At 71.0% G+C, this 53860-nt stretch carries 45 protein-coding genes, 1 tRNA gene and 3 pseudogenes; 22 read left to right on the forward strand and 27 right to left on the reverse strand.

Going from position 1 to position 53860, the window contains the following annotated elements; translation table 11 throughout:
• Positions 1-132: 132 nt before the first annotated feature.
• The 6 genes from GFH49_RS18950 to GFH49_RS18975 form a co-directional block, all read right to left on the reverse strand.
• Complete coding sequence (locus GFH49_RS18950) at positions 133-591, reverse strand: hypothetical protein (protein ID WP_155057257.1); 459 nt, start codon at positions 589-591, stop codon at positions 133-135.
• 12 nt (positions 592-603) lie between these two features.
• Positions 604-1152, reverse strand: coding sequence for an RNA 2'-phosphotransferase (locus tag GFH49_RS18955; RefSeq protein ID WP_155057258.1), 549 nt, complete (start codon positions 1150-1152; stop codon positions 604-606).
• Between the two features lie 122 nt (positions 1153-1274).
• Positions 1275-2342 carry a MerR family transcriptional regulator gene (locus GFH49_RS18960; RefSeq protein ID WP_155057259.1) on the reverse strand — a complete coding sequence of 356 codons (1068 nt, stop codon included), beginning with the start codon at positions 2340-2342 and terminating at the stop codon, positions 1275-1277.
• On the reverse strand, positions 2339-3217 hold the full coding sequence (locus tag GFH49_RS18965; protein ID WP_155057260.1) for a metal-dependent hydrolase: 879 nt from the start codon (positions 3215-3217) through the stop codon (positions 2339-2341). Before GFH49_RS18965 ends, GFH49_RS18960 begins: the two co-directional genes overlap by 4 nt.
• The gene (locus tag GFH49_RS18970) at positions 3214-4971 is read right to left on the reverse strand and encodes an SDR family oxidoreductase (protein ID WP_155057261.1); all 1758 of its coding nucleotides are present in this window, start codon (positions 4969-4971) and stop codon (positions 3214-3216) included. The genes GFH49_RS18965 and GFH49_RS18970 overlap by 4 nt, the downstream gene beginning before the upstream one ends.
• On the reverse strand, positions 4968-5810 hold the full coding sequence (locus tag GFH49_RS18975) for a M24 family metallopeptidase (protein ID WP_155057262.1): 843 nt from the start codon (positions 5808-5810) through the stop codon (positions 4968-4970). Before GFH49_RS18975 ends, GFH49_RS18970 begins: the two co-directional genes overlap by 4 nt.
• A 274-nt stretch (positions 5811-6084) precedes the next feature.
• Between GFH49_RS18975 and GFH49_RS18980 the strand changes: the two genes are divergently transcribed.
• From GFH49_RS18980 to GFH49_RS19000, 5 genes are all read left to right on the forward strand, one after another.
• Positions 6085-7086 (forward strand): ABC transporter ATP-binding protein, encoded by a 1002-nt coding sequence (locus GFH49_RS18980; RefSeq protein ID WP_155057302.1) that lies wholly within the window; start codon positions 6085-6087, stop codon positions 7084-7086.
• Positions 7076-7984, forward strand: coding sequence for an ABC transporter permease (locus tag GFH49_RS18985; RefSeq protein ID WP_155057263.1), 909 nt, complete (start codon positions 7076-7078; stop codon positions 7982-7984). The genes GFH49_RS18980 and GFH49_RS18985 overlap by 11 nt, the downstream gene beginning before the upstream one ends.
• The gene (locus tag GFH49_RS18990; RefSeq protein ID WP_155057264.1) at positions 7981-8892 is read left to right on the forward strand and encodes an ABC transporter ATP-binding protein; all 912 of its coding nucleotides are present in this window, start codon (positions 7981-7983) and stop codon (positions 8890-8892) included. The genes GFH49_RS18985 and GFH49_RS18990 overlap by 4 nt, the downstream gene beginning before the upstream one ends.
• A 10-nt stretch (positions 8893-8902) precedes the next feature.
• A complete protein-coding gene (locus GFH49_RS18995) occupies positions 8903-9622 on the forward strand; it encodes an ABC transporter permease (protein ID WP_155057265.1) in 720 nt (239 codons plus the stop codon).
• A gap of 83 nt (positions 9623-9705) precedes the next feature.
• Positions 9706-9942 carry an SGM_3592 family protein gene (locus GFH49_RS19000; RefSeq protein ID WP_155057266.1) on the forward strand — a complete coding sequence of 79 codons (237 nt, stop codon included), beginning with the start codon at positions 9706-9708 and terminating at the stop codon, positions 9940-9942.
• A gap of 628 nt (positions 9943-10570) precedes the next feature.
• Here the strand turns inward: GFH49_RS19000 and GFH49_RS19005 are convergent.
• From GFH49_RS19005 to GFH49_RS19045, 9 genes are all read right to left on the reverse strand, one after another.
• Positions 10571-11374, reverse strand: a complete 804-nt coding sequence (locus GFH49_RS19005) for an HAD family hydrolase (protein WP_155057267.1) — start codon at positions 11372-11374, stop codon at positions 10571-10573.
• A complete protein-coding gene (serS, locus tag GFH49_RS19010; RefSeq protein WP_155057268.1) occupies positions 11371-12648 on the reverse strand; it encodes a serine--tRNA ligase in 1278 nt (425 codons plus the stop codon). The genes GFH49_RS19005 and serS overlap by 4 nt, the downstream gene beginning before the upstream one ends.
• Positions 12649-13237: 589 nt before the next feature.
• The gene (gene pheA, locus GFH49_RS19015) at positions 13238-14170 is read right to left on the reverse strand and encodes a prephenate dehydratase (protein WP_155057269.1); all 933 of its coding nucleotides are present in this window, start codon (positions 14168-14170) and stop codon (positions 13238-13240) included.
• A 92-nt stretch (positions 14171-14262) separates the two neighbouring features.
• Positions 14263-15549 (reverse strand): iron uptake transporter deferrochelatase/peroxidase subunit, encoded by a 1287-nt coding sequence (gene efeB, locus GFH49_RS19020; protein ID WP_155057270.1) that lies wholly within the window; start codon positions 15547-15549, stop codon positions 14263-14265.
• A 9-nt stretch (positions 15550-15558) separates the two neighbouring features.
• Complete coding sequence (locus GFH49_RS19025) at positions 15559-17505, reverse strand: copper resistance CopC/CopD family protein (RefSeq protein ID WP_155057271.1); 1947 nt, start codon at positions 17503-17505, stop codon at positions 15559-15561.
• A 15-nt stretch (positions 17506-17520) separates the two neighbouring features.
• Positions 17521-17946: a copper chaperone PCu(A)C gene (locus tag GFH49_RS19030; protein ID WP_155057303.1), complete on the reverse strand. Its 426-nt coding sequence runs from the start codon at positions 17944-17946 to the stop codon at positions 17521-17523.
• Positions 17947-17972: 26 nt separating this feature from the next.
• A complete protein-coding gene (locus GFH49_RS19035; protein ID WP_155057272.1) occupies positions 17973-18620 on the reverse strand; it encodes an SCO family protein in 648 nt (215 codons plus the stop codon).
• 117 nt (positions 18621-18737) lie between these two features.
• Positions 18738-19478 (reverse strand): YcnI family copper-binding membrane protein, encoded by a 741-nt coding sequence (locus GFH49_RS19040; protein ID WP_155057273.1) that lies wholly within the window; start codon positions 19476-19478, stop codon positions 18738-18740.
• A gap of 169 nt (positions 19479-19647) precedes the next feature.
• Complete coding sequence (locus tag GFH49_RS19045; protein ID WP_155057274.1) at positions 19648-20454, reverse strand: hypothetical protein; 807 nt, start codon at positions 20452-20454, stop codon at positions 19648-19650.
• A 236-nt stretch (positions 20455-20690) separates the two neighbouring features.
• Here GFH49_RS19045 and GFH49_RS19050 point away from each other — a divergent pair, with 236 nt between their 5' ends.
• Positions 20691-21137: an ATP-binding protein gene (locus GFH49_RS19050; protein WP_155057275.1), complete on the forward strand. Its 447-nt coding sequence runs from the start codon at positions 20691-20693 to the stop codon at positions 21135-21137.
• A gap of 64 nt (positions 21138-21201) precedes the next feature.
• Here the strand turns inward: GFH49_RS19050 and GFH49_RS19055 are convergent, their stop codons facing one another.
• Entirely contained in the window at positions 21202-22194 is a 993-nt protein-coding gene (locus GFH49_RS19055; RefSeq protein WP_155057276.1) for an esterase/lipase family protein, read from the reverse strand.
• A gap of 177 nt (positions 22195-22371) precedes the next feature.
• Here GFH49_RS19055 and GFH49_RS19060 point away from each other — a divergent pair, with 177 nt between their 5' ends.
• The 3 genes from GFH49_RS19060 to GFH49_RS19070 all read left to right on the forward strand — a co-directional run bounded on the left by GFH49_RS19060 (position 22372) and on the right by GFH49_RS19070 (position 24829).
• The gene (locus GFH49_RS19060) at positions 22372-22932 is read left to right on the forward strand and encodes a GNAT family N-acetyltransferase (RefSeq protein WP_155057277.1); all 561 of its coding nucleotides are present in this window, start codon (positions 22372-22374) and stop codon (positions 22930-22932) included.
• A gap of 146 nt (positions 22933-23078) precedes the next feature.
• Entirely contained in the window at positions 23079-23987 is a 909-nt protein-coding gene (locus tag GFH49_RS19065; RefSeq protein ID WP_196218046.1) for an intradiol ring-cleavage dioxygenase, read from the forward strand.
• Between the two features lie 8 nt (positions 23988-23995).
• Positions 23996-24829 carry a triphosphoribosyl-dephospho-CoA synthase gene (locus GFH49_RS19070; RefSeq protein ID WP_155057278.1) on the forward strand — a complete coding sequence of 278 codons (834 nt, stop codon included), beginning with the start codon at positions 23996-23998 and terminating at the stop codon, positions 24827-24829.
• Between the two features lie 112 nt (positions 24830-24941).
• On the opposite strand, the gene GFH49_RS19075 is transcribed toward GFH49_RS19070, so the two are convergent.
• Positions 24942-26432: an aminopeptidase P family protein gene (locus GFH49_RS19075; protein WP_196218047.1), complete on the reverse strand. Its 1491-nt coding sequence runs from the start codon at positions 26430-26432 to the stop codon at positions 24942-24944.
• Positions 26433-26598: 166 nt separating this feature from the next.
• Complete coding sequence (locus GFH49_RS19080) at positions 26599-28155, reverse strand: PP2C family protein-serine/threonine phosphatase (RefSeq protein WP_155057280.1); 1557 nt, start codon at positions 28153-28155, stop codon at positions 26599-26601.
• Between the two features lie 491 nt (positions 28156-28646).
• Between GFH49_RS19080 and GFH49_RS19085 the strand changes: the two genes are divergently transcribed.
• Together GFH49_RS19085 and GFH49_RS19090 are read left to right on the forward strand one after the other, a co-directional pair.
• Positions 28647-29312 carry a bifunctional DNA primase/polymerase gene (locus GFH49_RS19085; RefSeq protein WP_155057281.1) on the forward strand — a complete coding sequence of 222 codons (666 nt, stop codon included), beginning with the start codon at positions 28647-28649 and terminating at the stop codon, positions 29310-29312.
• Between the two features lie 56 nt (positions 29313-29368).
• Complete coding sequence (locus GFH49_RS19090; RefSeq protein WP_155057282.1) at positions 29369-29902, forward strand: hypothetical protein; 534 nt, start codon at positions 29369-29371, stop codon at positions 29900-29902.
• 269 nt (positions 29903-30171) lie between these two features.
• Here GFH49_RS19090 and GFH49_RS19095 read toward each other — a convergent pair whose 3' ends face one another.
• From GFH49_RS19095 to GFH49_RS19105, 3 genes are all read right to left on the reverse strand, one after another.
• Positions 30172-31137 (reverse strand): DUF5926 family protein, encoded by a 966-nt coding sequence (locus GFH49_RS19095; protein ID WP_155057283.1) that lies wholly within the window; start codon positions 31135-31137, stop codon positions 30172-30174.
• Between the two features lie 110 nt (positions 31138-31247).
• Positions 31248-31886, reverse strand: a complete 639-nt coding sequence (locus tag GFH49_RS19100; RefSeq protein ID WP_155057305.1) for an ATP-binding protein — start codon at positions 31884-31886, stop codon at positions 31248-31250.
• Positions 31887-32015: 129 nt separating this feature from the next.
• Positions 32016-32843, reverse strand: a complete 828-nt coding sequence (locus tag GFH49_RS19105) for a glycerophosphodiester phosphodiesterase (RefSeq protein ID WP_155057284.1) — start codon at positions 32841-32843, stop codon at positions 32016-32018.
• 346 nt (positions 32844-33189) lie between these two features.
• On the opposite strand from GFH49_RS19105, the gene GFH49_RS19110 reads away from it, so the two are divergent.
• Together GFH49_RS19110 and GFH49_RS19115 are read left to right on the forward strand one after the other, a co-directional pair.
• Entirely contained in the window at positions 33190-34950 is a 1761-nt protein-coding gene (locus GFH49_RS19110; RefSeq protein WP_155057285.1) for a trypsin-like peptidase domain-containing protein, read from the forward strand.
• A 169-nt stretch (positions 34951-35119) separates the two neighbouring features.
• Positions 35120-35204: transfer RNA gene (locus GFH49_RS19115), tRNA-Ser, on the forward strand.
• Positions 35205-35292: 88 nt separating this feature from the next.
• On the opposite strand, the gene GFH49_RS19120 is transcribed toward GFH49_RS19115, so the two are convergent.
• From GFH49_RS19120 to GFH49_RS19135, 3 genes are all read right to left on the reverse strand, one after another.
• Entirely contained in the window at positions 35293-36357 is a 1065-nt protein-coding gene (locus GFH49_RS19120; protein WP_155057286.1) for a CU044_5270 family protein, read from the reverse strand.
• Positions 36354-36998 carry an RNA polymerase sigma factor gene (locus GFH49_RS19125; protein ID WP_155057287.1) on the reverse strand — a complete coding sequence of 215 codons (645 nt, stop codon included), beginning with the start codon at positions 36996-36998 and terminating at the stop codon, positions 36354-36356. Before GFH49_RS19125 ends, GFH49_RS19120 begins: the two co-directional genes overlap by 4 nt.
• 157 nt (positions 36999-37155) lie before the next feature.
• A complete protein-coding gene (locus GFH49_RS19135; RefSeq protein WP_155057288.1) occupies positions 37156-38022 on the reverse strand; it encodes a bifunctional DNA primase/polymerase in 867 nt (288 codons plus the stop codon).
• Positions 38023-38388: 366 nt separating this feature from the next.
• On the opposite strand from GFH49_RS19135, the gene GFH49_RS19140 reads away from it, so the two are divergent.
• The 9 genes and pseudogenes from GFH49_RS19140 (at position 38389) to GFH49_RS19180 (ending at position 47125) form a co-directional block, all read left to right on the forward strand.
• Positions 38389-38712: a hypothetical protein gene (locus GFH49_RS19140; protein ID WP_155057289.1), complete on the forward strand. Its 324-nt coding sequence runs from the start codon at positions 38389-38391 to the stop codon at positions 38710-38712.
• 262 nt (positions 38713-38974) lie between these two features.
• A complete protein-coding gene (locus GFH49_RS19145; protein WP_155057306.1) occupies positions 38975-40150 on the forward strand; it encodes an acyl-CoA dehydrogenase family protein in 1176 nt (391 codons plus the stop codon).
• A 113-nt stretch (positions 40151-40263) separates the two neighbouring features.
• Positions 40264-41196 carry a bifunctional MaoC family dehydratase N-terminal/OB-fold nucleic acid binding domain-containing protein gene (locus GFH49_RS19150; protein WP_155057307.1) on the forward strand — a complete coding sequence of 311 codons (933 nt, stop codon included), beginning with the start codon at positions 40264-40266 and terminating at the stop codon, positions 41194-41196.
• 1 nt (position 41197) lies between these two features.
• Positions 41198-41770 (forward strand): annotated as a pseudogene (locus tag GFH49_RS41560) (acyl-CoA dehydrogenase family protein); the annotation flags it as partial.
• Positions 41771-42196: 426 nt separating this feature from the next.
• A pseudogene (locus GFH49_RS41565) lies at positions 42197-42676 on the forward strand (acyl-CoA dehydrogenase family protein); the annotation flags it as partial.
• Entirely contained in the window at positions 42673-43068 is a 396-nt protein-coding gene (locus GFH49_RS19165) for a hotdog family protein (RefSeq protein WP_196218052.1), read from the forward strand. The pseudogene GFH49_RS41565 and the gene GFH49_RS19165, both read left to right, overlap by 4 nt.
• Positions 43065-44228, forward strand: a complete 1164-nt coding sequence (locus GFH49_RS19170) for a lipid-transfer protein (RefSeq protein WP_155057291.1) — start codon at positions 43065-43067, stop codon at positions 44226-44228. The genes GFH49_RS19165 and GFH49_RS19170 overlap by 4 nt, the downstream gene beginning before the upstream one ends.
• Positions 44229-44595: 367 nt before the next feature.
• On the forward strand, positions 44596-45144 hold the full coding sequence (locus GFH49_RS19175) for a SigE family RNA polymerase sigma factor (RefSeq protein ID WP_155057292.1): 549 nt from the start codon (positions 44596-44598) through the stop codon (positions 45142-45144).
• Positions 45145-45484: 340 nt separating this feature from the next.
• Complete coding sequence (locus GFH49_RS19180; protein ID WP_155057308.1) at positions 45485-47125, forward strand: long-chain fatty acid--CoA ligase; 1641 nt, start codon at positions 45485-45487, stop codon at positions 47123-47125.
• A gap of 97 nt (positions 47126-47222) precedes the next feature.
• Here the strand turns inward: GFH49_RS19180 and GFH49_RS19185 are convergent.
• From GFH49_RS19185 to GFH49_RS19195, 3 genes and pseudogenes are all read right to left on the reverse strand, one after another.
• A pseudogene (locus tag GFH49_RS19185) lies at positions 47223-48161 on the reverse strand (MFS transporter); the annotation flags it as partial.
• Positions 48162-48354: 193 nt separating this feature from the next.
• Positions 48355-53133 (reverse strand): hybrid sensor histidine kinase/response regulator, encoded by a 4779-nt coding sequence (locus GFH49_RS19190; protein WP_155057293.1) that lies wholly within the window; start codon positions 53131-53133, stop codon positions 48355-48357.
• A gap of 348 nt (positions 53134-53481) precedes the next feature.
• The coding region (locus GFH49_RS19195) for an SSI family serine proteinase inhibitor (RefSeq protein ID WP_155057294.1) at positions 53482-53860 on the reverse strand (379 nt) is incomplete at its 5' end.

The raw sequence follows: 53860 nt of genomic DNA on the forward strand, positions 1-53860 counted from the left end.
AGCCGCAACTGATCGGCGCGCTGCCATGCCGAACGGTCGCCTTTGCGTCAGCGGCGCTAAGGGAGGATCGCAGTGCTCAGACGCAGACTCGGGGCCGAGCGTAAGCGGCCGAGCGGGTTTCACGTGAAACGGTCACCGTACGCGGCTGCTCAGCCACGGAGTAAGGATGATCATCTTTGTCCACTCCTTGTGCACGCGGTCTCCGGGCAGCGGCACGACCAGGCGATAGCCGGGCGGGAAGCGGCGCGCGGTGACGTACGCGAGCCCACCGAAGACGGAGCGGAGAAAGGCGGGGACGTCGTCCCGCGGGATGTCCGGGCATTCGACGCCCTCGACCGTGATCAGTGCGTCGTCCTCGGGATAGAGGCGGACGCTCACCCGGGGCGAGCCGCCGAACTCGACGTATGCCTCATGGGGCAGGGAGCCGTCCGGGTCGGTGGTGGCGCCTATGCCCGCAGCCGTGCGGCGCGAGGTCTGGTCGGCGCCGATGTCATGGCTCACTTCGATCTCGCGGGCGTGCTCGGCGGCGATCTCCCGGAGGGCGGTGACGGCGGCCTCGGTGGTGGGGAAGTGGTCCATACCACTGATCATGCCGGAGAGAGTTCAGTGCCGCTCCGGGAACCTCAGGTACTGCGGTGGTACGGCCTTCGTCAGCCACACCCCGTTCGCGCTGACGTGGAAGACATGTCCGTCGCGGTGCATGGCGGCTGCGTCGACGGACAGGACGACGGGCCGGCCTCGGCGGGCGCCGACGCGGGTCGCGGTCTCGCGGTCGGGTGAGAGGTGCACGTCATGCCGGTTCATGGGTCGCAGGCCCTCGGCTCGGATGGCGTCCAGGCTGCGGGCCACGGTGCCGTGGTAGAGGTACGGCGGCGGGGTGGCCGGGGACAGCCCGAGGTCCACCTCCACGCTGTGGCCCTGGCTGGCGCGGATCCGCGAGCCGTCGACCGCGAAGCGCTTCTTGTCGTTGGCGGCGACCACATGGTCCAGTTCCTCCCGTGTGAAGCGGAAGCCGTGTGCGGCTGCCGCGGCCATCAGCGTGTCGATCTCGACCCAGCCGCCCTCGTCGAGCACGAGCCCGATCCGCTCGGGCTGATGGCGCAGATGCTTTGAGAGGTACTTCGACACCTTCACGGTGCGTCTTTCATCCATGCCCTCAGGGTGCCGCGAGAGACATGGATCACGCGAATGAATTGCTGTTGGATGTTTGATCCACAACCAAGTCATGTTATCCACAGGGGAATTGGCGATTCTGTGGACAAGGGGCCGTCGTTTCAGGGGCATTCTTCAAGATCAACTGGAGTGGCCGGACTTGAGGCGAGATCGTCCAAGGCGCGTGCCCGCACCTCCCGTTCGGCGGCCAGCGCGATGAACTCGGCCGCCTTGCCCGGACCAACCAGCTTCTCCACGGCCCGCATCGTCCCCGCCGGAATCGTCACGGACCGCGCCTCCTCGCCCGTGTGCGCAGCCTCGCCCGTGCCGAGGTGCTCACGCGGGTAACGCACTGCTAACAGGCGTATCGCGCGGGCCAGTTCGGCGTCCACCGACTGACGGGCGAGCGGTCGCAGGCGTCGTACGAGCGAGGCCGCATCGGCGGCGTCCGCATCGGCCGGACGGTGCGGTCCGTCCAGGTGGCGGGCGAAGACGTGCTCGGTGGTGAACTCCAGGAAACGAGCCGCCATGTGCTCCACCTGGCCCCTCAACTCCCTTAGGTGTTCCGAGATCGCGGACAAGGGGACCCCGGCAGCGTGCAACTCGACGGCCACGGCGAGTTCCTGAGGGCTGGGCACGAGGAACGAGTCGTCGTCGCCGGGCACCGGCTCCAGCACACCGAGGTCGACCGCGTCGGCGACCGCCGCGTCGTCGGGGGAGCCGCCGAACCGGGCATCCAGCTCGGTGCGGGAGATCCGTACCGCCTCCTCGTCGGTCCACGGACCGTCGACCTCGGCGACCAGCCCGAGTACGCCGCCCAGGCCACGCCCGGCATCCCAGGCATCCAGCAGCTCCTTGATGGAGGCCAGGGTGTAGCCGCGGTCCAGGAGATCGGCGATCTGGCGCAGACGGGCGAGATGGGCGTCGCCGTAGACGTTCGCCCGGCCACGGCGCTCGGGGCGGGGGAGCAGGCCGCGGTCCTGGTAGGCGCGGATGGTGCGGACCGTGGCGCCGCTGAGGTGCGCGAGGTCCTCGATCCGGTAGGCGGGCGCGGTGCTCGCCTCGGAGTCTGCGGCTGCGGTGGCCGCCTCGGAGTCTGCGGCTGCGGTGGCCGTCTCGGCTCCTGCGGCTGCCGTGCCCGCCTCGGCGGCGGAGAGGCGTTCCGGGACTCGGGCATCCTCTTCGTTCATGCCGTCGCCGTCGCCGCCGGGGACCTCCTCAGATACTCGACCGCTCTGCTCATCGACCCTTCCCGCGAAGGGTGGTACGACCGCTGGAAGTACCGGGGTATCGCGGCACCCAGCTCCCGCCACGCGGGCAACAGGCCCTTGCGGACAGCCGTGTTGTGCTCGGTGAGGGAGTAGCGCAGGCGGCCGGCGAGCTGCGGATCGTGACGTATCAGGTACGCCGTTCCCCATGCCCACAGGTAGAGCATCGCCGGCGCGGTGACGGCCATCGCGGCGAGGCGGCGGGCGTAGCGCGGCATGCCACGGCCGCCGCAGTGCTGGTACATGTCGAAGGCGACCGCGCGGTGCTCGACCTCCTCCGCGCCGTGCCAGCGCAGCAGATCGAGCATGACCTCGTCGGCCTTGGCCCGGTCCAGGGCGTCGGCGGCCAGCACCCAGTCGCCGAGCACCGCCGTGAACTGCTCGATCGCCGCTATGGTCGCCAGCCGCCAGCGCAGCCACTCCGGCTGCGGTATGGGCAGGCCGAGCGGTGGGCGCTCGCCGAGCAGCCGCTCGAAGAGAAAGTCGGCGTACTTGGTGAACTCCGCCGTGTCCAGCTGCTGTGCCTTGAGGTGGTCGAGCACCTGCGCGTGCTGCACGCTGTGCGTGGCCTCCTGGCCCATGAACCCCTTGACGTCTGACCGGAGTTCGGGATCCCGCACCAGGGGCAGGCCTTCCCTGAACACCTTCACGAACCACCGCTCCCCCGCCGGCAGCAGCAGATGCAGCACGTTGAAGACGTGAGTCGCGGTCGGCTCGCCGGGGATCCAGTGCAGCGGCGTGCGGGTCCAGTCGAAGGACACGCGGCGTGGGGTGATGGCGTACCGGTGATCGCTCATAGCGGTGGCTCCAGCCGGGCGACGGCCCGTAGTGCGCGGGGCGTGAACCGGGACATGAGGCGGGCGCCGCGCGCCTCGGGTGTCACCGGGACGACGGCCTGGTTCTTCACGACCGCCCGCAGGACCGCGTCGGCGACCTTCTCCGGCGGGTAGTTCCGCAGCCCGTACAGGCGGGCGGACTTCTTCTGGCGCCGCTTCTCCTCGTCGGCGTCGACCCCGGCGAAGCGTGCGGTCGAGGTGATGTTGGTGTTGACGAAGCCGGGGCACACCGCCGTCACGCCGATGCCCTGTCCGGCCAGCTCCGCGCGCAGGCACTCGCTCAGCATCAGCACGGCCGCCTTGGAGGTGCTGTAGGCGGGCAGCGACCTGGAGGGCAGGTATGCCGCCGCCGACGCGATGTTGACGATGTGGCCGCCCTGTCCGCGCTCGGCCATCTGCTTCCCGAAGAGGCGGCAGCCGTGGACCACACCCCAGAGGTTGACGTCGAGGACCTTCCGCCAGTCCTCCGGGGTGGTGTCCATGAAGGAGCCCGACAGGCCGATCCCGGCGTTGTTCACCAGCACGTCCACCACGCCGTACTCGGCGGCGACCCTTTCGGCGAGCTTCCCCATGGCCTGCTCGTCGGAGACGTCGACGGTCTCCGCCCAGGCTTCGGGGGCGCCGACCAGCAGGGACAGCTCGGCGGTGCGCGCCGCGGCCTCCGCGTCCCGGTCGACGGCAACCACGCGTGCGCCCGACTCGGCGAACGCGAATGCCGTGGCCCGCCCGATGCCGCTGCCCGCCCCGGTGACCAGGACGAGCTGCCCGCCGAACCGGTCGGCGTGCTTGCCCGTGGCGCCCGCCTCCGGTGTGCCGCCCTCGACGGCGGTCACGAACTCGGCGATCCACGCCGTCAGCTGGTCGGGCCGGGTACGCGGGATCCAGTGCTTGGCGGGGAGCGTGCGGCGGGTCAACTGCGGAGCCCACTGCTCCAGTTGGTCGTAGAGCTTCTCGGACAGGAACGCGTCCTCCAGGGGCGTGATGAGCTGCACGGGCGCGTGCGCGTAGGCGTCCGCGCGGGGCTTGCGCAGCCTCGGCCGTACGTTGTCCCGGTACAGCCATGTCCCGTGGGCCGCGTCGCTCGGGAGCGAGGAGGTCGGGTAGCCGCGGCCGGGTACGCGCTCGACGCGGTGCAGGATGCGCGGCCAGCTCTTGCCGAGCGGGCCGCGCCAGGCCAGTTCGGGCAAGACCGGGGTGTGCAGCAGGTACACGTACCAGGACTTGGCGCCCTGGCCCAGCAGCTGGCCGACCCGGCGGGGGGTGGGGCGCTTCACGCGCGCGTGGATCCAGTGCCCGAAGTGGTCCAGGGACGGCCCGGACATCGAGGTGAAGGACGCGATCCGCCCCTCGGTCCGCGAGACGGTCACGAACTCCCAGGACTGCACCGAGCCCCAGTCGTGTCCCACCAGGTGGACCGGCCGGTCCGGGCTGACCGCGTCCACGACCGCCAGGAAGTCGTCCGTCAGCTTCTCCAGCGTGAAGCCGCCCCGCAGCGGCTGCGGGGCCGTGGACCGGCCGTGGCCGCGGACGTCGTACAACACCACATGGAAGCGGTCGGCGAGGCGGGTCGCGACCTCGGACCACACCTCCTTGCTGTCGGGGTAGCCGTGCACGAGGACGACCGTGGGCCGGTCCGGGTCCCCCAGCTCGGCGACGCACAGCTCGACCCCGCCGGTCCGCACCCAGCGCTCCCGCGCCCCCTCCAGCACCGTCACTTGCCCTCCGCCCAGCGCCGCACGTGGGGCACGTCATCGTCCAGCCAGAACGCGCCCTGCTCGGGATCCTTGGAGTCGGTGACGACCAGGATCTCCTCGAACTTCGCGCCCGTACCCCGAAAGCCGAGGTGGGGTTCGACCGCCCACAGGCCCGGGTGTGGCGGGTGGTCGGAGAAGCGGTACCGCGACCACAGCGGCGACCAGCCCTCGCGGTGGCCGTGCAGCGCGTCGCTCGCCAGGCCCTTCAGGGACTGGGTGCCGAACCCGAACACATACGGCGACCACCGGCGCTCCTTGACCCGGTCCACCTTGTGGGCGATCACGCCGAACGGGTAGGCGCGGTGCCGGTTGGCGTAGCCCTGGCGGACCATGAGCCGGTCCACGTCCTCGTAGATCTCCCGCAGCGGGCGACGCTCGCGCACCTCGCGCAGGATCAGCTCACGATGCGCCTCAAGGTCGGCCATCAGTCTTTCCTGCACCGGGTTGGGGCCGAGCGATCCGGAGTAGCCGATGTCCGCCGTGCAGCCCTCGAAGACCGGTGCCATGTCCAGGATGAACGGCATCCCGGGCTCAAGCCGGCGGTTGGTGGGGAAGAACTGCAACGGGACGCGGAAGTTCACGAACGCCGTGCGGTCTCCGAACCAGGCGAAGGGCAGATGGAACCAGTCCCGCACGCCCCGCTCTCGCAGCCACTCGCGCTGCATCCGCGCCGCCTCGCGCTCGGTCACACCCGGCTGCAACCGGGCCGCGACCGCCTCCGCGCACTCATACGCCAGGCGCTGCACCGTCCGGAACTTCCGCAGTTCCACGGCGCGTTCACCGGCAGCCGCCGTCGTCACCCGACACCCCCCACCCGTCCCCCTCCCCAACCCGTCCACGCCGACCACGGTACGTGTCCGCAACCTGACACTGGCGAATGTGACAGTCGTTGGGGGCTGCGTCAATAGGACCGCCCGCGCCTGTGGACAACGCCACTGATGTGGAAAAGACGACCGGCGTTGTTCGACCCTAGGGGGACCCTTAAGGCCCCGTACGACTCCAGAGGGACGCCAGGACGACCCTCGAGTCTGACGACGGGAGTGGTCTGCGTCACTACCGTCTTCGGACGTGACTGTGATCGCGACCGAAAGCCTGAGTAAGCGGTTCCCCCGGGTGACCGCGCTTGACCGGCTCTCCGTGGACGTCGGGCCCGGTGTGACCGGACTCGTCGGAGCCAATGGAGCCGGCAAGTCCACACTGATCAAGATCCTGCTGGGTCTGTCCCCTGCCACCGAAGGCCGCGCCGAAGTGCTCGGACTCGACGTCGCCGCCAACGGCGCCGCGATCCGCGAGCGAGTCGGTTACATGCCGGAACACGACTGTCTGCCCCCGGACGTCTCGGCGACCGAGTTCGTCGTCCACATGGCACGCATGTCCGGCCTCCCGGTGGCCGCCGCGCGCGAACGCACCGCGGACACCCTGCGCCATGTCGGACTGTACGAGGAGCGCTACCGGCCGATCGGCGGCTACTCGACCGGCATGAAGCAGCGCGTCAAGCTGGCCCAGGCCCTGGTGCACGACCCTCAGCTGGTCTTCCTGGACGAGCCGACCAACGGCCTCGACCCGGTCGGCCGGGACGAGATGCTCGGCCTGATCCGCCGGATCCACACCGACTTCGGCATCTCGGTCCTGGTCACCTCCCACCTGCTGGGCGAACTGGAGCGCACCTGCGACCACGTCGTCGTGGTCGACGGCGGCAAGCTCCTGCGCTCCAGCTCCACCAAGGACTTCACCCAGACCACGACGACGCTCGCCGTCGAGGTCACCGACACCGACGAGCACCCGGACGGCACCCGCGCGGTGCGCGAAGCGCTGCACGCGCGCGGGGTGGACCTCCTCGACTCGGCGAGCGGCCTGCCGGGCGCGGGCCACCTCCTGCTGCTGACCGCACGGGGCGAAGAGACCTACGACCTCGTCCGCGATGTGGTGGCCGACCTCGGCCTCGGTCTGGTCCGCATGGAACAGCGCAGGCACCACATCTCCGAGGTCTTCACGGACGAGGCTTCCGAGGACACCAGCGAGGCTTCCCAGAACAGCGACGCACAGCGGAAGGAGGCCGTCGGCCATGGCAGTTGAGCACCCCGCAGCGGCACCCCCGGGCGACCAGACCCGCATCCACAACATCGGCTACCGCAACTACGACGGCCCCCGCCTCGGCCGCTCCTACGCAACCCGCTCCCTCTACTCGCAGTCCCTGCGCGGCTCCTACGGCCTCGGCCGCTCGGTGAAGTCCAAGGTGCTGCCCATGCTGCTGTTCGCGGTGATGTGCGTGCCCGCGGCCATCATGGTCGCCGTCGCGGTCGCCACCCAGGCCAACGACCTGCCCGTCGACTACACGCGCTACGCGATCATCATGCAGGCCGTCATCAGCCTGTACGTCGCCTCGCAGGCACCCCAGTCCGTCTCCCGCGACCTGCGCTTCAAGACCGTACCGCTGTACTTCTCACGACCCATCGAGACCGCCGACTACGTACGCGCCAAGTACGCGGCGCTCGCCTCGGCCATGTTCATCATCACCGCGGCGCCGCTGGTCGTGCTCTATGTGGGCGCGCTGCTGGCGAAACTCGACTTCGCCGACCAGACCAAGGGATTCGCCCAGGGACTCGTCTCCGTGGCTCTGCTCTCCGTGCTCTTCGCCGGGATCGGCCTCGTCATCGCCTCGGTCACCCCGCGCCGCGGCTTCGGCATCGCGGCCGTGATCGCCGTCCTGACCATCTCCTACGGCTCCGTCTCCACGCTCCAGGCCATCGCCGAGTCACAGGGCACCACCGACGCCATCGCCTGGATCGGCCTGTTCTCGCCGATCACGCTCATCGACGGGGTCCAGTCCGCCTTCCTCGGCGCGACCGCCGCGTCCCCCGGAGGGGTGGGCCCCGGCAACGGCGAGGGCGTGGTGTACGTCCTGGTCGCCCTGGGCCTGATCGCCGCCTGCTACGGCCTCCTGATGCGCCGCTACCGAAAGGCCGGACTGTGACCACCCTCACCATCGACCACGTCTCCCGCTGGTTCGGCAACGTGGTCGCCGTCAACGACATCACCATGACGATCGGCCCGGGCGTCACCGGCCTCCTCGGCCCCAACGGCGCCGGAAAGTCCACCCTCATCAACATGATGGGCGGCTTCCTGGCGCCCTCCACCGGCACCGTCACCCTCGACGGCCGGCAGGTGTGGCGCAACGAGGCCATCTACCAGCACATCGGCATCGTCCCCGAACGCGAGGCGATGTACGACTTCCTCACCGGCCGCGAATTCGTCGTCGCCAACGCCGAGTTGCACGGCCTCGGCGCCAAGGCCGCCCAGAAGGCCCTGGCCACCGTCGAGATGGAGTACGCGCAGGACCGCAAGATCTCGACGTACTCCAAGGGCATGCGGCAGCGCGTGAAGATGGCGAGCGCCCTGGTCCACAACCCCTCGCTCCTGCTCCTCGACGAACCCTTCAACGGCATGGACCCGCGCCAGCGCATGCAGCTGATGGCTCTGCTGCGGAAGATGGGCGACGAGGGCCGCACGGTCCTGTTCTCGTCCCACATCCTCGAAGAGGTCGAGCAACTCGCCCGCCACATCGAGGTCGTCGTCGCAGGCCGGCACGCGGCCAGCGGCGACTTCCGCAAGATCCGCCGCCTGATGACCGACCGTCCGCACCGCTATCTGGTGCGCTCCAGCGACGACCGCGCACTCGCGGCCGCGCTGATCTCCGACTCGTCGACGTCCGGCATCGAAGTCGATCTGGCGGAGGGCGCGTTGCGTATCCAGGCCGTCGACTTCGGCCGTTTCACCGCGCTGTTGCCCAGGGTCGCCCGCGACCACGGCATCCGGCTGCTCACGGTGTCGCCGTCCGACGAGTCTCTTGAGTCCGTGTTCTCGTATCTGGTCGCGGCGTAGGAGGCCGAAGATGTACGACCCCACAGTCGCCCGACTCACCTACCGGGCCCTGCTCGGCCGGCGCCGGGCCCTCATCCTCAGCGCCCTGCCCGTGTTGCTCATCGTGATCTCCGTGATCGTGCGCGGTCTGGTCGGCACGGACGACCAGACCGCGGCGGACCTGCTGGGCGGCCTCGCGATCGCCACCATGGTGCCGATCATCGGCGTCATCGCCGGCACCGGGGCGATCGGCCCGGAGATCGACGACGGCTCCGTCGTCTATCTGCTGTCCAAGCCGGTGAAACGGCCCACGATCATCTTCACCAAGCTGATCGTCGCGATCGCCGTGACGATGGTCTTCTCGGCGGGTCCGACCCTGATCGCGGGCTTCATCCTCAACGGCAACGGCCAGCAGATCGCCGTCGCCTACACGGTCGCCGCGCTGGTCGCCTCCATCGCGTATGCCGCGCTCTTCCTGCTGCTCGGCACGGTGTCCCGGCACGCGGTGGTCTTCGGACTGGTCTACGCGCTGGTCTGGGAGGCCCTGTTCGGCTCCCTCGTCTCCGGCGCGCGCACGCTCAGCGTCCAGCAGTGGTCGCTGGCCGTCGCCCACGAGGTCACCGGCGGATCCATGGTGACCTCGGACGTCGGACTGCCGACGGCCACGGTGCTGCTGGTCGTGGTGACCGTCCTCGCCACCTGGTACGCCGGGCAGAAGCTGCGGTCGCTGACGCTGGCGGGCGAGGAGTAGACGCCCCGCTTATTGACAGGGACTTCACCCCTGTCGGGGCACACTGGGCAAAACGGGGGACGCACTGCTGGGAGGCATCGGGGATGGCAGAAGAGTCGACGCAGGGCGGCGGACAGCCGGAGTCGGCGGACGCCTGGGGCGAGTTGGTCCTGGACGACGACTTCATACGCTCCGCCGAGACCTCCGAGCCGTCCGCCCGTGCCCGGATGCTCGCCGCCCGCTGGCGCGACGAGAAGCCCGAGCCGCAGCCGTGGCGGTCCGACGAGCCGCCCGCGGGATGGTTCTTCAGCAAGCGCCGGCGGCGGTGGCGGCGGCGCTAGCCGAATCCCCGGCCCGCTTTATTCAGTGGCGCCCGATTCGCCGTACAGGCACAGTGGTTGTGTCCACGCCGCCGGACGACGACTCCGGCGCCACGTTCTGGGAGAGGAGCCGGACGGTGTCCATGCACGACAGTACGTCCAGCTCCCGACAGGGCAGCCCGCGGCGGGTTCCGGTGTAGTTACCCCACCGTCGAACTCGCTCCGCACGGGGAGCTGCCCGGGGCGGCCGCTTCGAGCACGCGATGTCGCTCTCGCGTGGGCCGCCTTCCCTTTCGCCCCCTTGTCGAAGGGGGCGCCATCCGCTGGGGCGCACGGGGTTGGCTGCGCGGCTCGGCGCGCGAGGTGCCGCTGCGCCCACCCGTGCCGCCCCAGCGGCACGACTGCCCGCGGGGGCGGTCGGCAGGGGCGCGGGCTCCGTCGATATGCGGCTCCGCCGCGATGGGGCCCCGCTCAGCGAAGCCGAAAGGGCCGAAGGCAATCGTCTCCGCTGCCTTCCGCCGCCAGCCGTGGAGAGATCAGTCATGAAGCGACCGGTCATGAAGCTACCGGTGGTGGAGCTACCGGTGGTGGAGCTGCCGGTCGTGGAGCGATCTGCCCACCCTCGCCCGCCCGCAGCCCACAGACGGCCTCAACCCAGCAGACGCTCCAACACCACCGCGATCCCGTCCTCCTCGTTGGACGCGGTCACCTCATCGGCCACGGCCTTCAGCTCCGCATGGGCGTTGGCCATGGCCACCCCGTACGACGCCCACCGGAACATCGGCACGTCGTTCGGCATATCGCCGAAGGCGATCGTCTCCGCGGCCTTCACTCCCAGCCGACGCGCCGCCAACGACAGCCCCGTCGCCTTCGACAGTCCCAGCGGCAGCAACTCGACGATGCCCTCGCCGGCCATGGCGACGGTGACGAAACCCCCCGCGGCCTGCCGCGACGCTTCCGCCAGCTCGTCGTCCGACAGCTCGGGGTGCTGTATGTAGATCTTGTTCAGCGGCGCCGTCCACAGATCCGACGCGTCCGTGAACGGGGTCGACGGCAGCGCCCCTGTGACCGCGTAGCCCGGCCCGACCAGGACCTCGCCGTCCAGCCCGTCCCGGCTCGCCGCGAGATACAGCGGACCGACCGCCGCCTCGATCTTCGCCAGTGCCACCCCCGCCAGCTGCCGGTCCAGCGTCACCGACGTCAGCAGACGGTGCTCAGCGGCGTCGTACACCTGCGCCCCCTGGCCGCAGACCGCGAGGCCCTTGTAGCCGAGGTCGTCGAGGATGTGCCGCGTCCACGCAACCGCGCGGCCGGTCACCACGATGTGCGCGGCACCGGCCTCCGTGGCCGCGGCGAGCGCCTCACGAGTGCGCCGGGAGACCGACTCGTCGGACCGCAGGAGCGTGCCGTCGAGGTCGGTCGCGATGAGCCGATAGGGGAGACCGGCGCTCACTTGGCCACCGGCTCCAGGACCTCTCGGCCGCCCAGGTACGGACGCAGCACCGCGGGCACGTGGACCGAGCCGTCGGCCTGCTGGTGGTTCTCCAGGATCGCCACGATCGTGCGCGGTACGGCACACAGCGTGCCGTTCAGCGTCGCCAGCGGCTTGACCTTCTTGCCGTCACGGACGCGGATGGACAGCCGACGGGACTGGAACTCGGTGCAGTCCGAGGTCGACGTCAGCTCGCGGTACTTGCCCTGGGTCGGGATCCACGCCTCGCAGTCGAACTTGCGGGAGGCCGAGGAGCCCAGGTCACCGGTCGCGACGTCGATGACGCGGAACGGCAGTTCCAGCGACGTCAGCCACTGCTTCTCCCACTCCAGCAGGCGCTGGTGCTCGGCCTGGGAGTCCTCCGGGGCGACGTACGAGAACATCTCGACCTTGTCGAACTGGTGGACGCGGAAGATGCCCCGGGTGTCCTTGCCGTGCGAGCCGGCCTCGCGGCGGAAGCAGGGCGAGAAGCCCGCGTAGCGCAGCGGGAGCCGGTCGGCGTCGATGATCTCGTCCATGTGGTACGCCGCCAGGGGCACCTCGGAGGTGCCGACCAGGTAGAGGTCGTCGCCGGCGAGGTGGTAGACGTCCTGGGCGGCCTGGCCGAGGAAGCCGGTGCCGGCCATCGACTGCGGGCGGACCAGCGCCGGGGTCAGCATCGGCGTGAAACCGGCGGCCGTGGCCTGCGCGATCGCCGCGTTCACCAGCGCCAGTTCCAGGAGCGCACCCACACCCGTCAGGAAGTAGAAGCGCGAGCCCGAGACCTTCGCGCCGCGCTCGACGTCGATCGCGCCGAGCAGCTGGCCGAGTTCCAGGTGGTCCTTGGGCTCGAAGCCCTCGGCGCCGAAGTCGCGGATCGTGCCGTGCGTCTCCAGCTCGACGAAGTCCTCCTCGCCGCCCACGGGCACATCCGGGTGGACGAGGTTGCCCAGCCGGAGCAGCAGCTCCTGGGTCTCGGCGTCGGCCGCGTCGCGCTCCGCGTCGGCCGCCTTGACGTCGGCGGCGAGCTGGCCCGCCTTCTTCAGCAGCTCGGCCTTCTCGTCCCCCGAGGCCTTGGGGATCAGCTTGCCGAGCGCCTTCTGCTCGGCGCGCAGCTCGTCGAAGCGGACGCCGGACGACCTGCGCCGCTCGTCGGCAGACAGGAGGGAGTCGACGAGCGCGACATCCTCTCCACGGGCGCGCTGCGACGCACGCACACGGTCGGGGTCCTCACGGAGCAGGCGAAGGTCAATCACGCGGCCAAGGCTACCGGTGCGGACTGACGGCACACGACTCACTATTCCGAGAGCTGTCCGAACCGCCACTTACGTTGAGTTGTGGGCGAATTGCCCTATGTGTCAATAAAAGGTGCCCCACTCCCTGGAACGGGTCATCGGACGGGCGCCCGGTTGACCCGATTTCCTTGCGGGGAACGGGACTTGAGGGGTTCGCTGTCCACAGGGATCCACACCTCCGCTGAGTTATCCACAGGCTGTGCGAAAGATCTGTGGATGTCGCAAGTGATCATTCCGATTCGCGCCGACAGACCGAGAAGTCCCCGCGTCAAACCAGCCCCAGGCTCACTTTCGGGTGGAAATGGGTCGCCCCAAAGGATTGACCCAAGGAAACGGGTGGACGAAGAGTGACCACAGGGGCTGTGGACGAACTTGCCCGCTGTATGGAGATTTGTCGACTGAGTCGCGCTTCGTTGTCGACTTGTCCCCAGGTCGAGATGGGACCTGTGGATAACTTCTGTGGACAACATAAATCAGCAGGTAGGACTGGCCGAAACCGGTCCGCAACCCACGCGCAATCTGCCGTCTGTCTGCCCGAAAGAGGGCGGACTCAGAACCGCCCGTCCTGGCAGCGCGCCACCCAGTCCGACGCCGATACGAACTCCTCGTCCGAGGTCCCCGGCAGCGGAGCCCGCACCTCCCCCGGCTGCACCTCGGCACGCGGATACGAACCGAGGAAGCGGACCTGGAGGCAGATCCGCTTGAGCCCCATCAGGGCCTCGGCGACCCTGCGGTCCGAGATATGGCCCTCGGCATCGATGCAGAAGCAGTAGTTGCCGATGCCGGCGCCGGTGGGCCGGGACTGGAGCAGCATCAGGTTGATGCCCCGGGTGCCGAACTCGCCCAGCAGATCGCGCAGCCCGCCGGGGTGGTCGTCGCGCTGCCACAGCACGACGGACGTCTTGTCCGCGCCGGTCGGTGCCGCGGGCCGGGCGGGCCGGCCCACCAGCACGAATCGGGTCTGGGCGTTCTCGGCGTCGTGGATCCCGGTCTCCATGGCCTCCAGGCCGTACCGGGCGGCGGCGAACTCGCCGGCGAAGGCGGCGTCGTACTGGCCCTCCTGGACCAGGCGTGCGGCGTCCGCGTTCGAGGCCGCGGACTCCCAGTGCACGTCGGGGAGGTTGTTCTGCAGCCAGTTCCGTACCTGCGGCTGGGCCGCCGGATGCGCGGAGACCGTCTTGATGTCCGACAGCTTCGTGCCCGGCCGGACCAGGAGCGCGAAGGTGATGGACAGCAGCACCTCGCGGTAGATCATCAGCGGGGCGCCCGCGACCAGCTCGTCGAGCGTGGTCGTGATGCCGCCCTCGACGGAGTTCTCGATCGGCACGAACGCGGCCTCTGCCTCACCGCTGCGGACCGCGTCGAGCGCGGACTGCACGGACACATAGGGGATCAGCTCCCGGGTGGCCGCCTCGGGAAGGGTGCGCAGGGCGACTTCGGTGAAGGTGCCTTCAGGGCCGAGATAGGCATAGCTGGCTGGCATGACCTCACCCTAATGGGCCCCCGGTGACACGGCCCACGCGTCTCACCGGCGCCCCCCTCGGGCCGGCCTCACCGTCACCCCGGCGGGCGCTCTCACCCCTCCAGCAGCCGCTGCCCCACGTACTCCCCCTCCGCCGCCCCACCCGGCACCGCGAACAGCCCGCTCGACTCGTGCCGGATGAACTCCGACAGCGCGTCCCCACGGTCCAGCTTCCGCTGCAGCGTCACGAAGCCGCGCAGCGGATCCGCCTGCCAGCAGACGAACAGCAGCCCCGCGTCCGGCACCCCGTCCGGGTCGAAACCGTCGTGGTACGAGAAGGGCCGCCGCAGAATCGCGGCCCCGCCGTTCTGATCCGGCCGGCTGATGCGCGCGTGGGCGTCGATCGGGACGACGAGGTTCCCCTGCGCGTCCGTCTTCTCCAGGTCCATCTCGGTCGTCTCGCCGCCCCCGGACAGCGGCGCCCCGTCAGACTTGCGGCGCCCGATGACGTCCTCCTGGGCCTTGACCGACAGCTGCTCCCAGTCGTCGAGGAGCATGCGGATCCGTCGTACGACGGCATAGGAGCCGTCGGCCATCCACTCCGGGTCGTTCGAGGGGGACGCCGGCACGAAGATCCGCTTGTCGAAGTCGGACTCGCTCGGCTTGGGGTTGCGGGTGCCGTCGATCTGGCCCATGAGGTTGCGTGCCGTCATGGGATGGGCGGTGGCGCCCGGCGAGCGGTTGAAGCCGTTCATCTGCCAGCGGATGCGGGCCGCACTGCCCGCGTCCTTCTGGATGGCGCGCAGCGCGTGGAAGGAGACCAGGGCGTCGTCGGCGCCGATCTGGACCCACAGGTCGCCGTCGCTGCGGGCCTTGTCGAGGCGGTCGGAGGAGAAGTCGGGCAATGGGTCGAGGGAGACCGGCCGCTGTTTCTCCAGGCCGGTACGGGCGAAGAAGCTGTGCCCGAAGCCGAAGGTGACGGTCAGCGAGGACGGTCCGGCGTCCCGCGCCACATCCGTGTCGTCCTGCTTCGCCGCCTCCCCCGCCATCAGCCGCTGGGCCGTCTCCGACCAGCGGCGCAGCAGCGCGGCCGCTTCGCTGCGCCCCGCGCCCGCCGTCAGGTCGAAGGCGATCAGGTGACCGCGGGCCTGCAGCCCTTCGGTGATGCCGGGCTGATGTTTCCCGTGAAACATCGCCTGCCCGGCGCCGAGCGAGGTCAGCGGTGTGGCCTCGGAGGGCGCCGCCGCGTACCCCGCGGCACCCCCTGCCGCCCCGAGGACGAGCCCGGTGGCACCGGCGGTGCCGAGCAGGGTCCGCCGCGAGATGCCCTCCTGGGCGACCGCCGTGTCAGGAGCCGTGTCAGGAGTGCGGGTCCCGGGGATGGAGGTGTGGTCAGCCATGATGGTCGTTCAGCCGATCTGCGCGTTCTTGTCGACGGTCACTTGGTCGATGTCGGAGGTCCGTACGGTCACAGCGATCTCCCACTCACCCGCCATCGGGATCTGCACCCCGTTCGCCGACCAGTGGCCGGTGGTGATGTGGTCGGGGACGACGGGCAGCGGCCCGATGTCGTTGGACTCAAGAGTGAAGGCGACCTTCACCTCGGGGATGTCGAAGGCCCGGCCGTTGGGCCGCGTGACATAGACGTGTATCTCGTTCGCGCCCACGCCCGCGGGGTCGAGGTCGATCGTGACGACGCCCTTGCCGTCCTCCCCGCCCGTGTCGAACGGCATGTCCAGGGTCAGCGCCCCGGACGCCGAGTCCGAGGAAGAAGCGGCGGACGAGGTGGCGGCCTTGGCCTCCTCCTCGGTGCGTCCGGGCTCGGTCTGCGTCAGCACGGTGGTGACGGCGAGCAGGACGACGGCGACGCCCGCCTCCGCGAGCACGGAGCGGCGTAGCCCGAACCGGTTCGGATCGGCGTCCCGTGACCGTTTCTGCCGCGCCGCGTCCATGGCCGCCTGCTGCCGGGCGAGCTGCGCGGCCCGCTCGGAGTCGCCGTCGGCCTGTTTCGAGCCCTTGCCCGCCCGGGCACGGGCAGGCTCCTTCTCGACGACCTCGGCCGCCGTGGGCACGGTCTCCGCCAGCCGGGCCGTCCAGCGCCGTGAGATGTACGCGACGCCCACGAGCAGCACCACCAGCCCGATCTTGACGAGCAGCAGCTGGCCGTACCTCGTGTCGGTCAGCGCCGACCAGGAGCCGAGCTGGCGCCAGGACTGGTAGATCCCGGTCGCGACCAGCGTGACGACGCTGCTGAAGGCGACGGTCGAGAAGCGGTGTACGGCGGTGGTGTCGAGCGGGTTGTCCGCGGGGGCCCGGTACAGCGCCAGGAGCAGCGCGGCGAGCCCGCCGAGCCAGGTGGCGACGGCGAGGAGGTGGAGGACGTCGACCGGCATCGCGATCCCGGCCTGGATACCGACGGAGGCGTGCTCGGACATCGCCCAGCTCGCCGCGAGCCCGGCGGCCACGACGACCCCGCCGACCGCGAGCCCGAAGGTCAGGTCCCGCTTCTCCTCGTCGTCCCTTGAATCAGGCAGTCGGCGCGAAGCGCCGTCGTTCAGGGTGGTGGTGGGAGACGGGCGGGCATAGGCCCCGAACAGCACGGCGATGAACAGCGCCGCCGCGGCGAGCAGCAGCAGCCGGGAGACGAGGGCCGCGCCCGTCTTGGTCTGGAGGACCTGCCCGAGCAGGTCCAGGTCGAAGATGTCGCCGGCCTCCCCGCTGCTGGTGTAGGAGCCGCGCAGGAGCAGCAGCCCGATGGTGGCCGCGGTGAGCGTGATCCATCCGGAGACGACGAGCCGCTGCAGGGCCCGCACCCCGGAGCCGCGCTGCCAGCAGGCCAGCACGAAGGCGGCGCCGCCGACCAGCACGATGAAACCGGCGTACGACATGTACCGCCCGAACCCGTACAGCCAGCCGACGACCCCGCCGCCCACGGTCTCGTCGGTCACCGACACGGTGGTCGGGGAGGGGGCGCCGATGGAGAAGGTGTAGGCGCCGGCGACGGGATGGCTGTCCGCGGAGACGACCTGGTAGGAGACGGTGTACGTGCCGTCGGGCAGGCCGCTGTGCAGCTTCACGGAGTACGTCGTCCCGCTCACGTTGGACGGGGCGCCGCTGTCGACTCGCTGGCCCTTGGGGTCGAGCACGCGCAGCGAGTCGTCGGACGTGGAGACCTGCTCGGTGAAGGTCAGCGACACCTGGGCCGGGGCCTTGTCGACCACCGCCCCCTGCTGGGGGTCGCTGCCGCTCAGCGCGGCATGCGCGGACGCCTGCCCGGCTCCGGCGAGCAGCAGCCCGGTCGCGGCCAGGAGCAGCAGCACCAGGGTCCGGATGCGGGGGGCGATGGTCTGTGTCACAGGTGGGTCCCTCCCTCAGCGCCCGGTCTTGGGGTTGTACGTCGCCGACTTGACCGGCATCTCGACCGTGATCGGGCCGGACTCGGCGAAGTGCAGTTCGACGGAGACCGTCTCACCCTGCTTCGGCTTTCGCTTCAGCTTCTCGAACATCAGGTGGTTCGCGCCGCTCTCGAACACGAGTTGGCCGTGAGCGGGTACGTCGAGGGAGGCGACCTCCTGCATGGACGAACCGACGGTCTCGTGGACGGTGACCTCGCCGGCGTCGCTGGTGACGGAGGTCAGCTCGTCCGTCGTGCCGCCCTTGTTGTCGATGGTGAGGAAGCCCGCGGCCATGGAGGCCGAGACCGGCTGCGGCATGTAGGCGGCGCCGACGGACAGTTCGGGTTCCGAGTCCGCGGAGGCCGAGCCGCCGCAGCCTGCGAGAGCCAGCGTGCCCACCATGGCCGTGGCGGTCAGGACGATCCGTTTCACGGGTTCTCACCCTTGACGAGCTTGGGGAGGTCCGCGGTGTAGTCGTCGACGGTGGCGTCCTCGCCGTAGAGGACGTAACCTCCGTCGGTCTTCGGGGAGAAGGCGATGACCTGGGTGCCGTGCGTGGAGATCATCTTGCCCTTCTCCTCGTGCGGCGGCTCGATGGTGATGCCCAGGGTGCGGGCGCCGGCCTGGATGGTGGCGAAGTCGCCGGTCAGGCCGACCACCTGGGAGTCGATGCCCTTGAGCCATTCGCCCAGCGCCTTCGCGGTGTCCCGCTCGGGGTCGGTGGTGACGAACACGACCCGCAGGTCGTCCTGTTCGGCCTTGGGCAGCTGCTTCTTGGCGACGGCGATGTTGTTCATCGTCAGCGGGCAGACGTCGGGGCAGTTGGTGTAGCCGAAGTAGAGCAGGGTCGGGTGGCCCTCGGTCTCCTTGCGGAAGTCGTACGACTCGCCGTCGGTGTCGGTGAGGACGAGGTCCGGCTTTTCGAACGGCTGGTCGAGGACGGTGGCGGCCTTGTCCGAGGCGGCCTCCTCGGAGACCACGGCGACGGGCGAGTCGTCGTCGCTGCTGCCGCAGCCGGAGAGGGTCAGGGTGGCGGCGGCGAGCAGCGCGGCCGCCGCGAACGTCTTCTTGCGCATAGAAAAATGTCCCAGTTGTGTGAACTACCGGCGCGCGCCGGGGGCGTACGGGCCGGTCAGGCCCAGGGGGCGTACGGACAAGCCGTACGCCCCCGGCGCGCACCGCGTGCGGAGGGTTCAGGCGTTGTCGGTGCGCCGACGGCCGGCGAGCACGCCGTAGGCCACGCCCATCACGCCGATGACGATGCCGACGATTCCCAGTACGCGGGCGGTGGTGTCGCTGCTGTCGGTCTCGGCGGCGGCGGTGGTGGTCGCGGCGGCAGCCTCGGCGTCGTCGGCGGGCTCCTCACCGGCCTCCGCTCCGTGCGAGTGGCCGTCCTCCGCGGCGTCGGACAGGGTGAGCACCGGAGCCGGGTTCTCGGGCTCGTCCTGGCCCTCCTGCTGCTCCTCGATCCAGCGGACGACATCGCCGTTGGAGTAGGTCTGCAGCGCCTTGAAGGTGAGTTCGTCGGTGTCCTCGGGCAGCGCTCCGATGGAGACCGGGAACTTCTGGAAGAAGCCGGGCTCAATGCCCTTGCCGGTGGCCGTCCAGGTGATCTTGGTGATCGCCTCGGAGATCCTCTCGCCGTGGTTCTCGACGGGCTTGTCCAGCGTGGACGTGGTGGTCTTGATGCTCCAGCCCTCGACCGGCTCCGGCATCACGGATGCCAGTGGATGGTCGGTCGGGAAGTTGATCTCCAGCTTGGTGGTCGAGGCGTCGTCCTGTTCGTTGGGGACCTTGAAGTCCACGACGGCGTAACCGCCCTTGGCGGCGGTCCCCTCGGGCTGCACGGAGACGTGCGCGAACGCTGGGGAGGACAGGACGACGACGGCCGAGGCGGCGACGGCGCCGGCCGCGGCGAGACGAGAGGCCTTCATACGGGCACTCCACTTCGAGTGAGAAGTCGCGGATTCCGGTGGTGAAGAGGGGTACACGCGCGCGTGGTTGCCTGTTCGGCACCAAAACCGGCACGCGCGTGTGCCACGCGACGGCGGCCTCTTACGGATCCGTACTCCGTACGTCGTGAAGGGGAGGGCGCGCGTCGCGTCAGGCGGCGAGAACGAGCGAGGCGGCCGGCGGGCCGCGTCTGATCACGGTGTGCTGGAGTGCGGTGGTGCGAGCCCGGGGCGGCGTCGGCGTCGCGGTGCGCGTGGGACGCGGACCTGCTTCCGGCGTGCCAGACAGTCCGGCGCACAGGGCACGCGCCAGCGCGAGCGCCCCGCGCAGGGATCGTACGAGCGCCCCCTCGGCGACCCCGTGCGCTGACAGTTCGACGAGCCGCAGCAGCGCCAGGTCCCCGCGGCGCAGCAGCCATCCGGCGGCGATCGCCGCGAGGACATGGCCGAGCAGCATCGGCAGGGACGGCAACAGGGACATGGAGGGAGCCGCGGCTGCGGTGTCGGCCGCCTGATGCGGGTGCGTACCCACCGGCTTGATCCGCGCCTCGGTGAGGATCCGGTACGCCTGCGCGGGGCTGATCGCCGCCGCGGCGGATCCGCACACCAGCCGCGCGGCCTGCGCCACCAGCGAGGCGTCGCTCGCGGCGCCCGTCGTCGAGCCGGCCGAGGCCGTCGCGGCATGCTGACCCAGCCCGAACAGCGAGTGCAGGACCACCTGCCCGACCACGAGCAGCCCCGCGATCCCCGGCAGCGAGCGCGCCCGCCCGGCGAGCGGCGCCGCCACCCCGAAGACCCCCAGGAACCCCGCGCCCAGCGTCCACAGCGGCACCGTGGCGCAGGAGGCGAGGGCGTGCCCGGCAGCGGCCAGCACGACGCAGACCGCGGCGAACACCGCGGCCCGCAGCACCCGGAGGTCCTGTCCGGAGCGCGCCCAGCGCTGGTGGGGGGCAGTCATGGCGGGCCAATCATCGCACTGGCCCGACGGCTCCCATACGGCAGGTCCGCAAGATGGCGTACGGCCGAAAGATCACCTTCTGGTGTATCTCGCCCCCAGATGCACCCCCACATACACCCACCAATGCCCCCGGCGCATCGGCCGTATGGGCGGCATCACGTCAGTGATGCGCTTACGCCCGGGCGCTTGCGGCAATACGTAACGGTATGTCGAGCCGCGGGCCAGGAGGCTGGAGCATGAGCATCTGGTGGTCACTCCATCTGCGGCGCGAGGCTGCGAGCGTTCCGCTCGCCCGGCGGCTCCTGCTCGGCACGATGGAGAGCGCGGGCGTCGACCCCGACATCTCGTACGACCTCTCCGTCGCCCTCACCGAGGCCTGCGCGAACGCCGTGGAGCACGGCGGCGACACCGGGCACGGCGGCTCCTCGGAGGCCTACCGCGTCACCGCCTACCTCGACGGCGAGAAGTGCCGTATCGAAGTCGCCGACTCGGGACCTGGCTTCACCGGCCGGCAGAGCCTGCGCCCCTCGCACAGCGAAGCCGAGCACGGCCGCGGCCTGTGCCTCATCCGGGAACTCGCCGACCACGTCCAGATCGGCAACAAGCCGGGACGTGGTGGCGCGGTGGTGAGCTTCGACAAGATCCTCAAGTGGAAGACGGACGCCCGGTTGATGGCGGTGTGACCGCGATGGCGGTGTGACCGCGATGGCGGTGTGACCGCGATGGCGGTGTGACCGCGATGGCGTGTCAGCCGCCGAGGAGGGGAGCCGAGAAGCGGCAGCTCACGGGCCGGGCGTGGGCGGGATCGAGGGCGTTGCCGACGAGTTGCAGGGCATTGGAGTCGTAGGCGATCGAAATGTGCTCGGAGCGGTCCTGGGGACAGACCTCCTGAAGAAGGATGTTGCGTACGGTCGCGCCCGGCCCCGCCGTGAGGAACTGGTGGTGGTAGGGCGTGACGACCTCGTCGTACCGCGTGGTGATCACCGTGTAGTCGACGCCCGGTTGCGTGTCGCCGTCCCGGTCGAGCGTGGTGTGCACCCGGGACCCCACCATCTGGTCCGCGTACGCCTGCCCCGCCACGGCGGACACCGTCTGGTTGAGACCGAGTTCGGTGGTGAGGGTGCCCAGACCGGAAGCGGTGGCGCCGTGGTTGGACGGGGCCAGGCCGATGAGCCGGCGGACCTTGTTGTGTGCCTTGTCCGCCGGGTTCGTACCCCCCTCGAACCGCAGGTACCAGCGGGGCAGCACACCGCCGCCCTGGGAGTGGCCCACCAGGTCGACCTGCCGGGCACCGGTTGCTTCGAGTACCCGGTCGACGTAGCGGGCGATTTCGCGGGCGGAGTCGGGGATGTGCCGGGTGGCCTTGAACGGAACTCCCGGCTCTCCGCCGTAGTTCGGTGCGAAGACGCAGTATCCGGCGTTCTTCAGCCAGGTGGACAGCATGATCCAGTTCAGGTTGGCGTTCGACCAGGTGGCGTGCAGCAGGACGACGGGGCGGGGGTGCGCGGCGGTCGGCCGGCACTGCCAGTCGTTCGCCCCCGGGGGCGAGGCATCCGGCTGGAGGGTGCCGCGGATCAGGGCCTCGGGGCCGGAGGTGGCCGGCCCCACGGGCGGGGTCGGGACGTCGGCGGCGACCGACGCGCTCGGGAGACCGAGTAGCAGGGCCGTGATCGTGGCGGCCGTCGCCAGCCAGGTGATCAGACGGGGACGCGGCGAAGGACGGACAGCGCTATGTGACATTTTACTGCTCCTAGTCAGAGTCCTGGTCACACGCAGACGCCCAAGATCATCAAGGAGTGGCCGTCAGGCCCCTGGCCAACCCGCACCGCACGCACCCCCGTTGGAGTAGCGCTTTTCATACGTGCGGCTCTGCTCAGACCCGTCGCCCGGCTCTTCAGGGGTCCTTAGGGTGGGCGGATGGAGATCGGAACCGAAGAGCTGCCGGGCGGAGTGACACTCCGGCTCGCCGCACCGTCCGACGCGTCCGCGCTCTGTGCGGCCTACGTCGAGAACCGGGACTCCCTCGCCCCCTGGGAGCCGCGCCGCCCGGAGAGCTTCTTCACCGTCGAGGCACAGGCCGAACGCCTCACGGCACAGATGCGGGAGTTCGCCGAGGGCCGGCTCGTGCCCTGGCTCCTGGTGTCCGGCGGCCGGATCGTCGGGGCCATCACGCTGACCGGCATCACCCTGGGGCCCTTCTGCAGCGCCTACCTCGGCTACTGGATCGCCGTCGACCACCAGAAACGCGGCCTCGCGACCGCCGCCGTACAACATGTGTGCCGCATCGCGCGCGACCGCGTCCGACTGCACCGGATCGAGGCCACCACCCTGCCGCACAACACGGGATCCCAACGCGTGCTGGAGAAGTGCGGGTTCGAACCGATCGGCACCGCCCCGCGCTACCTCCACATCGACGGCGAGTGGCGCGACCACCGGATGTTCCAGCGAATCCTGCACCACGACGATCCACCGCTGTGAGGGACCATCCACCGCTGTGAGGGACCATCCATCCACAGCTGCGAGAGACCACCCACAGCCGTGAGGCTTCAGCTTCCTCAGCATTCACAGCCGGAGCACAGCGCCGTCAGATCTCCCTGACGGACTGCGTCCCTACGTTCCGGGCCATGACGGGAAACCAGAAGAACAACACGATCACCCGGCGCCGCGCCCTCGCGGTGACCGGTGGCACGGTCGCGGCGGGCGGCCTCGCCGTCGCCGGTTACCAGGTGGCGTTCGCCGACGCGACGACGACCGCGGAAGCGACCGCGACCGCCTCGGCGAGCGCCGCCGGCAGCGGCGCCTGCATGACGCTGATGTCGAGCGTCACCGAAGGCCCTTACTACCTCGACGGTGCTCTCGTGCGAAGGGACATCACCGAGGGCAAGAGCGGTGTCCCCCTGACCCTGCGCCTCACCGTCGTGGACGCCACCGACGGCTGCACCCCGGTCCCCGGCGCGGCCGTGGAGATCTGGCACTGCGACGCCTGGGGCTACTACTCCGGCTACACCACCGCCAACCCCGGCGGTACGGCCCCCGCCGAGAGCGAGGACGGCTCGACGGCCAACGACAAGACCTACCTGCGCGGCTACCAGATCGCGGGCGCCAACGGGGTCGTCAAGTTCGAGACGATCTTCCCCGGCTGGTACACCCCGCGCACCTGCCACATCCACGTGAAGGTGCACACCGGCGGCGAAAAGGAGGACGGCACCTACGAAGGCGGCAAGGTCAACCACACCGGCCAGCTCTTCTTCGACGACGAGATCGCCCAGGAGATCTTCACCCTGGACCCGTACTCCCGGCACTCCGGCAGCTACAGCACCCTCGACAACGACATGGTGTACGACGGCGGCGGCGCGTCCAGCGGACTGCTCACCCTCAAGGCCGTCCACAAGAAGGACCCTTCCCAGGGCTACAGGGGCTTCCTCACCCTCGGCATCGACCCGGACGCCGAGGACACCGGCGCGGGCGGAACGCCTCCCACCGGCACCCCGCCGGGCGACGCCCCGTCGCCTTCGGCTTCCGCGTCCTCATAGGTACGACGGTGACGAACCGCGAGGACGAGAAGCTGGCGCAGGCCGCCGTGGCCGCGCTCACCGGACAGCTGGCCCTGGCTCCCAAGCCCGGCCTGCCCGACCCGCGCGACCTCGGCGCCCGCACCGGCCGCCCAGACCACCGTGCCCTGCGCTGGTCGGCCAAGGCGCTGGCGCCGGGTCTCGCCGCGATGGCCGCGGCGGCCCGCCGCACCGGCGAGCCCACGCCCGGGCTGCGCGTCGAACTCGGCGCGATCGGCCGCTGCACCGAGCGTTCGATGAGGCTCGCGGGCGGCGGCCACCGGGGCGCGCTCTGGACGCTCGGCCTGCTGGTAGCGGCGGCCGCCCTCGACCCCCGGACCGGTGCGCGCGACGTGGCCGCGACCGCCAAGCGCATCGCCGCCCACCCCGACAAGCGCGCCCCGCGCACGCCCTCCCGGGGCTCCTCGGCGTCCGCCACATACGGCGCCGCCGGCGCCCGCGGCGAAGCCCGCGCCGGATTCCCGCATGTACGCCGGGCGCTGGACACCCTCACCAGGTCCCGCTCGGCCCGCGTCACAGAGGGCGAGGCCCGGCTCGACGCCCTCCTCACCGTGATGTCCACCCTCCAGGACACCGAACTCCTCCACACCGCAGGCCCACTGGGGCTGCGCCATGTCCAGGCAGGCGCCCGCGGCGTCCTGGAGACGGGCGGTACGGCAACGGAGGCGGGCCGAGCGGCGCTGCTGGCGTTCGACAGCGACCTGCACGCGCGCGCGTGGAGCCCGAGGGGGAGCGCCGGACTGCTGGCGGGGGCGCTGTTCCTGGACGCGCTGGCGGTTGCCCCTGGAACACGCGCCGTCTGAAAACGCCCTGCGGGGCACGTCCCCAGGGGCGCGAGGAACCGCGCGAGCGACCACGAATCACCGGCAGACAAAAGGGCCGGGTACCACCACGTACCCGGCCGTCAACCCGACGTCAGCCCTTCAACGAAGCCATCCACGCCTCGACCTCATCAGAGCGGCGCGGCAACCCGGCCGACAGATTCCGCCTCCCGCCCTCCGTCACCAGGATGTCGTCTTCGATCCGCACGCCGATCCCCCGGTACTCCTCCGGCACCGTCAGATCGTCGGCCTGGAAGTAGAGCCCCGGCTCCACCGTCAGACACATCCCCGGCTCCAGCGTGCCGTCGACATACGTCTCGGTCCGCGCCACCGCACAGTCGTGGACATCCAGCCCGAGCATGTGCCCGGTCCCGTGCAACGTCCACCGCCGCTGCAGCCCCAGCTCCAGCACCCGCTCCACCGGCCCCTCGACGAGCCCCCACTCCACGAGCTTCTCGGCCAGCACCCGCTGCGCGGCGTCATGGAAGTCCCGGTACTTCGCGCCCGGCTTCACCGCCGCGATCCCGGCCTCCTGAGCCTCGTACACGGCGTCGTAGATCTTCTTCTGGATCTCGCTGAACCGCCCGCCCACCGGCAGCGTGCGCGTGACGTCGGCGGTGTAGTACGTGTGTGTCTCCACGCCCGCGTCCAGCAGCAGCAGTTCACCGGAGCGCACGGGCCCGTCGTTGCGCACCCAGTGCAGCGTGCAGGCGTGCGGACCGGCCGCGCAGATGGAGCCGTAGCCGACATCGTTGCCCTCCACGCGCGCGCGGAGGAAGAACGTGCCCTCGATGTACCGCTCGGAGGTCGCCTCGGCCTTGTCGAGGACCTTCACCACGTCCTCGAAGCCGCGCACGGTCGAGTCGACGGCCTTCTGCAGCTCACCGATCTCGAACGCGTCCTTGACCAGCCGCGCCTCGGACAGAAAGACCCGCAGCTCCTCGTCCCGCTCGGCGGTGACCTTGTCGGTGAGCGCGGCCTCGATGCCGGCGTCGTGACCCCGTACGACCCGGACCGGACCCGTGGCCTCGGCCAGCGCGCCGGCCAGCTCGCGCACATCCGCGGCCGGGATGCCGTACAGCTGCTCCGCCTCGCTCAGCGAGTGCCGGCGGCCGACCCACAGCTCGCCCTGGCCGGAGAGCCAGAACTCGCCGTTCTCGCGGTTCGAACGCGGCAGGAGATAGATCGTCGCCTTGTGGCCGTCCGCGACGGGCTCCAGGACGAGCACGCCGTCCTCGGTCTGGTTGCCGGTGAGGTACGCGTACTCGACGGAGGCGCGGAAGGGGTACTCGGTGTCGTTCGAGCGGGTCTTCAGGTTGCCCGCCGGGATCACCAGACGCTCGCCCGGGAACCCCGCCGACAGCGCGGCACGCCGCGCGGCGGTCTCGGCGGCCTGAGCGATCGGCCCCAGGCCGCGCAGCTCCGTGTCGGCCCAGCCGGACTTCATGTTCTCGGCCAGTTCGTCGGACACGCCCGGGTACAGGCCGTTCTTGCGCTGCTTGATCGGCTTCTCGGACTCATCTTCCGGGCCCGCTGCGGTAGCAGCTATTGACTCAGCCGGGGTGAGCTCGTCGGCCACGGTCATCCTCCTAGATACGGCACTGGACCCCGTCCATCGTACGGTCGTGAGAAAAGGGGCCCGGGGCCGGAAGACCTGTCACCGGCAGCTGTTCGGCATGAGCGGCCGGTTACTCGAAACGAGCAGGCAGGTACTCAGCACGAGCAGACAGCTACTCAGCACGAGCGGGCATTTACTCGAAACGAGCGGCCAGGAGTACGACATCCTCCGCCCAGTCCGCCCCCGGTCTCGAATTCGCTCGACCGGGAGGTGCCCCCACGTCCCGCCCGTCCGGCAGCACGGTCCGCAGGATGTGGTCGGCGATCGCGTCGGGGTCCCGGCGCAGGCTCCTCGGTACGCCGGCCGCCGCGGCGTGCAGCCGGGCGAAGGCGCGGTCGGTGGGGTCGCCGGTTCGGTGCAGCAGCCCGTCGGTGTACAGCAGTACCGTCTCCCCGGCTTCCGCCTGCAGCTCCACGCTCGGCGCCTCCCAGCAGGCGAGCATCCCCAGCGGCGCGGACACGGACGTCTCCACGAACTCCGTGCGCCGCTCGCCGATCAGCAAGGGCGGGGTGTGACCCGCGCCGGCCAGCGTGATCTTGCGCAGCGCGGGCTCGCAGTAGGCGAACAGAGCGGTGGCGGACCGGGCGGGCTCGGTGAGCCTCAGGAGCAGCTCCAGGTCCGACAGCACGGCGACCGGGTCCTCGCCCTCCATCACCGCGTACGCCCGCAAGGACGCCCGCAGCCGTCCCATCGCGGCGACGGCGCTGGGGCCGGAGCCGGTCACCGAGCCCACGGCCAGGCCGAGTGCGGCGTCCGGCAGCGGCAGCGCGTCGTACCAGTCGCCGCCGCCGCGCGGGCCGGTGCGGTGCCGGGCGGCGAGCTGCATGCCGGCCACCCGCGGCAGCCGTGAGGGGAGCAGTTCCTCTGCCATCGTCGCCATGCACGCGCGCGTGCGCTCGACTTCGACCAGCCGGGCCAGGTGTTCGGTGGCGTAACGGACATACAGACCGACGAGGTGGCGCTGCCGCTCGACCGGCTCGGCGGGCTCGTCGTAGAGCCATACGACCGCACCGAGGCGGCCGGCGGTGGCCGTGGACAGGGGGAGCGTGTAGCTCGCGGCGTAGCCGAGGCGCGCGGCGACCTCGCGGTGGCGGGGGTCGAGGCCGTCCTCGGCGAACAGGTCGGGCTGGGCGATGCCGTCCTCGCCGCCGGGCAGACCGTCGAGGATCCGCCCGAAGGGCATCGCGCCGCGCGGCACGGTCTCGATGTGGCCGAGATCGGCGCGGGCCAGACCGAGGCCGATGGTCGTGTCCGGTCCCAGCCCGTCGCCGGGTTCCAGCGCGACAAGACCGCGCCGGGCGCCCACGAGGGCGGAACCGGCGCGCAGCACTTCCTGGAGGGCGTCCGCCAGTACGGCTGTGCGGGCCAGGCGTTCGGTGAGTTCGTGGAGGGTCGTGAGGTCCGAGACCCAGCCGGCGAGGCGGTCCTGGAGCAGTGCGCCGGGTGGGTGCGGGGCGGGGACGGCTGGGCCGGCTGCGTTTTCGGAGGCCGAGGACGCGGGCGCGACAGTGTGTGCGGGCGAGGGAACCGTTGAATCGATTCCAGCCACTTTCGGAGCGTGAGGGGCGTTCATGGCGTCCGGCTTTCCGACCGGTGCGTATTGCTCGATAGCATCGCAAACCCCCATGTCATTCTGCGCCGCTAGCAGTGTCTCCACATGTACACGCACTCGTGAGGGGATGTCCAGCATTGTCCTGCTGGGATTCCTGGTGTCCGTGGGATTTCAGCAGACCTCTTGCGTAATAGCGAAGTTGGCTCAAAACTGCCTCGGGTAACGGTCTATTGCGGTCGACTGGCCTTGCTCCACGGAGCGTCACAGCGGTCGTGATGGGTACGTACTCGGTGAAGGCCAGGGGTGGTTGGGAATCACCCGGAACCTGGCGACGGACCCGGGCGTCTTAGCCACCGACGGCCGTGCCCCATCCTCCCGTGGCGGAGGCGAAGAGAAACACGCGCGACAGCAAAACGCCAGACTTCGCCACCCCACGCCACGCCCGTGCTTTTGATAGACGCAGTATGGACGAGGCTGCCGCGGAAGCAGCAACGCTCGGCCCATAGGGGTTCCCCATGCCTGAGGCAGGGGTGTGATGCGCCAATAGGTACGCACAGTGAAGTGATCGACACATGGTGTGATGTGGTCCACGGTGTTGCCAGCGGTGCAACGGAAAGGAACGAGCGCTCATGCGCGAGATCCTCGGAAGGCGACGCAGGCTCCTGTCCCAGCGCAGTGACGGGAGGCCTGACTTGATCAGCGCGGCCCTGACCTTCGCCACCGAATGGCAGTGGCCCGTACTCCCGGGCGTGGCGGCGGACCCGCAGGGGCGCTCCCGCTGCGCCTGCCCGGACCCGGGCTGCACGGTGCCCGGCGCACACCCCTTCGACCCCGGCCTCCTCGCAGCCACCACTGACGCCCGCATGGTGCGCTGGTGGTGGACCAACCGGCCCGCCGCGCCCATCGTCCTGGCCACCGGCGGGACGGCTCCGTGCGCGGTGTCGCTGCCCGCCCTGCCGGCCGCCCGTGCCCTGAGTGCCCTCGATCGCAGGGGCATGCGCCTCGGCCCGGTCGTGGCCTCGCCCACCCGGTGGGCGCTGCTCGTGAAGCCGTACTCCATGGAGCAGCTGGGTGAACTGCTGTACGCCCAGGACTTCGTCCCCGGTTCGCTCCGCTTCCACGGCGAGGGCGGCTATCTGGCGCTGCCGCCGTCCGAGACCGGTCAGGGGCAGATCCGCTGGGAGCGCGCACCGCTGCCCGGCTCGGCCTCCCCGTGGGTGCCCGACGTCGAGGCCGTGGTGGACACCGTGGTCGAGGCCCTCACTCGTACGGGTGTGAGCGCGCCCGAGTTGTAGGGGTGTCGGGCACGCACGGAACCGAGCACCCCAATCCGGTCGATATCGTCCCCTTCATGAATATTCGCCTGATCGCCCTCGCGGGCGTGGTGGCATGCGCGATCGCGCTGCCACTGGCTGTTGCGTCCGCGGGGCCCGTGGGCGACCAGGACCACGAGGCCGTACGACCCTCCCGCCGGCCGGACGCCAAGGCGCCCTCCCCCGAACCCGCCGACGTGCCGGGGCTGCTCGGCCTGGGCCTGGCCACCGCCGCCCGCTGCGGCCCCGAACTCACCTCGCCCGACGGCATCGAGGCGCAGACCTGTGTGATGACCCAGGGTGAGGACACCTGGGCGCGCACCTACTACCGCAATGCGAGCGGGGACGCGCTGGACTCGGTGCTCAGCCTCATGGGGCCCGGCGGTCGCACCATGCAGATGCGCTGCCCGATCGGCGCCGACGACGAACCGGCCACCTGCGAGACGCCGCGGGAACGGACGCAGGGCGACTTGGGTGCCTACACGGCGGTCGCGGAGTTCGCGTCCCGGGCCGGCGAGGGGCCGCTGCTGCTGCGCTCGGGGAGCAACTCCGGGGCTTCTGCGGGCCGTTGACGCGCGGCGCATCACTTCCCCTCGCGCCCGGCTTCGCACCCTCGCCGGGACGGGCGCATGGAAAGACCCGGTTGCTGGCGACGGGGGATGCACCAGCAACCGGGCTACTGGAACGGTAACAAGAGATCGGCTGTTCGCAAATTCGATCTCTCGTTTTGCTCGGCTATTCGGACACCGACTCGCCTGCCGGGCCGGGGAGTTGTGGACGGAGCCAGCCGTTCCGTCAAGGCTCGCTCCGGCCGGCCGCCCGGCCGGCCGGAAGCCGTGGGTCAGCTGAGCGTGACCTGTCGGTTGGTGAGGCCGCCGCGCGCGCGGCGCTCGTCCGCGGTGAGCGGAGCGTCCGTGGCCAGCGCGGTGGCCAGGCGTTCGGCGAACTCGGCGGCCGGCTTCTCGATGTCCTGTGCGGTGACCTCGCTCGGCAGGTCCCAGACCGGGACGGTGAGCCCGTGAGCACGGAAGGAGCCCACCAGCCGGGTGCCCTCCCCGAGGCTGGACCGCCCGGCCGCGTGCAGCCGAGCGAGAGCGTCCAGCAACTGCTCTTCCGGGTGCGGCATGACCCACCGCAGGTGGTTCTTCTCCGGCGTCTCGCACCAGTACGCGGCATCCACGCCGGTCAGCTTCACGGTCGGGATGGCCGCGGCGTTGGCCCGCTCCAGGGAGGCGGCCACCTCAGGAGTGGCGTTCTCCGCGTCCGGGACCCAGAACTCGAAGCCCGAGTGCACGACTGGCTCGAACGCGCCTTCAGGGGCGAGCAGATCCTGCAGCCGCGGACCGTCGGTGGGCGCCCGGCGACCCTGCACGGGAGTGCCGGGCTTGGCGGTGAGGGCCTGCTGGAGGGTGTCGGCGAGGTCGCGGCTGATGTCTCCGGACGCCGTGTCGTTCTGCAGGCCGAGCAGGACCGTGCCGTCGTCGCGGCGGAGGGCGGGCCAGGCCATCGGCAGGACCGTGGTGAGCGTGACCGACGGGACGTCCTTGGGCAGACCGTCCTTGAGTGTCAGTTCCACGGTCGCGGCCGGGACCAGCTCACGCAGCGCCACCCAGTCGCATTCCCCCGGAAGGCCCTCGAACGGGCGGTGCACCAGCTCGGTCACCGCGTGTGCGGCGGCCCGGCCGTGGCACGCCTTGTAACGGCGGCCGCTGCCGCAGGGGCAGGGCTCACGGGCACCGACGACCGGGATCTCGCCCTCGGTGAGCTGTGGCCGCGGGGCCTTCGTCTGGGGTCGCTTCTTGGCCATCGTGGTGTCTCCCGGTTACGGCTCGTGTCGTACGGCGGGAGCCTAGCCGTTCACGCCACGGCCGACGGGGACCTGTGGACAACCTGCCGGGGTCGTGTGGAATCGGGGGTTCAGTCCAGGTCGTCGAAGGCGTTCGCAAAGTCCAGGTCGGCCATCGCGGACACCCGTGGAGCGGCGACACGCGTGGCGAAGTCGTCGCGCCGGTGGCCGGTATCGGTGTCGTGCACGTCGCGGTGGACCACGACCCACACCGTGACCTCGCCGCGGGCGTCGTCCCGAACGCCCCAGTCGTCGGCCAGGGCGGTGATGATGTTCAGCCCGCGGCCGCCGTGTGCGGTGACCGAGGGCGTGGCCGGAGCCGGGCGGGTGGGCCCACCACCGTCCGTCACCTCGACGGTGAGCCTGCCGCGCCGGTCCACCCGCCATGCGGCCCGGACGTCGCCGTCCCCGGCCAGGGCGTCACCCAATGGCCGACCGTGCTTGCACGCATTGCTCAAGAGTTCGGAAAGAATCAATACGGCATCGTCGATGACCGATTCCGCCACGCCACCCGTGCGCAACTGAGCGCGCATACGGTGTCTCGCTTCCCCCACGCCCGCAGGGCCATGGGGTACGGCCATGCTCGACGACGTGGGCACCTCCTGTGCCACCACCAACGCCACCCCCGAGACCTCCTTTGCCCCACGCCACGGTGTGGATGCCCCATTGGCCTGAACCGGAAACCGGCCAGGGAACGTTCGGCGACGCATTCGCAACGATCGAGTACGGATCGAACGCGCCGGAGCACTCCCTGTAACCATGTGGCTGGAATTCGCCGGTGTGGCCGAGACTGGAGGATGCTGTAAGCGGTCTGCGGGGGTCAAGCTTCGTTTCATGGATCACCGACCGAGTCGGCGCAGCACCTCGCGCGGGCGGTTGGTGATGATGGAGTCGATGCCCAGGTCGATGCAGAGATCGACGTCCTGCGGTTCGTCCACGGTCCAGACGTGCACCTGGTGGCCGGCCCGCTTGAGGCGCTCGACGTAGGCCGGATGGTTCCGCACGATCCGGATCGAAGGGCCCGCGATGTGGACACCCGTGGGCAGCCGTCCGTCGCGCAGCCGGGGGGAGACGAACTGCATCAGATAGACCGTCGGCAGGGTCGGTGAGGCGGCCCGTACGCGGTGCAGTGAGCGGGCCGAGAAGCTCATGATGCGTACCTGGGACTTCGCCGGTGTGGCGGGCGCGTCCAGTCCGAAGCGCTTCAGGAGCAGCAGCAGCCGCTCCTCGACCTGGCCCGCCCAGCGGGTGGGGTGCTTGGTCTCCACGGCCAGCTCGATCCGTCGGCCGCTGTCGGCGATGAGTTCGAGCAGCCGCTCCAGGGTCAGCACGGAGGTGTCCTCCGGGTCCTCGGGCAGGTGCTCCCAGTCGGGTTCCTCGTCCCGCGTCCGCCAGGAGTCCCGGTGTTTCCAGGAGCCGAAGTCCAGGGCCGCCAGGTCGGCGAGTTCCAGCGCGGAGACCGCTCCGCGGCCGTTGGAGGTGCGGTTGACGCGGCGGTCGTGGACACAGACGAGATGGCCGTCGGCGGTCAGCCGCACATCGCACTCAAGGGCGTCCGCACCGTCCTCGATCGCCTTCCTGTATGCGGCCAGGGTGTGCTCGGGAGCCTCTTCGGAGGCCCCGCGGTGGGCGACGACTTGAATCCGGTGCTGCCGTGCAGGGGTCACCGCGTCATGGTGCCACCGCGACGGGGTAGACGTGACCGCGAGACCCTGGTCCGCCGTGCACGCGCGCGTGGCGGGACGCGTGCATGCGCGCGTGGCAGGTCGGGGTGGTGGGACAGGGTGGCGGGACAGGGGCGCGGAGATGCGCATAACGCCGCCCGAAAGGTCCAATATAAAGGATGGTCTCACACCCACAGCGACCGCTTATGGTGCTCTGACGGCCCGTGGGAAAAGCTGTCGGCAGACAAAAAAGCACATGCACAGCTGAATCGCGCCGGACCGATGACAAGCGTGACGCGTGTGACCGAGTGCGACCGAGGACAACAGCCGTGGATCGAGGAGAAAAGCTGTGAGCACCGAGAACGAGGGCACTACGGTACCCCCGGCCCCGTCCGCACCTCCCGTGCCGGTGGAATCTTCCGCAGCTTCCGCGCCGACGGCTCCCATACCGTCGGTGCCCGCGGGCGCCCCGGACGATGAACCAGCCCGCACCGCGACGGCCCATGCATCGGCCGAAGCCCCGGGCCCTGGCACTTCCCAGGGCGGCGGTTCCGCCCCGGACGCTTCCTGGCCGCCCCCGCCGCCGACCACCTCGTCGTTCGCGGAAGGTGGTGCGTCGGCCGGAGCGCCGGGCGCCGATACCTCGCAGGGCGGCGGTTCCGCCCCGGATGCTTCCTGGCCACCTCCGTCGCCGACCACCTCGTCGTACGCGGATGGTGACGCGTCGGGTGCCGCGGCCGATGAACCGGCCCGCACCGAGCCTGCCCACGTGTCGGCCGGAGCGCCGGGCCCCAACACCTCGCAGGGCGGCGGTTCCGCCCCGGATGCTTCCTGGCCGTCCCCGCCGCCTGCCACCCCGTCGTACGCGGACGGCGGTGCCTCGGGAGCGGGCTTGTACGCCGATGAGGGCGCTGGCGGGGGCTCGTACACCGACGACGGCGTCGGAGGGGGCGGCTCCGGCTGGGGTGCCGGCTTCCCGCCGCCCGCTCCCAAGCCGCGCAGCAGGCGCGGTGGTCTGGTCGCCGCGATCCTGGTGGCCGCGCTGGTCGCGGGCGGCATCGGCGGCGGCCTCGGCTACACCCTGGCCGAGAACAACGACAGCTCCGACTCCTCCACCACCGTCACCGCCTCCGACAGCGGCGGCTCCGTCCAGCGCGATGCGGACACGATCGCGGGCGTCGCTCAGCAGGCCCTGCCGAGCACCGTCACCATTGAGGCCGAGAGCAGCAGCGGCGAGGGTGGCACCGGCACCGGCTTCGTCTTCGACAAAGAGGGCCACATCCTCACCAACAACCACGTGGTGGCCGACGCGGTCGACGGCGGCAAGCTGACGGCGACCTTCCCGGACGGCAAGAAGTACGACGCCGAGGTGGTCGGCCACGCGGCGGGCTACGACGTCGCGGTCATCAAGCTCAACGACGCCCCGTCGAACCTGAAGCCCCTGACGCTGGGCAACTCCGACCAGGTGGCCGTCGGCGACTCCACCATCGCCATCGGTGCCCCCTTCGGTCTGTCCAACACGGTGACGACGGGCATCATCAGCGCCAAGGACCGCCCCGTGGCCTCCAGCGACGGCACCGGCAGCAACGCGTCCTACATGAGCGCCCTGCAGACCGACGCCTCGATCAACCCGGGCAACTCCGGCGGCCCGCTGCTGGACGCCCAGGGCAACGTGATCGGCATCAACTCCGCGATCCAGTCCTCCGGCAGCAGTGCCAGCGGCCAGTCCGGCTCGATAGGGCTGGGCTTCGCCATCCCGATCAACCAGGCCAAGTACGTCGCACAGGAGCTGATCGAGACCGGCGAGCCGGTCTACGCGAAGATCGGCGCGTCCGTCTCCCTGGAGGAGACCACGGACGGCGCGAAGATCACCGAGGAGGGCGCCAGCGGCTCCGACCCCATCGAGTCGGGCGGCCCCGCCGACGACGCCGGCCTTGAGCCCGGCGACATCATCACCAAGCTCGACGACACGGTGATCGACTCCGGCCCCACCCTGATCGGCGAGATCTGGACCCACAAGCCCGGCGACAAGGTCAAGATCACCTACGAACGCGACGGCAAGAGCCGCACTGCGGACCTCACCCTGGGCTCCCGCGTCGGAGACAGCTGATCCCCGCGCACGTGCCACCGAGGCACTGACCGCCGCCGCGCCGCCGATGAACGGCGGCGCGGCGGCGGTCTGCCCGAACGGCTCCAGCAGCCCCCTTGTGGACCACGCCCCCGCGAAACGCCCGAGGCCGGTACGCTGTACCCGCTCCGCCCCTGGTGGGCAGGGGCGAGGTGGGTTGCCCGAGCGGCCTAAGGGAACGGTCTTGAAAACCGTCGTGGCGCGAGTCACCGTGGGTTCAAATCCCACACCCACCGCAGATCAGCGCGGGAACGCGCCAAAGGGGTGCCCCCCTGAGAGCTGAGAGGGGCACCCCTTTGCGTGTGTGCGCGGGAGTGGTGTGGGTCAGTTGCCGGACGTGACGGGTTTTGTGCCGTGCTGGTCGACGACCGTGCGCCGGATGACGGCGTTGGTGCCGTACAGGATGTCGGCTTTGCTGCCCGCCGTCCTTTCCCTGGCCATGTACGAACGCGAGCCGAGGTAGGCCAGCGTCTGCTTGTCGAAGATCCACTCGTCACGGGTCGCGGAGGCCGGGTCCTCGCGGGTGATGCCGATGCCGTGCCGCCCGGCGGCGTCGACCGCGTCGGGGATCTCGGTCACGCCGGGGATCATGGCGGCTGCCTTGTAGAGGGCGGAGGCGTTGGCAGGCGGCATGATCGCCTCGTCGAGCAGATCGCCGATCTTGTTGAAGACGGCCTGCTCCTTCGACTCGTCGTCGCTCACCCGGGTCTGGGCGTAGAGGAGTTCGAGCAGGGCGCCGGGGTCGGTGGGCAGCGAGGCCAGCCACTGGTACGTGGGGCGGTCGATGCCCGCCGGGACGGCAGTGGGGGACTCGATGGGGATGGTCTGGCCGGGCATCACGGCATCCTTCCCGGATTCGCGCAGCCATCCACTGGTGGCGACGGGGTCGGCGGCCTGCGAGATCCAGACCTCCCGCGTGTGCCGGGCACCAAGCCGCACCGGCCCCTCGAACGTGCCCGCGTTCGAGCGGATCAGGCTCTCCACGTACACGAACTGGCCGTCCTTCACCGGCGTCGCGGTGGTCGCCATGGACGCGGCGGCGATGCGGTCGAGCGTGACGGACGCGCTGTTCGCCCCGGCCTCTGTGGTCGCGGGCCTGGTTCCCACCGCCGGCGCGGAACCGTTTCCGCCGCCGGAGAGCGTGACGACCAGTGCCCCGGCCAGTGCCGTCGCCGCGACGGGCAACACCACGGCCGTACGCGGGAATCGGCGTCGGGGCGCCGGGGGCGCCTGGGTGGGGGCGGTGCTGTCGCGGTCGATCCGCTGCATCAGAACGTCCTTGAAGTGGAGGTGTCTGCTCGGCGGGAGGTCCCATTCGGCCGGGGCTGACAGCAACTCCTCGGCCTCACTCCGGGCGGACCCGGCGCGCGGCAGGTTGTCGGCGTTCACGGGGTTTCCTCCTGCAGAAACAGGGCCGCGAATGCGGCCTCACCCTCTACCTCTCCGCAACGGTCGGGCGGTTCCGCCCGGTGCTCGGGTGGGCCGGAGCTCAGCTTGGCAAGCCGTGCGCGGGCGCGGGACAGCCGCGAACGCACGGTGCCGACCGGAACGCCGAGAGCCTGGGCGGCCTGCTGATAGTCCAGCCCGGCGGCCACGCACAGGGCGAGCACCTCCCGGTCCTGGCGGCGCAGCCGGCTCAGCGCGCGATGGACCACCGCGAGACGGCGTGCGTCGTCGATCCGGCCGGCCGCCTCGTCCGCGAAGTCCTCGACGGGAGGCGGGGCCGGGGTGCGGGCCAGGAAGGCGAGCCGGCGGCGCACGCCACGGTTGGCATTGCGGGCCTTGTGCGTGGCGATGCCGAGCAGCCACGGTTTGAGCGATCCACCCTCCGGGTCCACGGTCCGCCGGGTACGCCAGGCGGCGAGGAACGTCTCCGACATCGCCTCCTCGGCCTCCGACCAGTCACCGGTCAGCCGCAGGGCATGGTTGTAGACCGCGCGCGCGTGCTGGTCGTACAGCTCGGCGAAGGCCTCACGGTCCCCTGCCCGTATGCGCGTACGTACTGACTCGCCTTGTTCCGTTTCCCTCACACTCGTAACTCTCCGATGGCCGCCGCGGGTTCCTGTGGCCTGCGCCACACAATGGCACGGCTGCCAGTGCTGGAGGTACTGGAGGTACTGGAGGTACTGGAGGTACTGAAGGCACGGTCGGCACTGCTGACGCTGCTGCCTCGGTGGGGGTGCGTCATCATGGCTGATGCCCCGTCATACGCGCCGCCGACGCGATCGTGGCGCGGGCCTCGCGTTCGCCGAGGCCGGCGTTGAGGGCTGCCTCGACCAGCGGTTCTACGAGGTCGGGGCCGATGCCGTCCTCGTAGGCGCGGCAAGCCGCCCAGAACAGGCGGGTGTTGCGCTGTCCCTCGTGGGCGGCGAGGACGAACTGGACGAGGCCCTGGCCGTGTCCCCCGGTCGTCGGGGGTGTGAGGTGGTGGGTGCGGGGCGGTGGGAGCAGCAGGCGCAGGAGGGCGGGCGGGCAGGCCGCGGGGGCGAGGTGCGTGGTGCCGGGGGCGGTGCTGTAGATGCCGTACTCGGTGCGGGAGCCGGGGCCGACGAGGTAGCCGCCGGCACCCCGGATGTCGATGCCGGGCGCCAGACGGCTCGCGGAATTGGGGACGACGATGTCCGGGGGGCCGCTGAGCCACAGATGGCGGCCGCCGCTGGGGGTCAGGACGACGACGGTGTCGGGGATCGTGAACAGGTGTCGCAGGGCCAGTTCGCGCAGGGCCGCCGAGGAGTCCGCGCCCGACTTGGTGTCCAGGTCGACGCCGATCAGGTGGTGCGGGGGCAGACCGCAGGCGATGCCGTAGCCGGTGGCCCAGGGTGCGGCGGCGAACAGTTCGCGGATGCGCGCCGGGTCGGTCGAGGCGTCGTACACGCCGTGTCCGAAACGGCCGCATTCGCCGTGGCAGAGGGGTGGGGCCGGGTCGTCGCGGTGGGGGGAGCGCAGGGCCGGGAGTTTCGTCCGGGACAGGGGGATGACGGCCAGTCCGCGTTCCGCGGCTGACAGGGCGTGTGCGAGGGCCAGCGTCGTGGCCTGCCGGTCGGTGGTGGCCATACCTCCATGCTCGTACAGGTGTTCGAAAAAGGGAAGGGGGGCCGGGTGCGACTCGCCGGGGTCGGCAGGTTGGCCGGAAACGCGTCGGAACGCTTCACCCCTTGTGGCGCTTGGGACGGAGGTGCCGGGCCTGCCCTGCCCTGGGGGTGAAGGCAACCAAAGGGGTTTATCGACTTGTCATCACGCTTCAGGGCGAATAGGGGCTTCCGGGGTGGTTCGCCGGGGATTCGGTGGGCAACTCTGATCTTGCGACGTCGTGCACAGCACCGAGGCGGATGGCCAACTGCCTTGGTACAAGCCGTACTTCACGTACCACGCGCACTTTCGGCCCGACAGCCGGTGCGTACCTTGTTCTGGAGGAACAACATGGCAAGCATCCGTACCGTCCGCGTCATCGCCGCCGTCTCCGCCCTTCCGCTCGCCGCGGCCCTCTTCGCCGGCGTCGCGACGGCGGACACCGGCGCCCTCGCGGACGACGGATCGATCGCGGCCGTCACCAAGGCCTCCGCCGGCATCATCGGCAGCGGTGTCGGCGGCGACAACAACGGCAACTCGTCCACCACGCAGCAGCAGGCGGTAGGCGACGGCGCCTCGAACCAGAGCAACACCGCCCAGGTCGACGGCTCCGCCTTCACGGCCATCAACCAGGGCAACGAGAACGTCGCAGTCAACTTCGCTCCCCTCTGGTGAGACCGGGCGGGCCGGCCCCCGGGCGCCGGTCCTGAACTCCCTTGTGGGGTGTGCTCTGTGGGGTGGTAACACGTCCGCGCGGCGGTGCTTCGGCACCGCCGCGCAGGCGTTTTCCCTCTGCGGCAGGCGTCTTCCTTCTGCGGCAGGCGTTCGCCGTCTGAGTCAGGCGCTTTTCGCGGGAGCGTGACGACCTTGACAGACCGTCATATCTGACGGACAGTCAGAAATCCTCGCCCGTACGATGCCCCGGAGGGCCGTCATCGTGCACCTCGCCCCCACCGAGCGCCAGCAGCGACTGCGTGCCGAGCTGCGCGGGTACTTCCGTGACCTCATGCCGGACGGGCCGCCCCCGGCGGACGAGCACGCGCGCGTGCGTGCACTGCGACGCCGTATCGGCGCGGACGGCTGGCTGGGACTCGGCTGGCCCGTCGAGTACGGCGGCCAAGGCCGGGGCGCGGACGAGCAGTTCGTCTTCTTCGACGAGGCGTACCGGGCGGGCGCACCCGTCTCGATGGTCACCCTGAACACGGTCGGGCCGACCCTGATGAAGTACGGCAGCGAAGAGCAGAAGGCGACCTTCCTGCCGGGCATTCTGCGCGGCGAACTCGTCTTCGCGATCGGCTACAGCGAGCCGTCGGCCGGGACCGACCTGGCGTCGTTGCGAACCCGGGCGGTACGGGACGGCGCCGGCGACTGGCTTGTCGACGGCCAGAAGATCTTCACCTCTGGCGCCCAGCACGCCGACTGGATCTGGCTGGCCTGCCGCACCGACCCCGACGCCCCCAAACACCGCGGCATCTCGATCCTCCTCGTCCCCACCGACGCCCCCGGATTCTCGTGGACGCCGATCGAGACGGTCGGTGGGCAGACCACTACGGCCACGTACTACGACGCCGTCCGCGTCCCGGCCGGCAACCTTGTCGGCGCGCGGAACGAGGGCTGGACGCTCATCACCAACCAGCTCAACCACGAGCGGGTCGCCCTCGCCGCGCTCGGCATGCAGGCCGAGGACTTCTACACGGCTGCGCTGAAGGCCGTACGCACCCCCGATCCGGTGACGGGAAGGCGCCGGGTTGACGAGCCGTGGGTGCGATCTCAGCTGGCCGAGGCGCATGCCCGGCTGGCGGCATCGCGCCTGCTCAGCTGGCGTTTGGTGGGGAATGTGGGGGCGGGCCGCCTGGCGCCAGGAGACGCGAGCGGCGTGAAAGTCGCGGGAACTGAATCGGCGGTGGCTACGTACCGAATATGTCAGCACGTGATCGGGACGGACGGGCTGGCGGGGCTGGTTCGTCCGGGGTCGCCGGGGGCGTTCGGGGACGGCGAGCTGGAGCGGCTGAACAGGGCGGCGCAGATCAACACGTTTGGGGGCGGGGTGAGCGAGGTGCAGCGGGAGATCGTCGCGACGATGCGGCTCGGGATGACGAGGGGGCGGCGGTGAAGGGGCAGGGGGACGGAGCAGGGGACGGAGCAGAGGGACTTGGCAGGGACGGGGGTGAGCGAGGTGCATACGGAGCAGGGACGGGGGTGAGCGAGGTGCATGACGAGCTGTGGATGAGCCTGAAGGCGTACGAGGGGCGGGCGACCGCCGTCGGGCGCGCGGGCAAGGATCCCGTCAACGAACCGATGATCCGGCACTGGTGCGAGGCGCTCGGCGACACCAACCCGGCGTACTCGGGAGCGGACGCCATCGCCCCGCCCACCATGCTCCAGGCATGGACCATGGGCGGCCTCTCCGGGCATACGGGACGCTCCCAGGCGTACGACGACCTGCTCACCCGCCTCGACGAGGCCGGCTGCACCTCGGTCGTCGCCACCGACTGCGAACAGGAGTATCTGCGCCCCCTGCGGCCCGGCGACGAGATCACCTTCGACGCGGTGATCGAGTCGGTGTCGGACCGCAAGACGACGAAGCTGGGCACGGGCTATTTCGTCACGACCCGCATGGACGTCCGGGTGGGACCGGACCTGGTCGGCACCCACCGCTTCCGCATCCTCAAGTACGCCCCCCTGCGGAAGACACCGACGGCCCCGACGGCCCCGAAGGCCCCCCGCCCCCGCCCGGTGATCAACCGCGACAACGCCGGCTTCTGGGAAGGAGTCGACCGCCATCGGCTCCTCATCCAGCGGTGCACCGGCTGCTCGACCCTGCGTTTCCCCTGGCTGCCGGGGTGCAACGCATGCGGCGGCCTGGACTGGGACACGGCGGAGGCGAGCGGCGAGGGCACGGTCTATTCGTACGTCGTGGTGCACCATCCGCCGTTCCCGGCATTCGCGGAGTCCGCTCATGCAGCCGATGTGGCGGGCCCGTACGCCGTCGGCCTGATCGAGCTGGCGGAAGGCGTGCGGATGATCAGCAACGTGGTGGGGGTGCCGTACGACAAGGTCCGCATCGGACTGCCGGTACGGCTCGAATTCCGGCGGCATGAGGATCCCGGCGGCTCGTTCGTGCTGCCGGTCTTCCGCGTCCACGGAGGCGAGGTCTGACATGGACTTCACGCCCACGCAGGAGCAGGCCGCCGCCCAGGAGCTGGCCGCGCGGATCTTCGGCGACCTCGCCACGCACGAACGGCTGACGGCCGCCGGCGCGGGCAGCGATCCGGAGCTGTGGAAGGCACTGTGCGCCGCAGGACTCGTCGGCGCCGTCCAGGAGGTGGGCCTGCTGGGCCTCGTACTCCTCCTGGAGGAGCAGGGCCGCACGACGGCCCAGGTGCCTTTCGCCGCCACCTGTGTGTACGGGCTGCTGGCGGTGTCGGCCCACGGCTCGGCGGAGCAGCGGGCGCGGCTGCTGCCGGGGATCATCGACGGCTCGGTGGTGGTCAGCGGGGGATTTCCGGCGCAGGGAGGGGTACGGGCGACTGCGGGCGGCGAGCTGACCGGCACGGTCCCCGTCGTGCCCTGGCTGCGTGACGCCACGCATGTCCTGGTGGCCGACGCGGACCGGAAGCTGTGGCTGGTGCCGACCGCCGGCCACGCGGAGTGTCAGCCGGTCGAACTCACGGCGCCCTGGGCGGCAGGGCGGCTCGTGCTGGAGCGCACCGAAGCCGAGCGGCTTGGTGGGCTTGGTGGCAAGCGGCTTGGTGGGGCCGGTGATGGGCGGCTTGGTGGGTCCGGTGCCGGGGGGCTCGGTGGTCGCGGTGCTGGGCGGCTTGGTGGATCCGGTGCCGGGGGGCTCGGTGGTCGCGGTGCTGAGCGGCTCGGCAGGCCCGGTGCCGAACGGCTCGTCGGCGTCGGCGCAGCACGCCGCGGCGGACCCGATGGCGGCGCCGCGCACCTCGGCGGACCCGATGGCGGCGCCGCGCACCTCGGCGGATCCGATGATGGCGCCGCGCACCTCGGCGGATCCGATGATGGCGCCGCGCACCTCGGCGGATCCGATGATGGCGCCGCGCACCTCGGCGGACCCGATGATGGCGCCGCGCACCTCGGCGGACCCGATGATGGCGCCGCGCACCTCCGCGGATCCGATGGCGGCGCCGCACACCCCGGCGGACCCGACGCGTACGCCGACGTCCTCGCCACCGCCCGCACCGCCTTCGCGGGTCTGCAGGCCGGTGTCTGTGCCGGTTCCCTCGCGCGGGCCGTGGCGCACACGAACACCCGGGAACAGTTCGGGCGACCGCTTGCCACCAAGCAGGCCGTCCAACTCCGGGCAGCGGACGCGTATATGGACACGGAGGCGATACGGGTGACGGCGTACGAGGCGGCCTGGCGGCGCGACACCGGGCTCCCCTACGCCTCGCATGCGCTGACCGCCGCCTGGTGGGCGTCCGAGGCGGGCAGCCGGGTCGTACACGCGGGCCAGCATCTGCACGGCGGTGCGGGAGCCGACCTGGACCATCCGGTGCACCGGCACTTCCTGTGGGGCCGGCAGCTGGACGCGTATCTGGGATGTGGCCACGAACTGCTTCAGGAACTGGGCGAGTTGATCAAGGATGGGGAGGTGGCCGAGGCATGGGATCGGTGAGGACCGGCGACCGACTGCCGCCGCTGGAGATCGAGATCACCCGCACGCTCATCGTGGCCGGAGCGATCGCCTCCCGGGACTACCAGGACGTGCACCACGACGCGGAGCTGGCCCGCCGGAACGGCTCCCCGGACATCTTCATGAACATCCTGACCACCAACGGCCTGGTGGGCCGCTACATCACGGACCACTTCGGCCCGACCGCCGTGCTGCGCAAGGTGGCCATCAGGCTGGGCACGCCCAACTATCCGGGGGACACCATGGTCTTGACGGGGACGGTCGAGGAGTTCGACGGCGACACGGCGACGGTTCGGGTGGTGGGGGACAACGGCATCGGCAGACACGTGACCGGCACGGTGACCGTCACCGTACCGATGCAGGGTGCGCGATGAGCGCCCGAACCCCGGACGCCCTCGGCGGGCGGGCCGCGATCGTCGGCATCGGCGCCACCGAGTTCTCCAAGGACTCGGGCCGCAGCGAACTCCGGCTGGCCGTGGAAGCGGTGCGGGCCGCGCTGGACGACGCGGGGCTGACACCGGGGGACGTGGACGGGATGGTCACGTTCACGATGGACACCAGCCCGGAGATCACCGTGGCCCAGGCCTGCGGGATGGGCGAGCTGACCTTCTTCTCGCGTGTGCACTACGGCGGCGGGGCGGCCTGCGCGACAGTGCAGCAGGCGGCGCTCGCCATCGCCACAGGTGCGGCCGAAGTGGTGGTCTGCTACCGCGCGTTCAATGAGCGGTCGGGCCGGAGATTCGGCTCCGGAGTGCGGCACCGGGAGCCTTCGGCGGAGGGCGCGGCGCTGGGCTGGTCCCTGCCGTTCGGGCTGCTCACCCCGGCCTCCTGGGTGGCGATGGCGGCCCAGCGGTATCTGCACGCCTATGGGCTGACCCCGGAGGTGTTCGGTCAGGTGGCCGTCGTGGACCGCAAGTACGCGGCGACCAACCCGGCGGCGTACTTCCACGGCAGACCGATCACGCTCGCCGAACACGCGGCCTCGCGCTGGATCGCCGAACCGCTCAGACTGCTGGACTGCTGTCAGGAGACGGACGGCGGTCAGGCCATCGTCGTCACCTCCGTGGAGCGGGCCCGCGACCTGCCGAACCCGCCGGCCGTCGTCGCGGCCGCGGCCCAGGGCGCGGGGCGCGCACAGGAGCAGATGACCAGCTACTACCGGGACGACCTGACCGGCCTGCCGGAGATGGGCGTGGTGGCCCGTCAGCTGTGGCGCACCTCCGGGCTCGCCCCGGCCGACGTCGACGTGGGGATCCTGTACGACCACTTCACACCGTTCGTGCTGATGCAGCTGGAGGCGTTCGGGTTCTGCGGAAAGGGTGAGGCCGCTGATTTCATGGCGGAGGAACGGCTGCCGGTCAATACACACGGGGGACAGCTGGGGGAGGCGTATCTGCACGGGATGAACGGGATAGCGGAGGGGGTGCGGCAGCTGCGGGGCACATCCGTGAACCAGATACCGGGGACCGGACGGGTCCTGGTGACCGCGGGGACGGGTGTGCCGACGTCGGGGCTGGTCCTGGCGGGAGCGTGAGGCAGACGCCGCGCGGCACCCTGGCATCGGGGTCGCCGCGCCGGCATGGGCACCCTGGCATCGGGGTCGCTGCACTGGCGTGGGCCCCTGGCATCGGGGTCGCTGCACTGGCGTGGGCTTCCCGGCACCGGATTGCCGCGCTGGCATGGGCACCCTCGCACCCGGGATCGCCGCGCCGGCATGGGCACCCCGGCATGGGTATCCCGGCACCGTGGTCGTAGCCCCCAGGGGTAAACCCGCAGTACGTGTCCTCCTACGGTCCACCCTCAGGAGGTGCCGTCGGCGCCACCCCTACAACCTGAGGGGGAGTGCGCTTCGGGACCTGCGGCCGATCCGCCGGAGAGGGAGTCGCTCATAGCGTGGAGTCATGACCAGAACCGTCTGCACCAGCGCTTCCCACGCCGCGACGCGGTCGCTGACGTACCCGTCGTTCTCGTCGTACGTCAAGGCGCGTCAGCCGGTGCTGCTGCGTACCGCCCGGTCGCTCACCGCGAACCCGAGCGACGCGGAGGATCTGCTGCAGACGGCGCTCACCAAGACGTATGTCGCCTGGGAGCGGATCGAGGACCACCGTGCGCTCGACGGCTATGTGCGCCGGGCTCTGCTGAACACCCGAACGTCGCAGTGGCGCAAGCGCAAGGTCGACGAGTTCGCGTGCGACGAGCTGCCGGAGCCCGAGCCGGTCCCCGGCGGGGACGACCCGGCCGAGCAGCAGGCGCTGCACGACGCGATGTGGCGGGCGATCTCCAAATTGCCCGCACGGCAGCGCGCGATGGTCGTCCTGCGGTACTACGAGGACCTCAGCGAAGCCCAGACGGCCGAGGTGCTCGGCGTCTCGGTGGGCACGGTGAAGTCGGCGGTGTCCCGCGCCCTCGGCAAGCTGCGCGAGGACCCGGAGCTGGGGCTGGTCCGCTAGGGGCCTCTACGGCGTTCGGAGGTTCGGACGTTCGGCGCGGTGGTGCGGGGGCGTTCGGGCTGTCGGGCTGTCGGGCACAAGGATGCCTGACGTGCTGTGGCCTGTACCGTTCCGCCGTCCCGCCGTCCCGCCGTCCCGCCGTCCCGCCGTCCCGCCGTCCCGTTACGGTGAAGGGCGCCTGGTGCGCCGTACCGTCCCACCATGGTGAACACAAGGTGACGTGATTGACGTGATCGATCACCCGCGCCTGGTGACATACCCCGCGGTATGTGAGCAGAATCAGCCCAGCCCTTACTACCGCGTAGGCAATGTCGCCCGGGAGGACGCCGTGCTGAGCACCATGCAGGACGTACCGCTGCTGATCTCAAGGATCCTGACCCACGGGTCGGCGATCCACGGCACATCGCAGGTGATCACCTGGACGGGCGAGGAGCCCCACCGGCGGTCCTTCGCCGAGATCGGCGCCCGAGCGGCCCAGTTGGCGCACGCCCTGCACGAGGACCTCGGGGTCGCGGACGACGAGCGCGTGGCGACGATGATGTGGAACAACGCGGAGCACGTCGAGGCCTACTTCGCGATCCCCTCCATGGGCGCGGTCCTGCACACCCTCAATCTGCGCCTCCCGGTCGAGCAACTCGCCTGGATCGTGAACCACGCGGCCGACCGGGTGGTGATCGTCAACGGTTCGCTGCTGCCGTTGCTCGCCCCGCTGCTGCCGCACCTCAAGACGGTCGAGCACGTGGTCGTGTCCGGCCCCGGCGACCTGTCGCTGCTCGCGGACGTCACCGCGCAGGTGCACACGTACGAGGAGCTGATCGCCGGGAAGCCGACGACGTACGAGTGGCCGGAGCTGGACGAGCGCCAGGCCGCGGCGATGTGCTACACCTCCGGGACGACCGGCGACCCCAAGGGCGTGGTGTTCAGCCACCGTTCGATCTACCTGCACTCCATGCAGGTCAACATGGCCCAGTCGATGGGCCTGACCGACCAGGACATCTCGCTGGTCGTGGTCCCCCAGTTCCACGTCAACGCCTGGGGCCTGCCGCACGCGACCTTCATGACCGGCGTGAACGTGCTGATGCCGGACCGCTTCCTGCAGCCCGCCCCGCTCGCCGAGATGATCGAGCGCGAGAAGCCGACGCACGCGGCCGCCGTCCCCACCATCTGGCAGGGCCTGCTCGCCGAGCTGACCGCCCGCCCACGTGACGTCTCCACCCTCACCCAGGTCACCATCGGCGGCTCGGCCTGTCCGCCCTCGCTGATGGCGGCGTTCGACAAGCTCGGCATGCGGGTCTGCCACGCCTGGGGGATGACGGAGACCTCCCCGCTCGGCACCATCGCCCGCCCGCCGGCCCACGTGGTCGGCACCGAGGAGGAGTTCGCCTACCGCCTCACTCAGGGCCGTTTCCCCACGAGCGTCGAGGCCCGACTCACCGGCCCCGCCGGCGAGCGTCTCCCCTGGGACGGCGAGTCGGCGGGCGAGCTGGAGGTCCGCGGCCCCTGGATCGCCGGCGCCTACTACAACGGCCCCGACTCCGAACCCCTGCGCCCCGCCGACAAGTTCAGCGAGGACGGCTGGCTGAAGACGGGCGACGTCGGCACGATCTCCGCCGACGGCTTCCTCACCCTCACCGACCGCGCCAAGGACGTCATCAAGTCCGGCGGCGAGTGGATCTCCTCGGTCGAGCTGGAGAACGCGCTGATGTCCCACCCGGACGTCGCCGAGGCCGCCGTCGTCGCCGTCCCCGACGAGAAGTGGGGCGAACGCCCGCTCGCCACGGTCGTACTGAGGGAGGGCGCCACGGCCGACTTCGAGACCCTGCGCACCTTCCTCGCCGGCGAGGGCAAGATCGCCAAGTGGCAGCTCCCGGAGCGCTGGACCATCATCGAGGCCGTCCCGAAGACGAGCGTCGGCAAGTTCGACAAAAAGGTCCTCCGAAGGCAGTACGCCGACGGCAAGCTGGACGTCACCAAGCTCTGACGGACGGGGGCGTACGCCGGGCAGGGCACCCGCCTTCCTACGTTCCCTGCTCGGCGGGCGCCCGCCTCACCGCCGTATCGGACGCGGACGCCCGAACTCACCGTCGTATCGAAGTAGCCACCCACCCCAACACCAGCCACACCCCGGCCACCGCGCACACCCCGCTCCAGCCCCAGTGGCTGAAGGCGCTCCCGGCGAGGGCTGACGCGATCGCGCCGCCCGCGAAACCGGCCACGACATAGGCGGTGTTGGCGGTGGCGGGAGTGGAGGTGGTGGTCAGGGCCAGGGTCTGGTTGGCGATCTGGGAGGCGACCAGGGCCGCGTGGATCACGATGGCGGCGACGAACAGGGCCCACATCACGTGCCCGCCGAGCCAGAAGAGCGGTACGGACACGGCGGCGAGCGCAAACGCGGACCGTACGACCTTGGCGGCGCCGAAGCGGTCGACGAGTCCGCCCGCCAGCGGCGCGACCGCGCTGGCCGCGAGACCGAACAGGCCGAAGAGTCCGGCGGTGGCGGTGGTCAGGCCGTACGACTCCCCCGTCAGCAGCAGGGCGATCAAGGTCCACAGGGCGCTCCAGGCGCCGAACATCCCGGCCTGCCGCAGGCATGCGCGCCACAGGTCGGGCGAGCGGCGCACGACTCCCGGCAGTGAGACGAGCCCGGCGAACAGCGGGCCGGTGTGCCGCAGCCCCTCGTCCGGCAGGACGAGCGCGGTGGCCAGGCCGAGTACGGCGGTCAGCACCGCGGCGCCGATGAACACCACCCGCCAGCCGAAGGCCTCCCAGACCAGCCCGCCGAGGACCCGCGCGGCGACGATCCCGGTGAACAGCCCCGCGATGACGGCGGCGACATGGCGGGCACGGCGTGCGGCGGGGGCGCGGGCAGCGACCAGCGGAACGAGCAGCTGGGGTACGACGGTCGTGGCGGAGGCGATGAACACGGCGGCAGCGAGAGCCCCGGTGCCGGGGGCCGAGGAACCCGCGAGCAGCGCCAGCGCGGTGGCCGGGGAGAGCACGGTGACCAGTCGGCGCCGGGTATGCGCCCGCTGCGATGAGGGTCAGCCGCGTTCGAGCAAAGCCGAGGACTTGAGGGAGCGACCAGCCAGGACGGCGCCGCAGCGTACCGACAACACCTGGCGGAATTTCCACCATTTCCACCAATTCCGCCCGTTCGGCCCGTTCGGCCCGTTCGGCCCGTTCGGCCCGTTCGGCCAGTTCCAGCGGAGCTCAGTTGGTGCCGATGCGGGCGAGCAGGTCCACGATCCGGCTCTGCACCTCCATGCTGGTGGACCGTTCCGCGAGGAACAGCACGGTCTCGCCGGACGCCAGCCGCGGCAGGTCGGCCTGGTCGACGGCGGCGGTGTAGACGACGAGCGGGGTGCGGTTGAGCTGCCCGTTCGCGCGCAGCCAGTCGACGATCCCGGCCTGCCGCCGATGGACCTGCAGCAGGTCCATCACCACGAGGTTCGGCCGGAACTGCCCCGCCAGCGTCACCGCGTCGGCATCGCTCGCCGCCCGCGCCACCTGCATCCCGCGCCGCTCCAGCGTCGCGGTCAGCGCCAGCGCGATCTCCGCATGCTCCTCGATCAGCAGAACACGCGGCGGATGCTGCTCACTGTCGCGGGGCGCGAGCGCCTTCAGCAGTACGGCGGGATCGGCGCCGTACGCCGCCTCCCGCGTCGCCTGCCCCAGCCCGGCCGTGACCATCACCGGCACCTGGGCGGCCACGGCCGCCTGCCGCAACGACTGCAGTGCCGTCCGCGTGATCGGCCCGGTCAGCGGATCGACGAACAGCGCGGCGGGGAAGGCGGCGATCTGCGCGTCGACCTCCTCGCGCGAGTTCACGATGACCGGCCGGTACCCGCGATCGCTCAGCGCCTGCTGTGTGGTGACGTCCGGCGCGGGCCACACCAGCAGCCGGCGCGGATTGTCCAGCGGCTCCGGCGGCAGCTCGTCGTCCATCGGCTGTGGCCGCGGCGGCTCCGAGACCTCGACGGCCCCACCGGGACCGTCCAGCGGCTCGGGCCCCTCGGCGGCGTTCTCGTCCGGTGCGCCTATGGCGTACGACCGTCCGGCGGCCTCGGTGGACTGTGCCAGCCGCGATCCGCGCGCCGACGTCTGCTCGCCCGAGGGATGCGGCCGGGCCGCCTGGTCGGGCCGGTCGGGCGGTGTCCCCAGCTTTCGTCGCCGGCCGCCGCCCGTCTGCTGCGAGGGCGGCAGTGCCGCCGGCGCGGACGCCGCCTGCTGCACCTGCGCCGCCTGCCTGCTGAACGGCACCCCCTGCCCCAACGTCCGCACACTGATCGCCCGCCCCTGCGTGGAGTTGGGGTCCACGGGAGCGACAGCGGCAGCGGCCGCCTCGGCGGGCAACGGCTGCGCGGCCCGCTGCTGCGCGGCGGTGTTCTCGGGCGGCAGGGGCGCGTTCGGTGGTACGGGGGCGGCGGCACCGTTGGGAGGCACGGCGGCGCCGGTCGGGTTCGGCGGCGCCGGGGCGGGTGTGGCCGCGTTCGCCGGTACGGGGATGCCCGCGCCCGAACTGCCGTCGGCCGCGGGCCACGACTGGGGCGCGGGCGTGCCCTGGGGCCCACCGGCCTGACCGGGCGCGGCCTCCGTGGGGTGCGGGTGGCCAGCGGCGGTGTGCGGAGCAGGGCCTGCCGTCTGGACGCCGGCCGCCTGCGGGGCGGGCAGGCCGGGCTGCGGTGCGGGGGAGTTCTGAGCGTGGGTGCCCGGGGCGACTTGAGCAGCCGAGGCATCTGCGGCACCCGAGGCCCCCACGGCACCCGAGGCAGCAGCCTGGGCCGCGGGTGCGGGGCCTGCCTGCGTGGGACCTGCCTGCGCGGGGACCGGCTGCGCGGGGACCGGCTGCGCGGGGACCGGCTGCGCGGGGACCGGCTGCGTCGCCGGGCCCGTCTGCACCGGCTGGCCGGGGACCGTCGGTACGGGCTGCGCCTGAGCCGCGGCAGCCTGCTGGGCCACGGTCGCGCCGGGCCGGACGGGCGCGGCTGACTGCGTCGGCTGGGGTGCGCCGGGAATGCCTGCCTGCGTCGACGGGTTCACGCCGGGCTGACTGGGTCGACCGGGCTGTCCGGGGACCGGGTGCCCCATGGGCGCCGCGCCTTCGTTCGCCTGCGCTGCCGGAACCGGTTGCCCCTGGGGCGTGGTCCCTGAAACCGGTTGCCCTGGGGACGCGTGTTGCGGAACCGGTTGCCCCGGTGTCGCCTGTGCCGCCGGAACCCCGGTCCCCTGCGGCGGAACGGTCGCCCCCGGCTGTCCGGCCACGGCCTGCCTCGCCTGCCCAGGTGCACCCTGCCCGGCCCCCTGCTGCGCGGAAGCCCCTGTCGGCTCCGCCGCGGTTGCAGCCGCCGGCTGGGCGACCGCCCTCCGCCGACGTCCCGTCGGCGCGTTCGCGGGGTGCGGCTGCGGCGGGGTGTGGTCCTCGGACTGGTCGTGCGGTACGGCGTCGTGCCGCCCGTCGTCGATCAGCCCGTCGTCGATCAGCCCGTCGTCCATCGGGCCGTCGTCCATCAGCCCGTCGGCGATCAGGCCGTCATTGATCAGCCCGCCATTGATCAGGCCGTCCCCGGACGCACCGGGTGCCGGAATCTGTACGGGTGCCTGCTCCCGGGCGCCTCCGGGCGCCTGGTCGGCGTCGGCGGGCGGCAGGGCGAACACCGCGCGCGGGGCCGCTTCCTGTGCGGCGGCACGTTCGTTGGCGGCGGCCAGGGCACGCCGGCGCCGACCGGTCGGCTGCGCGTTCTCCGCGGCGGCCCGGTCGGGGGCAGCGGGCAGCGCGGGCGGCAGTGCCTGCTGGGCCCGGTTCTGCGCAGGCACGGCACCGTCGGGGGTGGGTACGCCCTGCGGCGGCACCGTACCGCCCAGGCCGGAACCGGAGGCCGCGGCCCCGGCGGCATGCTCTGCGGCCGTGACGACGGCACCCTCGGACACCCCGGCAGCGGCCTCGACGCCCGTACCGGCCGCCGTACCAGCATCCGCACCCTCGGCAGGCCGTCCTCGCCGCCGCCCGGTACCCCCGGACCCGTCACCCGAAGCCTGCGCCGGAAGAGCGGCCGTACCCGGAGCCGCACCCGGCCCCTCGATCTCGGCCGCACGCCTCCTCCGCCGCCCGGTGGGCGCCGAACCCTCGGAGCCACCGGAGCCACCGGACCCACCGGAGCCACCGGAGCCACCGGACCCACCGGAGCCACCAGAGCCGCCGGCACCCGGCACCTCGCCCTCCAGGAAGGCGTCCACGGAGGACCGCCGGGCCCGCCGCCGCCCGCCTGCGGAATTCTGTTCGGCCTCCTGCGCCTCAGCCGCCGCATCGGCAGGCGCCGGCACCGAGCCCGCGCCGCCGCCGATCGGCACTTCGAGGACGAACGCGCTGCCGCTCATCCCCGGCACCTCATGCGTCTGCAGCACGCCACCGTGCGCCCGCACGATCCCGCGGACGATCGGCTCGTGCACCGGGTCTCCCCCGGCATACGGCCCGCGCACCTCGATCCGTACGACCTCACCGCGCTGCGCCGCCGCGACCACGACCGTGTTGTCCATGTAACCGCCCGCGGACATGGGCGAGTTCCCGGTCGCGTCGACCCCGGCGACATCCGCGACGAGATGCGCGAGCGCGGTGGCGAGGCGGGCCGGATCGACCTCGGCCTCGATGGGCGGCGCGTGTACGGCGAACTGCACCCGGCCCGGCCCGATCAGCTCGACCGCCCCGTCGACACCGGCGGCGACGACGGCGTCGAGCATCACCTTCGTGCGGACGATCTGCTCACTGCCCGCGTCGATCAGCTGGTACGCGAGGACGTTGTCGATGAGCTGGGTGATCCGCGAGTACCCGGCGGACAGATGGTGAAGAACCTGGTTCGCCTCGGGCCAAAGCTGCCCGGCGTCATCGGCGGCAAGGGCCGACAGCTCCCGCCGCAACTCGTCGAGCGGTCCCCGCAGCGACCGCCCCAGCAGCGTCAGCAACTGGTCGTGCCGCCCGGCGAGCGCCTCGAACCGGTCCTTCTCCCGTTCGGCGAGCGCGGCGTACCGGTCCTCGCCGGCCGCGAGCTCCTCCTCGTGCTCCTCCCGAAGTTCCTCGATCTCGGTGACGTGCTGCTGGCGCAGCGCGGTGAGATCTGAGGCGTGCTCCTCGCCGAGCCGCTCCAGCTCCTGAGCGTGGCTCTTCTCGGCGGCGGCCTTCTCCTCGGCCAGGGTGTCGTAGGGCCGCCGGTCGGTGAAGGTCAGCACGGCACCGACGAGCTGGTCACCGTCGCGCACCGGCGCGGTCGTCAGGTCGACCGAGACCTTCTCGCCCTTCTTGGACCACAACACCTGCCCGCGCACCCGGTGCTTGCGCCCGGAGCGCAGGGTGTCGGCGAGCGGGGACTCCGCGTACGGGAACGGCGTACCGTCGGCGCGCGAGTGCAGCATCAGGTCGTGCAGCTCGCGCCCGCCGAGATCACTGGCCCGGTAACCCAGTATCTGAGCGGCAGCCGGATTGACGAGCACGATCCGCCCGTCGGTGTCCGTGCCCACCACACCCTCGGCCGCGGCCCGCAGAATCATCTCGGTCTGCCGCTGCGAACGCGCCAGCTCGGCCTCGGTGTCGACGGTGCCCGACAGGTCCCGTACGACGAGCATCAGCAGTTCGTCGGAGGTGTAGCCGTAGCTGTCGTAGGCCTGCTGCCCGTTCTCCAGGTTCGCGCTGGTGACCTCGACGGGGAACTCGCTGCCGTCCGTTCTGCGGGCGATCATCCGCGTCGGCTTGGTGCGCCCTCGCGGATCGATGTGATCGGGCCGCCGCATGGACCCCGGGATGAGCTTGGAGTCGAATTCCGGCAGCAGATCGAGCAGCCCGCGACCGACGAGCGCGGTACCGGGCGCTTCGAAGGCCTCAAGCGCGATGGTGTTGGCGTTCACGACGGTCCCATTGGCGTTGACCAGCACCAACGCATCGGGAAGCGCGTCCAGTATGGCTGCGAGGCGAGCAGCGCCTCGGGATGGCCTGCTGCTCACGAGACGCTTCCTCCCTGTTACCGCACCTTGCCCACTGCTCGGGCCATCTTGCCAACCTGCCCGCGGTGTGTCACGCGAGGGAGTCTAAGGGCTGCGGTTGCGCTCGCGACGCCGGATGAGAGGGAGGTCGCACGAGGAAGTGACGACGACGTGACGCGAAAGACCACCCCGAACGCGTGACCCTGCGTTTTCCCCCACCCTCACGTCGCGAGACCTTCGCGGGACTTTTACGGCACGCTCTGGCTCTGTCATCAGGTCTCTGGGAGAGGGCCTTGCAATGACAAGGACCACGAGGTGGGCCGCGCTGCCACTCAGGACCGCCAGGACCGGCCAGGACCGTCAGGACCGTCAGGACCGGGCGAGATCGGGCAACAGCGGCACAAGCCGGTCCCACCGGGCGATCTCGCACCCGTCACTGCGGCTGTACGTCGCGTTGACGGGCCGCCCGCCCCACGTTCCGGTGACATGGGCGGTGGCGTCGCCGCCGTACTGCATGGTGCAGATGGTGCCCTCGGGCACGGGAGCAAAGGTTTCCTTCCCCCACCGCGTGCTCCGATCGGCAGCCGCGCACGCGGCGCCCGCCTCGGGGTGGCTGCCGCCGGCGGGATGGCAGTACAGCTCATACGTGCCGTCCGCAGCGCCGCCCGCGCGCCGGACGGTGACGGTCAGGTGATCGTCGCTCCGGTCCTCGTCACGGACGGGCGGAGGAGCGACCTCGACATGACCG

Source organism: Streptomyces blattellae (assembly GCF_009709555.1).
Lineage (GTDB): Bacteria > Actinomycetota > Actinomycetes > Streptomycetales > Streptomycetaceae > Streptomyces > Streptomyces blattellae.

Bases quoted from the DNA above. Each gene is read 5' to 3' on its own strand.
- GFH49_RS18950 (WP_155057257.1), bottom strand. From the start codon at position 591: ATGATCAGTGGTATGGACCACTTCCCCACCACCGAGGCCGCCGTCACC.
- GFH49_RS18955 (WP_155057258.1), bottom strand. From the start codon at position 1,152: ATGGATGAAAGACGCACCGTGAAGGTGTCGAAGTACCTCTCAAAGCAT.
- GFH49_RS18960 (WP_155057259.1), bottom strand. From the start codon at position 2,342: ATGAACGAAGAGGATGCCCGAGTCCCGGAACGCCTCTCCGCCGCCGAG.
- GFH49_RS18965 (WP_155057260.1), bottom strand. From the start codon at position 3,217: ATGAGCGATCACCGGTACGCCATCACCCCACGCCGCGTGTCCTTCGAC.
- GFH49_RS18985 (WP_155057263.1), top strand. From the start codon at position 7,076: ATGGCAGTTGAGCACCCCGCAGCGGCACCCCCGGGCGACCAGACCCGC.
- GFH49_RS18995 (WP_155057265.1), top strand. From the start codon at position 8,903: ATGTACGACCCCACAGTCGCCCGACTCACCTACCGGGCCCTGCTCGGC.
- GFH49_RS19000 (WP_155057266.1), top strand. From the start codon at position 9,706: ATGGCAGAAGAGTCGACGCAGGGCGGCGGACAGCCGGAGTCGGCGGAC.
- pheA (WP_155057269.1), bottom strand. From the start codon at position 14,170: ATGCCAGCCAGCTATGCCTATCTCGGCCCTGAAGGCACCTTCACCGAA.
- efeB (WP_155057270.1), bottom strand. From the start codon at position 15,549: ATGGCTGACCACACCTCCATCCCCGGGACCCGCACTCCTGACACGGCT.
- GFH49_RS19030 (WP_155057303.1), bottom strand. From the start codon at position 17,946: ATGGTGGGCACGCTGGCTCTCGCAGGCTGCGGCGGCTCGGCCTCCGCG.
- GFH49_RS19035 (WP_155057272.1), bottom strand. From the start codon at position 18,620: ATGCGCAAGAAGACGTTCGCGGCGGCCGCGCTGCTCGCCGCCGCCACC.
- GFH49_RS19040 (WP_155057273.1), bottom strand. From the start codon at position 19,478: ATGAAGGCCTCTCGTCTCGCCGCGGCCGGCGCCGTCGCCGCCTCGGCC.
- GFH49_RS19045 (WP_155057274.1), bottom strand. From the start codon at position 20,454: ATGACTGCCCCCCACCAGCGCTGGGCGCGCTCCGGACAGGACCTCCGG.
- GFH49_RS19050 (WP_155057275.1), top strand. From the start codon at position 20,691: ATGAGCATCTGGTGGTCACTCCATCTGCGGCGCGAGGCTGCGAGCGTT.
- GFH49_RS19055 (WP_155057276.1), bottom strand. From the start codon at position 22,194: ATGTCACATAGCGCTGTCCGTCCTTCGCCGCGTCCCCGTCTGATCACC.
- GFH49_RS19060 (WP_155057277.1), top strand. From the start codon at position 22,372: ATGGAGATCGGAACCGAAGAGCTGCCGGGCGGAGTGACACTCCGGCTC.
- GFH49_RS19065 (WP_196218046.1), top strand. From the start codon at position 23,079: ATGACGGGAAACCAGAAGAACAACACGATCACCCGGCGCCGCGCCCTC.
- GFH49_RS19075 (WP_196218047.1), bottom strand. From the start codon at position 26,432: ATGACCGTGGCCGACGAGCTCACCCCGGCTGAGTCAATAGCTGCTACC.
- GFH49_RS19080 (WP_155057280.1), bottom strand. From the start codon at position 28,155: ATGCTGGACATCCCCTCACGAGTGCGTGTACATGTGGAGACACTGCTA.
- GFH49_RS19085 (WP_155057281.1), top strand. From the start codon at position 28,647: ATGCGCGAGATCCTCGGAAGGCGACGCAGGCTCCTGTCCCAGCGCAGT.
- GFH49_RS19090 (WP_155057282.1), top strand. From the start codon at position 29,369: ATGAATATTCGCCTGATCGCCCTCGCGGGCGTGGTGGCATGCGCGATC.
- GFH49_RS19095 (WP_155057283.1), bottom strand. From the start codon at position 31,137: ATGGCCAAGAAGCGACCCCAGACGAAGGCCCCGCGGCCACAGCTCACC.
- GFH49_RS19100 (WP_155057305.1), bottom strand. From the start codon at position 31,886: ATGCGTCGCCGAACGTTCCCTGGCCGGTTTCCGGTTCAGGCCAATGGG.
- GFH49_RS19135 (WP_155057288.1), bottom strand. From the start codon at position 38,022: ATGGCCACCACCGACCGGCAGGCCACGACGCTGGCCCTCGCACACGCC.
- GFH49_RS19140 (WP_155057289.1), top strand. From the start codon at position 38,389: ATGGCAAGCATCCGTACCGTCCGCGTCATCGCCGCCGTCTCCGCCCTT.
- GFH49_RS19150 (WP_155057307.1), top strand. From the start codon at position 40,264: ATGAGCCTGAAGGCGTACGAGGGGCGGGCGACCGCCGTCGGGCGCGCG.
- GFH49_RS19170 (WP_155057291.1), top strand. From the start codon at position 43,065: ATGAGCGCCCGAACCCCGGACGCCCTCGGCGGGCGGGCCGCGATCGTC.
- GFH49_RS19175 (WP_155057292.1), top strand. From the start codon at position 44,596: ATGACCAGAACCGTCTGCACCAGCGCTTCCCACGCCGCGACGCGGTCG.
- GFH49_RS19180 (WP_155057308.1), top strand. From the start codon at position 45,485: ATGCAGGACGTACCGCTGCTGATCTCAAGGATCCTGACCCACGGGTCG.